The organism is Leucobacter sp. L43, assembly GCF_016597785.1.
Lineage (GTDB): Bacteria > Actinomycetota > Actinomycetes > Actinomycetales > Microbacteriaceae > Leucobacter > Leucobacter alluvii.
This window is the reverse complement of record NZ_JAENJG010000001.1, coordinates 229472-286689: the sequence shown is the minus strand read 5'-3', so window position 1 is coordinate 286689 and position 57218 is coordinate 229472. Positions and strand designations below refer to the sequence as shown.

The 57218-nt window shown below is 66.7% G+C and carries 51 protein-coding genes, 4 tRNA genes and 1 other RNA gene (2 of these 56 running past the window's edge); 34 read left to right on the top strand and 22 right to left on the bottom strand.

Features of this window, described 5'->3' with window-relative positions:
• From JE033_RS01340 to rnpB, 5 genes are all read left to right on the top strand, one after another.
• A protein-coding gene (locus tag JE033_RS01340) for a methionine ABC transporter ATP-binding protein (protein WP_283242013.1) crosses the window boundary here: on the top strand, positions 1-120 show its 3' portion. Its footprint begins 909 nt before the window's first position; 120 of the gene's 1029 nt are visible here — the last part of the coding sequence; its start codon lies beyond the left edge, outside the window; its stop codon occupies positions 118-120.
• Complete coding sequence (locus JE033_RS01335) at positions 120-785, top strand: methionine ABC transporter permease (protein ID WP_090148763.1); 666 nt, start codon at positions 120-122, stop codon at positions 783-785. Before JE033_RS01340 ends, JE033_RS01335 begins: the two co-directional genes overlap by 1 nt.
• A 4-nt stretch (positions 786-789) precedes the next feature.
• Positions 790-1635, top strand: a complete 846-nt coding sequence (locus tag JE033_RS01330) for a Nif3-like dinuclear metal center hexameric protein (RefSeq protein ID WP_200328937.1) — start codon at positions 790-792, stop codon at positions 1633-1635.
• Between the two features lie 36 nt (positions 1636-1671).
• On the top strand, positions 1672-2400 hold the full coding sequence (locus JE033_RS01325) for a zinc ribbon domain-containing protein (RefSeq protein ID WP_200328935.1): 729 nt from the start codon (positions 1672-1674) through the stop codon (positions 2398-2400).
• 28 nt (positions 2401-2428) lie between these two features.
• Positions 2429-2812: RNase P RNA component class A (gene rnpB / locus JE033_RS01320), an RNA gene on the top strand.
• A gap of 48 nt (positions 2813-2860) precedes the next feature.
• Here rnpB and map read toward each other — a convergent pair.
• Positions 2861-3730, bottom strand: coding sequence for a type I methionyl aminopeptidase (map, locus tag JE033_RS01315; RefSeq protein WP_200328933.1), 870 nt, complete (start codon positions 3728-3730; stop codon positions 2861-2863).
• Positions 3731-3810: 80 nt separating this feature from the next.
• Here map and JE033_RS01310 point away from each other — a divergent pair, with 80 nt between their 5' ends.
• The 3 genes from JE033_RS01310 (at position 3811) to JE033_RS01300 (ending at position 8550) form a co-directional block, all read left to right on the top strand.
• Positions 3811-4014: a methionine aminopeptidase gene (locus JE033_RS01310; protein ID WP_200328931.1), complete on the top strand. Its 204-nt coding sequence runs from the start codon at positions 3811-3813 to the stop codon at positions 4012-4014.
• Positions 4015-4128: 114 nt separating this feature from the next.
• Positions 4129-5466, top strand: a complete 1338-nt coding sequence (gene glnA / locus JE033_RS01305; protein ID WP_090148778.1) for a type I glutamate--ammonia ligase — start codon at positions 4129-4131, stop codon at positions 5464-5466.
• A gap of 18 nt (positions 5467-5484) precedes the next feature.
• Positions 5485-8550, top strand: coding sequence for a bifunctional [glutamine synthetase] adenylyltransferase/[glutamine synthetase]-adenylyl-L-tyrosine phosphorylase (locus JE033_RS01300; protein WP_200328929.1), 3066 nt, complete (start codon positions 5485-5487; stop codon positions 8548-8550).
• Between the two features lie 347 nt (positions 8551-8897).
• Here JE033_RS01300 and glnA (JE033_RS01295) read toward each other — a convergent pair whose 3' ends face one another.
• The 3 genes from glnA (JE033_RS01295) to JE033_RS01285 all read right to left on the bottom strand — a co-directional run bounded on the left by glnA (JE033_RS01295) (position 8898) and on the right by JE033_RS01285 (position 11599).
• The gene (gene glnA, locus JE033_RS01295; RefSeq protein WP_090148784.1) at positions 8898-10322 is read right to left on the bottom strand and encodes a type I glutamate--ammonia ligase; all 1425 of its coding nucleotides are present in this window, start codon (positions 10320-10322) and stop codon (positions 8898-8900) included.
• A 155-nt stretch (positions 10323-10477) separates the two neighbouring features.
• A complete protein-coding gene (locus tag JE033_RS01290) occupies positions 10478-10906 on the bottom strand; it encodes an RDD family protein (protein ID WP_200328926.1) in 429 nt (142 codons plus the stop codon).
• A gap of 3 nt (positions 10907-10909) precedes the next feature.
• A complete protein-coding gene (locus JE033_RS01285; RefSeq protein WP_090148789.1) occupies positions 10910-11599 on the bottom strand; it encodes a DUF4191 domain-containing protein in 690 nt (229 codons plus the stop codon).
• A gap of 217 nt (positions 11600-11816) precedes the next feature.
• On the opposite strand from JE033_RS01285, the gene JE033_RS01280 reads away from it, so the two are divergent.
• A complete protein-coding gene (locus JE033_RS01280) occupies positions 11817-12341 on the top strand; it encodes a hypothetical protein (protein WP_200328924.1) in 525 nt (174 codons plus the stop codon).
• Here JE033_RS01280 and sucB read toward each other — a convergent pair.
• Together sucB and lpdA are read right to left on the bottom strand one after the other, a co-directional pair.
• On the bottom strand, positions 12338-14194 hold the full coding sequence (gene sucB, locus JE033_RS01275; RefSeq protein WP_200328922.1) for a 2-oxoglutarate dehydrogenase, E2 component, dihydrolipoamide succinyltransferase: 1857 nt from the start codon (positions 14192-14194) through the stop codon (positions 12338-12340). The genes JE033_RS01280 and sucB overlap by 4 nt on opposite strands.
• 40 nt (positions 14195-14234) lie before the next feature.
• Entirely contained in the window at positions 14235-15608 is a 1374-nt protein-coding gene (gene lpdA / locus JE033_RS01270; RefSeq protein ID WP_200328920.1) for a dihydrolipoyl dehydrogenase, read from the bottom strand.
• Positions 15609-15771: 163 nt separating this feature from the next.
• Between lpdA and JE033_RS01265 the strand changes: the two genes are divergently transcribed.
• Together JE033_RS01265 and JE033_RS01260 are read left to right on the top strand one after the other, a co-directional pair.
• Positions 15772-16704, top strand: coding sequence for a PAC2 family protein (locus JE033_RS01265; RefSeq protein ID WP_090148803.1), 933 nt, complete (start codon positions 15772-15774; stop codon positions 16702-16704).
• A gap of 210 nt (positions 16705-16914) precedes the next feature.
• A complete protein-coding gene (locus tag JE033_RS01260) occupies positions 16915-18198 on the top strand; it encodes an RNA polymerase sigma factor (RefSeq protein ID WP_090148806.1) in 1284 nt (427 codons plus the stop codon).
• Between the two features lie 67 nt (positions 18199-18265).
• Here JE033_RS01260 and JE033_RS01255 read toward each other — a convergent pair whose 3' ends face one another.
• The gene (locus JE033_RS01255) at positions 18266-18487 is read right to left on the bottom strand and encodes a hypothetical protein (RefSeq protein ID WP_090148810.1); all 222 of its coding nucleotides are present in this window, start codon (positions 18485-18487) and stop codon (positions 18266-18268) included.
• A 195-nt stretch (positions 18488-18682) separates the two neighbouring features.
• Here JE033_RS01255 and JE033_RS01250 point away from each other — a divergent pair, with 195 nt between their 5' ends.
• The gene (locus JE033_RS01250; RefSeq protein ID WP_200328918.1) at positions 18683-20776 is read left to right on the top strand and encodes a DNA topoisomerase IV subunit B; all 2094 of its coding nucleotides are present in this window, start codon (positions 18683-18685) and stop codon (positions 20774-20776) included.
• A 160-nt stretch (positions 20777-20936) separates the two neighbouring features.
• Here the strand turns inward: JE033_RS01250 and JE033_RS01245 are convergent, their stop codons facing one another.
• Complete coding sequence (locus JE033_RS01245; RefSeq protein ID WP_200328916.1) at positions 20937-23408, bottom strand: DNA topoisomerase (ATP-hydrolyzing) subunit A; 2472 nt, start codon at positions 23406-23408, stop codon at positions 20937-20939.
• 10 nt (positions 23409-23418) lie between these two features.
• Here JE033_RS01245 and JE033_RS01240 point away from each other — a divergent pair, with 10 nt between their 5' ends.
• Entirely contained in the window at positions 23419-24609 is a 1191-nt protein-coding gene (locus tag JE033_RS01240) for an alkaline phosphatase family protein (protein ID WP_200328914.1), read from the top strand.
• Positions 24610-24663: 54 nt separating this feature from the next.
• Here the strand turns inward: JE033_RS01240 and sepH are convergent, their stop codons facing one another.
• The gene (gene sepH / locus JE033_RS01235; protein ID WP_200328912.1) at positions 24664-25893 is read right to left on the bottom strand and encodes a septation protein SepH; all 1230 of its coding nucleotides are present in this window, start codon (positions 25891-25893) and stop codon (positions 24664-24666) included.
• 212 nt (positions 25894-26105) lie between these two features.
• On the opposite strand from sepH, the gene JE033_RS01230 reads away from it, so the two are divergent.
• Positions 26106-26396, top strand: coding sequence for a DUF4193 domain-containing protein (locus JE033_RS01230; RefSeq protein WP_090148821.1), 291 nt, complete (start codon positions 26106-26108; stop codon positions 26394-26396).
• 206 nt (positions 26397-26602) lie between these two features.
• Here the strand turns inward: JE033_RS01230 and JE033_RS01225 are convergent, their stop codons facing one another.
• Positions 26603-27076 (bottom strand): DUF3093 domain-containing protein, encoded by a 474-nt coding sequence (locus tag JE033_RS01225; RefSeq protein ID WP_234037040.1) that lies wholly within the window; start codon positions 27074-27076, stop codon positions 26603-26605.
• Positions 27077-27165: 89 nt separating this feature from the next.
• Here JE033_RS01225 and dut point away from each other — a divergent pair, with 89 nt between their 5' ends.
• The 4 genes from dut (at position 27166) to acnA (ending at position 31945) form a co-directional block, all read left to right on the top strand.
• On the top strand, positions 27166-27657 hold the full coding sequence (dut, locus tag JE033_RS01220; RefSeq protein ID WP_200328910.1) for a dUTP diphosphatase: 492 nt from the start codon (positions 27166-27168) through the stop codon (positions 27655-27657).
• Between the two features lie 17 nt (positions 27658-27674).
• Positions 27675-28349: a DUF3710 domain-containing protein gene (locus JE033_RS01215; RefSeq protein ID WP_090148829.1), complete on the top strand. Its 675-nt coding sequence runs from the start codon at positions 27675-27677 to the stop codon at positions 28347-28349.
• Entirely contained in the window at positions 28346-29194 is an 849-nt protein-coding gene (locus JE033_RS01210; RefSeq protein WP_200328907.1) for a DUF3159 domain-containing protein, read from the top strand. Before JE033_RS01215 ends, JE033_RS01210 begins: the two co-directional genes overlap by 4 nt.
• Positions 29195-29257: 63 nt before the next feature.
• Positions 29258-31945, top strand: a complete 2688-nt coding sequence (gene acnA / locus JE033_RS01205; protein ID WP_200328905.1) for an aconitate hydratase AcnA — start codon at positions 29258-29260, stop codon at positions 31943-31945.
• Between the two features lie 218 nt (positions 31946-32163).
• Here acnA and JE033_RS01200 read toward each other — a convergent pair whose 3' ends face one another.
• Entirely contained in the window at positions 32164-32499 is a 336-nt protein-coding gene (locus tag JE033_RS01200) for a hypothetical protein (RefSeq protein ID WP_200328903.1), read from the bottom strand.
• A gap of 163 nt (positions 32500-32662) precedes the next feature.
• Positions 32663-33382 carry a signal peptidase I gene (gene lepB / locus JE033_RS01195; protein ID WP_200328901.1) on the bottom strand — a complete coding sequence of 240 codons (720 nt, stop codon included), beginning with the start codon at positions 33380-33382 and terminating at the stop codon, positions 32663-32665.
• 283 nt (positions 33383-33665) lie between these two features.
• Between lepB and dxs the strand changes: the two genes are divergently transcribed.
• Positions 33666-35618 (top strand): 1-deoxy-D-xylulose-5-phosphate synthase, encoded by a 1953-nt coding sequence (dxs, locus tag JE033_RS01190; RefSeq protein ID WP_200328899.1) that lies wholly within the window; start codon positions 33666-33668, stop codon positions 35616-35618.
• Between the two features lie 109 nt (positions 35619-35727).
• Here the strand turns inward: dxs and JE033_RS01185 are convergent, their stop codons facing one another.
• The 4 genes from JE033_RS01185 to JE033_RS01170 form a co-directional block, all read right to left on the bottom strand.
• Positions 35728-37863, bottom strand: coding sequence for a 3-hydroxyacyl-CoA dehydrogenase NAD-binding domain-containing protein (locus JE033_RS01185; protein ID WP_200328897.1), 2136 nt, complete (start codon positions 37861-37863; stop codon positions 35728-35730).
• 3 nt (positions 37864-37866) lie between these two features.
• Positions 37867-39060 (bottom strand): thiolase family protein, encoded by a 1194-nt coding sequence (locus tag JE033_RS01180; RefSeq protein ID WP_249290926.1) that lies wholly within the window; start codon positions 39058-39060, stop codon positions 37867-37869.
• A gap of 123 nt (positions 39061-39183) precedes the next feature.
• Complete coding sequence (locus JE033_RS01175) at positions 39184-40374, bottom strand: HRDC domain-containing protein (RefSeq protein WP_200330950.1); 1191 nt, start codon at positions 40372-40374, stop codon at positions 39184-39186.
• Positions 40375-40379: 5 nt separating this feature from the next.
• The gene (locus JE033_RS01170) at positions 40380-40997 is read right to left on the bottom strand and encodes a DUF3000 domain-containing protein (protein ID WP_200328893.1); all 618 of its coding nucleotides are present in this window, start codon (positions 40995-40997) and stop codon (positions 40380-40382) included.
• A gap of 80 nt (positions 40998-41077) precedes the next feature.
• Here JE033_RS01170 and JE033_RS01165 point away from each other — a divergent pair, with 80 nt between their 5' ends.
• Genes JE033_RS01165 through JE033_RS01155 form a run of 3 tightly spaced genes read left to right on the top strand, consistent with a single transcriptional unit; the run spans position 41078 to position 43891 of the window.
• Complete coding sequence (locus JE033_RS01165; protein ID WP_200328891.1) at positions 41078-42274, top strand: S9 family peptidase; 1197 nt, start codon at positions 41078-41080, stop codon at positions 42272-42274.
• Between the two features lie 28 nt (positions 42275-42302).
• The gene (gene zapE / locus JE033_RS01160; RefSeq protein ID WP_090148851.1) at positions 42303-43361 is read left to right on the top strand and encodes a cell division protein ZapE; all 1059 of its coding nucleotides are present in this window, start codon (positions 42303-42305) and stop codon (positions 43359-43361) included.
• 5 nt (positions 43362-43366) lie between these two features.
• A complete protein-coding gene (locus tag JE033_RS01155) occupies positions 43367-43891 on the top strand; it encodes a type II toxin-antitoxin system PemK/MazF family toxin (protein ID WP_200328888.1) in 525 nt (174 codons plus the stop codon).
• A 61-nt stretch (positions 43892-43952) separates the two neighbouring features.
• Here the strand turns inward: JE033_RS01155 and JE033_RS01150 are convergent, their stop codons facing one another.
• The 5 genes from JE033_RS01150 to JE033_RS01130 form a co-directional block, all read right to left on the bottom strand.
• The gene (locus tag JE033_RS01150) at positions 43953-44309 is read right to left on the bottom strand and encodes a VOC family protein (protein WP_090149783.1); all 357 of its coding nucleotides are present in this window, start codon (positions 44307-44309) and stop codon (positions 43953-43955) included.
• Between the two features lie 68 nt (positions 44310-44377).
• Positions 44378-44983, bottom strand: coding sequence for a class I SAM-dependent methyltransferase (locus tag JE033_RS01145; protein ID WP_200328886.1), 606 nt, complete (start codon positions 44981-44983; stop codon positions 44378-44380).
• A gap of 304 nt (positions 44984-45287) precedes the next feature.
• Positions 45288-45359, bottom strand: a tRNA-Val gene (locus JE033_RS01140).
• Positions 45360-45386: 27 nt separating this feature from the next.
• A tRNA-Cys gene (locus JE033_RS01135) sits at positions 45387-45457 on the bottom strand.
• 43 nt (positions 45458-45500) lie between these two features.
• A tRNA-Gly gene (locus tag JE033_RS01130) sits at positions 45501-45573 on the bottom strand.
• Between the two features lie 161 nt (positions 45574-45734).
• Between JE033_RS01130 and JE033_RS01125 the strand changes: the two genes are divergently transcribed.
• The 7 genes from JE033_RS01125 to ruvC all read left to right on the top strand — a co-directional run bounded on the left by JE033_RS01125 (position 45735) and on the right by ruvC (position 51477).
• A complete protein-coding gene (locus JE033_RS01125; protein WP_200328884.1) occupies positions 45735-46754 on the top strand; it encodes a hypothetical protein in 1020 nt (339 codons plus the stop codon).
• Between the two features lie 116 nt (positions 46755-46870).
• Positions 46871-46943, top strand: a tRNA-Val gene (locus JE033_RS01120).
• Between the two features lie 121 nt (positions 46944-47064).
• On the top strand, positions 47065-47334 hold the full coding sequence (locus tag JE033_RS01115) for a PLDc N-terminal domain-containing protein (RefSeq protein WP_200328882.1): 270 nt from the start codon (positions 47065-47067) through the stop codon (positions 47332-47334).
• Positions 47335-47424: 90 nt separating this feature from the next.
• Complete coding sequence (gene thrS, locus JE033_RS01110) at positions 47425-49392, top strand: threonine--tRNA ligase (RefSeq protein WP_200328880.1); 1968 nt, start codon at positions 47425-47427, stop codon at positions 49390-49392.
• Positions 49393-49427: 35 nt separating this feature from the next.
• Complete coding sequence (locus JE033_RS01105) at positions 49428-49991, top strand: HIT domain-containing protein (protein ID WP_234037176.1); 564 nt, start codon at positions 49428-49430, stop codon at positions 49989-49991.
• 96 nt (positions 49992-50087) lie between these two features.
• Positions 50088-50852, top strand: a complete 765-nt coding sequence (locus JE033_RS01100) for a YebC/PmpR family DNA-binding transcriptional regulator (protein WP_090148870.1) — start codon at positions 50088-50090, stop codon at positions 50850-50852.
• 28 nt (positions 50853-50880) lie between these two features.
• Positions 50881-51477 (top strand): crossover junction endodeoxyribonuclease RuvC, encoded by a 597-nt coding sequence (gene ruvC / locus JE033_RS01095; protein WP_090148872.1) that lies wholly within the window; start codon positions 50881-50883, stop codon positions 51475-51477.
• Positions 51478-51517: 40 nt separating this feature from the next.
• Here the strand turns inward: ruvC and JE033_RS01090 are convergent, their stop codons facing one another.
• The gene (locus JE033_RS01090) at positions 51518-52321 is read right to left on the bottom strand and encodes a trimeric intracellular cation channel family protein (RefSeq protein WP_370567880.1); all 804 of its coding nucleotides are present in this window, start codon (positions 52319-52321) and stop codon (positions 51518-51520) included.
• Between the two features lie 107 nt (positions 52322-52428).
• Between JE033_RS01090 and recO the strand changes: the two genes are divergently transcribed.
• From recO to dnaG, 5 genes are all read left to right on the top strand, one after another.
• The gene (recO, locus tag JE033_RS01085; protein ID WP_090148874.1) at positions 52429-53151 is read left to right on the top strand and encodes a DNA repair protein RecO; all 723 of its coding nucleotides are present in this window, start codon (positions 52429-52431) and stop codon (positions 53149-53151) included.
• Between the two features lie 36 nt (positions 53152-53187).
• Complete coding sequence (locus JE033_RS01080) at positions 53188-53973, top strand: isoprenyl transferase (protein WP_090148876.1); 786 nt, start codon at positions 53188-53190, stop codon at positions 53971-53973.
• A 20-nt stretch (positions 53974-53993) separates the two neighbouring features.
• Positions 53994-55181, top strand: a complete 1188-nt coding sequence (gene dusB / locus JE033_RS01075; protein WP_090148878.1) for a tRNA dihydrouridine synthase DusB — start codon at positions 53994-53996, stop codon at positions 55179-55181.
• On the top strand, positions 55153-56433 hold the full coding sequence (locus JE033_RS01070) for a deoxyguanosinetriphosphate triphosphohydrolase (RefSeq protein WP_370567879.1): 1281 nt from the start codon (positions 55153-55155) through the stop codon (positions 56431-56433). Before dusB ends, JE033_RS01070 begins: the two co-directional genes overlap by 29 nt.
• 142 nt (positions 56434-56575) lie before the next feature.
• Positions 56576-57218, top strand: partial view of a DNA primase gene (gene dnaG / locus JE033_RS01065; RefSeq protein WP_200328874.1) — the 5' portion only. It continues 1409 nt past the right edge of the window; only the first 643 of its 2052 coding nucleotides appear in the window; its start codon is at positions 56576-56578; its stop codon lies beyond the right edge, outside the window.

Below are 57218 nucleotides of genomic sequence, written 5' to 3'. Positions count from 1 at the left end.
ACCGATGTGGGCGGGCGGAGCTTCGGCAAGCTCACCCTCGAACTCATCGGCGACGATCTGAAGGTCGAGCACGCGATCGCGGCGCTCGCGCAGGAGACGGCTCTGGAGGTGCTGGCGTAATGGACAATCTCATCGAACTGCTCTCCAACGGCAAGTTCCTCGAAGCGACGATTCAGACGCTGACGTATGTGGTCATCGCCATGGGCCTGGGCGGCGTGCTCGGGCTCGTGCTGGGCGTGCTGCTGACGGTGACGCGTCAGGGCGGGGTGCTGCAGAGCCGCGGCGTCTACGTGGTGCTGAACTTCCTCGTCAACTTCTTCCGACCGATTCCATTCGTCATCTTGATCGCCGCAATCCAGCCGCTCGCCCGCGTCGTCGTCGGAACCGGCATCGGTGATCGCGCGCTCATCTTCGTGCTGACCTTCGCCGCGACCTTCGGCATCGCCCGACTCGTCGAGCAGAATCTGCTGACCGTGCCTCCGGGCGTCATCGAAGCATCGCGCGCCATGGGAGCCGGCCCGTGGCGAACGATACTGACCGTGCTGATTCCCGAGGGCCTCGGCCCCGTCGTGCTCGGCTACACCTTCGCCTTCATCGCCGTCGTCGATATGACCGCGATGGCCGGCGTGATCGGGGGCGGCGGGCTCGGAAACCTCGCGCTGCAGTACGGGTACCGGCAGTTCAACCCATGGGTGACCTGGGCCGCCGTGCTGCTCATCATCATCATCGTGCAGATCGTGCAGCTGCTCGGCAATGTCATCGCGCGGAAGCTGCTGAGGAGGTAACCGCATGTCCCAGACGCAACGATCGTTCGAGCTCGCCGATCTGCGAGCGGTCGCGGAGGAGCTGTGGCCGGGGGAGATCGCTGAGGGGTGGGACCGCGTCGGTCTCGTCTCCGGCGCAGACGCCGCACCGCTGCGCCGAGTGCTCCTCGCGGTGGATGCGGTCGACGCCACCGTGACGGAAGCGATCGAATGGGGTGCCGACGCCCTGCTCACGCACCACCCGCTGCTGCTCCGCGGGGTGCACTCCCTGGCCGAGGACACGGCGAAGGGGGCGCTGATCGCGCGGCTGATCCGCGGAGGCTGCGCAATGCTGGCCGCGCACACGAACGCCGATCAGCCGGCCGGCGGCGTCTCCGACGTCATCGCCGAGCGGCTCGGTCTCATGGGAAGCTCGCCGATCGTGCCGCACGCGTCGGACCCGTCGATCGGCATCGGGCGGATCGGCGAGCTCGAGTCGCCTGAATCGTTGCGGGCGTTCGCAAATCGTGTCGCAGCTGCGCTGCCGGCCACGGTCTCGGGGGTGCGGGTCTCGGGAGATCCTGATCGCTCCGTGCGGCGCGTCGCGCTCCTCGGCGGAGCGGGGGACAGCCTGCTCGATCACGCAGCTGTCCGCGGAGCGGATGTCTACCTCACCTCCGATCTCCGGCACCACCCGGCGCAGGAAGCCGTCGAAACGGGTGCTGTCTCCGGCGGGCCGGCTCTCGTCGACGTCGCGCACTGGGCGAGCGAATCGCTGTGGTTGGACGGAGCGGCCGACCGCCTCGCCGAGCGACTGCCCGGTGTCGAGTTCCGCGTGAGCGGCATCTGCACCGACCCGTGGACGTTCTCCGTCGGCGCCCGCCAGGCGTGAGAGCCGGAACCCGGCGGGGCCGGTAGGCTGGCACCCATGAAGGCCAGCCCGCGGCAGCAGCGACTCCTGCTCGATCTCCAAGACCTCGACAACACGCTCGCCCGTCTGCGGCGGAAGCGCGCGACGTTGCCCGAGCGGGCTGAACTCATCGGGTTGAGCGGCGACGCCTCCGACGCGAGAGCGAAGTACATGGCGGCGCAGCGCGAGCTCGATACGCAGAATGCTGACCTGGAGCGCATCGAGGCCGACGTCGCGCTCGTGCAGCAGCGACGCGACCGTGACGAGCAGCTGCTCGCGGCGAGCACCTCGAGCAAGGAGGCGCAGGCGCTCCAAGCCGAACTGGAGACGCTGACCCGCCGGCAGTCGGAGCTCGAGGATCGCGAACTCGAACTCATGGAGGCGCAGGAACGCGCACTGCAGGCGTTCTCGCTGGCCGAGGAGCTCTTCGCAGGAGTCGACGCGCGACGCGCCGATATCGAAGCCCGTATCTCGGAGGCGGAGCAGCGGATCGATCGCGAGTTGGCGTCGAACGCTGAGGAGCGCGCCGGCGTCGCGGCCGAACTGCAGCGCGACGTGCTCGGCCTGTACGAGGAACTGCGCAAGCGCGTCGGGATCGGCGCGGCGCGTCTTCGCGGAAATGTCTCAGAGGCCAGCAATATGGCGCTCGCCCCCGCCGAGCTGAGCGGAATCCGTGCCGCAGCTCCCGACGAGATCGTCTTCTGCCCCGGCACGGGTGCGATTCTCGTGCGCGTCGACGAGGAGTAGGGCGCGTCGAGTAAGCTGATGTCTGGAATGGGTCGGTGAGACGATCGCGTCGGTTCCGCCGCCTCGGCAGCGGGACCGCCGAGGAACGTCCGGGCTCCTCAGGGGAGAACGGTGGGTAACGCCCACCCGGGGCAACCCGCGAGAAAGTGCAACAGAGAGTAGACCGCCTGGCGTGGTTCGCCGCGCTCGGTAAGGGTGAAAGGGTGGTGTAAGAGACCACCGGCGTTCGTGGTGACACGGGCGGCCAGGTAAACCTCGTTCGGAGCAAGGCCAGACAGAGGATGATGACGCGCCCCGCCGAGTCCTCGGGTAGGCCGCTAGAGAGTGCTGGCAACGGTACTCCGAGAGAGATGATCGTCACCGGCCGGTTCGCCGGCCGGAACAGAACCCGGCGTATGATCCGGCCCATTCCACTGCACATCACACGGGTGCGTCGTCCGAGGCTCCCGTCTCTCCGGCTTCAGTCGGACACGGTGAGCAGTTCGAAACCGTCCTCTCGGATGAGCACCGTGTGCTCGAACTGCGCGGTCACACTCCGATCCCGGGTCACCACCGTCCAGCCGTCGTCCCACTGCTCCCACTCGTGAGTTCCCAGCGTGAGCATGGGTTCCACCGTGAACACCATGCCCGGCTTGATGATGTCGCCATAGGCGGGGGCCGAGTCGTAGTGCGGGACGATGAGTCCGGTGTGAAAGGCCGAGCCGACACCGTGCCCGGTGAAATCACGGACGACTCCGTAACCGAAGCGCTTGGCGTACGTCTCGATCACGCGGCCGATGACGTTCACCGCGCGTCCGGGCTTCGCGGCGCGAATGCCGCGCATCATCGCCTCGTGCGTGCGCTCGACGAGCAGGTCGACCTCCTCCGACACTCGGCCGACGCGGAAGGTGCGATTGGTGTCGCCGTGGAAGCCGTCGAGAAACGCGGTGACGTCGACGTTCACGAGATCGCCGTCTCGCAGGACCGTGTCATCCGGGATGCCGTGGCAGATCACCTCGTTGACAGACGTGCAGGACGACGCGGGATACCCGCGGTACCCGAGAGTCGACGGGTAAGCGCCGTGAGCCGTCACGTACTCGTGCGCGACGCGATCGAGCGCTGCGGTGGTCGCACCGGGCGCGACCGCCTCCGCAACCGCATCGAGCGCTCCTGCCGCGATGCGACCCGCGGCTCGGATGCGGTCCACCTCGTCGCTCGTGTAGGTGTTGTCGCCCTCATACGCGGGCGGAGCAGCGAGGCCGACGTACGGCGGTCGGGTGATCGCACTCGGAACGGCGCGGGGCGCCGGTCGGGAACCGGGGATCAGGTGTCCGTGTGCGTCGAAGGGCATGCCTCTAGTCTAGGAAGTGCGGGAGGCGGAGCCGAACGCAGACGTCATCAAGTGCGCGCGAGCGCCGAGTGGAGGCCGACATGAGCAAGCAGGAGTGGGGAATCGACGACCCCGCCGACACGTTCTGGTTCAATACCCGCACGGGTCAGGTCGAGGACGGGCCGCAGTCGCTCTCGGTCGATCGCATCGGCCCGTTCGCGACGCGCGAGGAGGCCGCACGTGCTGAGGAAATCGTCGCCGAGCGAGCTCGCAAATGGCGCGAAGAGGAAGCCGCCGAGGACTGATCACGCCGTAACACGATTGTCACGGTCAGGGGATAGTCTGTGGCCATCGGCGGAGGCGGAGCGCGTATTTCGCGTGCGACGTGCCCGCAGACAGCAACGACGAACGGAGTAGGCGTGAGCAAGCAGCGCGATTTTGTTCTGCGCACCATCGAGGAGCGCGGTGTCAGGTTCGTTCGACTCTGGTTCAGTGATGTTTCGGGAACGCTCAAGTCGGTCGCGCTCGCGCCCGCCGAGGTCGAGGGAGCGTTCAGTGAAGGGATCGGTTTCGATGGCTCTGCGATCGAGGGACTGACGCGCGCGTACGAGTCGGACCTGCTCGCGGTGCCCGATCCGTCGACCTTCCAGCTGCTGCCGTGGCGCAGCCAGACGTCTCCGACTGCCCGCATGTTCTGCGACATCAGCACCCCGAACGGCGAACCGGCCGTCGCGGATCCGCGGAACGTGCTCAAGCGCACGCTCGCGACCGCCGCGGAGCAGGGGTTCAGCTTCTACACGCATCCCGAGATCGAGTTCTACCTGCTGAAGTCGAAGGAGTTCGACGCCCGCGGTCCGGTACCGGTGGATCGTGCCGGCTATTTCGACAACGTTCCCGGCGGCACGGCGCACGACTTCCGCCGCGAGAGCGTGAACATGCTTGAGGAACTCGGGATCTCCGTTGAGTTCAGCCACCACGAGGCCGGCCCGGGGCAGAACGAGATCGACCTGCGGTACGCCGACGCGCTGACCACGGCCGACAACATCATGACCTTCCGCACGGTCGTCAAAGAGGTCGCGATCGCGCAGGGAGTGCATGCGACGTTCATGCCGAAGCCGCTCGCCGGGCAACCCGGGTCGGGCATGCACACGCACCTCTCGCTGCTCGAGGGCGACACGAATGCCTTCTACGATCCAGGCGCCAGATACCAGATCTCGCAGACGGGGCGCCGCTTCATCGCCGGCCTCCTGCGGCACGCGCCCGAGATCACCGCCGTGACGAATCAGTACATCAACTCGTACAAGCGGCTCTGGGGCGGAGACGAGGCGCCGTCGTTCGTCAGCTGGGGCCACAACAACCGGTCGGCGCTCGTGCGCGTGCCGATGTACAAGCCGGGCAAGGGCGACGCGGCGCGCGTCGAGTACCGCGGCATGGACAGCGCTGTGAACCCGTACCTCGGGTTCTCGATGCTGCTCGCCGCCGGCCTGAAGGGTATTCGTGAAGAGTACGAACTTCCGCCGGAGGCCGAGAACAACGTCTGGGCGCTGAGCGACGGGGAACGCCGCGCCATGGGCTTCGATCCCTTGCCGGCCAGCCTGGACCACGCCCTCGCAGTGATGGAGCGCTCGGAGCTGGTCGCGGAGACGCTGGGGGAGCAGGTGTTCGCCTACTTCATCCGAGACAAGCGCCGCGAGGTGACTGAGTACCACAGTCAGGTCACGCCGTACGAGCTCTCATCGATGCTCGACACCATCTGATCGGTCTACGCTGGACGAATGGCACGCGAGCATTTCACCGTCACTCTGTCGGAGATCGCCCGCGCCGGATTCCAGGATCTGGCTGACGCACGGGACGCACTGACGGAACTGGCAGAGCGATTGGCGCAACCGATCGCTCCGCTGCTCTCCGGGCTCGCAGCCGCGGCCGATCCCGACGCGGCGCTCCATCGCGTGCGGCAGCTCTCGGAACAGCACCGCGACGTGCTCGCGGCCATCGACTTCGACGACTTCGCACGGCTCTGCGTACTGGTGGGCGCGTCGCCCGCACTGGGGGATTTCTTCACGCGGCATCCGGCCCGGCTTCCTGAGATCTTGCACGAGGGCGGAGCGGTCATCTCGGCGGATGACGCGCGTGAGGAACTGCTGCGGGCGGTGTCGGATGACGACACCGCAGAGCCGCTCGTCGCAGAGGCGGGGTGGATCGCGCTGCGCACGCGCTACCGCGAGCTGCTCGCGCAGCTCATGCTCTTCGATCTCTACGCCGGGCGTGACGGGCGGGCGGAGCGCGTATTCGAGGCGGTAGCCGAGTCCCTCTCCGGCCTCGCAGCAGCTGCGATCGATGCCTCGCTGCACGTCGCGAGAGCGACGCTCGCAGCGGGTGCATCTGGCCCGGCCGTTTCCCCGGAACGACTGGATGCCCTGCAGCTCGGAATCATCGCGATGGGAAAGTGCGGCGCCGGCGAGCTGAATGTCGTCTCAGATGTCGACGTCATCTTCGTCGTCGAGAGCAGCAATGCCCATGCCCTCGACGGCGACGCCCTCATCCGTCTCGGTACGCGTCTTGCGAGCGAGGTGATGCGAGGCATCCATGATCCGGCGATCGAACCGCCGTTGTGGCAGCTCGACGCGAACCTGCGGCCCGAGGGCCGGCACGGGCCGCTCGTGCGAACTCTCGGCTCGATGCGCAGCTACTACGATCGGTGGGCGAAGGCGTGGGAGTTTCAGGCGCTGCTCAAGGCGCGCCCCCTGGCGGGCGACCTGGAGATCGCCGCAGCCTTCGTCGCAGACACGCGCCCGCTGGTGTGGACGTCGTCGTCGCGGGAGGACTTCGTCGGATCCGTGCAGCGCATGCGCGAACGCGTCACCGAGCACATCGCCGATGAAGAACTCGACGTGCAGCTCAAACTCGGACCCGGCGGCCTTCGCGACATCGAGTTCAGCGTGCAGCTCCTGCAGCTCGTCCACGGCCAGTACGACGAGAGCCTGCACGTCGCCGGCACGCTGCCGGCACTGCGAGCACTCGTGGACGGCGGGTACATCGCGCGCAGCGACGGCGACTGCCTCGCGTCCGACTACTGTTTCCTTCGCGTGCTCGAACACCGTCTGCAGTTGCGCGACCTGCGCCGCACGGCGCTGATGCCGACCGAGGATCACGAACTCCGAGTGCTGGCTCGCGCGACCGGCCTGGCGCCGTCGGCCGCTGAGCTCCATTCCCGGTGGTCGGCGAGAAAGCGAGAGGTGCGCCAACTGCACCTCAAGATCTTCTACGCGCCGCTGCTCAGCGCCGTAGCGTCCCTCCCGGAGGAGGAGCTCGTGCTCGGCAGCGACGCCGCGCGGGCGCGCCTCGCGAGCGTGGGCTTCCGGGATCCCGATGGCGCTATGCGCCACATGGCGGCGCTCACGCGGGGTACGTCCCGGCGAGCGATGATCCAACGAAACCTGATGCCGGTGCTGCTCCAGTGGCTCTCCGACGGAACCGACCCGGATTTCGGACTGCTCGCGTTCCGCCGGGTGAGCGAGGCGAATCGTGAGACCCCCTGGTATCTGCGACTGCTTCGCGACGGCACCGAGGCCGCTGAGCGCCTCACCCGAGTGCTCTCGAACTCCAGGTACGCCGCCGAGCTCCTCGAATCCATCCCCGAGGCCGTCGCGTGGCTCGAGCGTGACGAATCTTTGCAACCCATGCAGTTGCAGACGCTCTTCGACGAGATGCGGGCCATCGCCTCGCGCCGAGCTGGCATCGATTCCGCCGCGGTCGCGCTTCGAGCAGTGCATCGCCGAGAGGTGCTGCGACTCGCGATGGGGCGCATCGTCGGGGTGATCGACGATGTCGCGGTCGCCGCCGGTCTCGACGCGGCGCACACGGCCCTCCTCGACGCCCTGCTGCTCTCGGTGCGCGGCGGCACAGCCTCGTACGGCAGAGCTCCGGCGAACTCGGAATCGGGCGGTGAGGCGCCGCCCGCGATCGAGCTGGCGCTGATCGGCATGGGCCGGTACGGAGGGCGGGAGCTGGGCTTCGCGTCTGACATCGACCTCATCGCCGTGTTCCGTGCACCACCGGACGTTGCGAGCGACCGCGCCTCCCGGGAAGCCACCAGGCTGATCTCCGAGCTGCGGCGAGCGGTCGCCGATCCTCGATTCCCGGTGGATCTCGATTTCGATCTTCGACCCGAGGGCAAGAACGGACCCCTGGTCAGGAGCCTCGACGCGTATCGCGCCTACTACGCTCGCTGGTCGGTCACCTGGGAGGCGCAGGCGCTCCTGCGCGCACGACCGGTAGCAGGCGACGCGCGCCTGGGCGCCGACTTCGTGTCGCTCGCCGATGAGATCAGATACCCTCAGCACTTCGCCGAAGAACAGGTGCGCGAGGTGCGCCGCATCAAAGCGCGCGTCGAGGCGGAGCGTCTCCCGCGCGGCGCCGATCCCAAGCGGCATCTGAAGCTCGGTCCGGGCGGCATCAGCGATGTCGAGTGGCTGGTGCAGCTTCTCCAATTGCGTTCGGGCGCAGAGCACCCTGCGCTGCGCACGGTGTCGACGGTCGCGGCCCTCCAGGCGGCGGGCGAGGTCGGCCTCCTGCGGGAAGACGACATCGAACACCTGCTCGATTCTTGGCGCTTCGCGAGCCGGGTGCGCACGGCACTGAAGCTGTGGACCGGCCGCTCTTCGAATTCACTGCCCACGGGTTGGAACGACCTGGCGGGGATCGCGGGCGTACTCGGCATGTCCCGGACGCACACGTCTGAACTCGAGGAACGGTGGTTCGCAGTGTCTCGCCGGGCGCGCGCCGTCTTCGAACGGGAGTTCTTCGGATACGAGGATGCTCCTCGGTTCACCGTGACATGATCGGACGTCGCTCGACAGCGCCGAACGACGACAAGCCAGACGGAATTCGGACACCGTTCACCGAAAACGCTCGCGCAAACCTCACCGGAAGCGTAACCTGATCGTTATGCAGTATTTGCAAAGGTTCCTCGAGGCGCTGCTCGCTGAAGACGGCGCCGAGTTCGAGGACGAACTCGAGTCCTAGTCCCTTCGAACCGGTGCGACACAGCCGTCGCGCCGCTCCATCGCGCCCCGAATCGCCGCACGCGAGCCGGGGCGCTTCTGCGCCCACGACACCTCCGCAACGCACACGGCGGCCCCGCTCCTATGATCAGGAGCGGGGCCGCCGTACGAGCGCCTCGCGAGCGTTACACGCCGTAGTAGAGCTCGAACTCGAAGGGATGCGGCCGCAGCGCCATCGGGGCGATCTCAGCATCGCGCTTGAACGAGATCCAGGTCTCGACGAGCTCCTCGGTGAACACGTCACCTTCGAGCAGGAACTGGTGGTCCGCCTCGAGCGCGGCGAGCGCCTCTTCCAGCGAGCCCGGCACCTGAGGAATGTTCTTGGCCTCCTCCGGGGGCAGCTCGTAGAGATCCTTGTCGATGGGGTCCATCGGCTCGATGCGGTTGCGAATCCCGTCGAGCCCGGCCATCATCTGCGCGGCGAAGGCGAGGTACGGGTTGCCCGAGGCATCGGGCGCCCGGAACTCGATGCGCTTGGCCTTCGGGTTCGACCCGGTGAGCGGGATGCGCACCGCTGCTGAACGGTTGCCGGCAGAGTACGCGAGGTTCACGGGGGCTTCGTAGCCCTTGACCAGGCGACGGTAGCTGTTGATCGTCGGGTTCGTGAACGCGAGCAGCGCAGGGGCGTGATGGAGGATCCCGCCGATGTACCAGCGCGCGATATCGGAGAGCTGGGCGTAGCCGTTCTCGTCGTAGAAGAGGGGCTCGCCGCCCTTCCACAGCGACATGTGCGTGTGCATGCCCGAGCCATTGTCGCCGAAGACCGGCTTCGGCATGAAGGTCGCGGTCTTGCCCCACAGCTCAGCGGTATTCTTCACCACGTACTTGAACTTGAGCACGTCATCCGCAGCCTTGACGAGCGTGTCGAAGCGGTAGTTGATCTCGGCCTGGCCGGGAGCGCCGACCTCGTGGTGGGAACGCTCGAGCTTCAGGCCTGCTTCGATGAGTCGCAGCGAGATGTCGTCGCGCAGATCCGCCTGCTTGTCGACGGGGGAGACGGGGAAGTAGCCGCCCTTCTCGTGCGTCGTGTTGCCGAGGTTGCCGCCCTCGATCTCGCGCGCGGAGTTCCAGCTCGCCTCTTCCGAGTCGATCTCGTACATCGTGCGGCGAGGAGTCGTCTCGTACCGGACCGAATCGAGGATGTAGAACTCGGCCTCAGGGGCGAAGAACGCCGTGTCCGCGACGCCGGTGGACGCGAGGTACTGCTCCGCCTTCTTCGCGACCTGACGGGGATCCTTCGAATAGATCTCGCCGGTACGCGGGTTGAAGATGTCGCAGATGACGATCAGCGTGCGCTCTGCGCGGAACTGGTCGAGGTACGCGGTCGAGACGTCGGGGATGAGCTGCATGTCGGATTCAGCGATGCCCGCGAACCCGCGGATCGAGGAGCCGTCGAACATCTGGCCGATTTCGAAGAAGTCCTCGTCAACCGTCGCAGCCGGGATGTTGAAGTGCTGCTGCACCCCTGGCAGGTCGGTGAAACGGATGTCGACGAACTTCACATCGGTGTCCTTGATGAAGTCGATGACTTCCTGCGGGGTGGTGAACATTCTGCTCCTCGGGTTCGTTCCGGCCGCGGATATCGGATCTTCACCGCGCCGATCGTGTGTCTCCACCTTAGGGGACCTTGATTTCAAAACCATGAGTCGTGTGTTTCACGGAGGTTACGCGGACCCGATGCACGACGCCTCGCGATACGGGTGTGTCAGGCCCGGATCAGCACGGTTCCGGCGATCTTGTCGTGGAACGCACGCTGATCCGAGTCCCAGACGAGCACCGGGACGACGAGGCACAGGAGCACCGTTCGGACGATCGGCCTCCACGGCCCGACCCACCCGCCGGTGAGCGGTACAACGCGAAGCCCCACGATGCGATGGCCGAGCGACCCGCCGATCGTCGGGATGAAGACGATCTGCAGGATGGCGAACACGAGCACATTCCACAGTTCCGGGTGGGTGCCGCCGATGAGCAGGTAGGCGGGAAGCGCTGCGAGGCCCCAGTCGATGAGGATCGCCACGACGCGCCGACCCACCCGCGCCACCGATCTTGGTCCCTCGTCTGGGAGCCCGAGCCGTTCGCCGGGCCACTGGCTCGGCTCGAGTTCGCCGAAACGCTGGGGAGCTGAGGACGGCATGTATCAGCGCGGGCGCTGCGAGCGAACGCGGTTCGGGTCCATGCCCTTGGGAATGCCGACCGGCGAGCTCTGCAGTGACGACAGACGCGTGTAGACCGCCCCGACCTCGTTGCGGCTCATGACCGGCTTCAGCTTGACGAGCGTGCGGGAGAGCTTCGAGAGCGGGATGCCGTCGCCGTCGGGACCCACATACAGGTGGACGACCTCCACATTGCGGAGCGCCCGCTTGACCTTCCGCTCCTCATCGGCTGCCATGCGCTGCGTGCGCTGGCGCGAGCCCTCGGAGATCAGGACGACCCCTCCGCGGCCGACCACGCGGTACACGGCGTCCTGATTGCGGTTGATCGCAATCGGGGTCTCGGACCCGCGCCATGAACGGCGCAGGGCGCTCTGCACGACTGCGCCGACCGCGCCGGGTCGCCCCTCGATCTGGTCGTACGCAGTGCGCTCCGCGCGACGGCCGAGCACGATCATCACGAGGAGGATGCCGACGAGGATGCCGGTGACCGGCCACAGGATCCACGCGAACCAGCTGCCGGGCAGCAGCCAGGCGAGCAGTACGGACACCAGAATCGGCGCCACGAAGCACAGGAGCAGGATCCACGGCAGGTTCGTATCGTGCACCTTGGTGGTGCGGTAGATCTCGAACATCTGCCGAATACGTCCGCTGCGCTTCGCCTTTTCTGCTGCCATGCATCCAGGATATCGCGTCGCGGAGGTGAGGAATGACCCGGCTCGGACATTGAGGGCGCGCGTTCGCTCACAGTGGACCCCGAAGCGGCGGGCGGCACGTCTATTCACAGAATGGAGCGCACAACCGAACGGGCACACTCAGGGCCGGAACACTGATGCGAAGACGTCGCGCGACGAGCCGAACCTCGCTCGGCGGGGCGGAGAGGAGGGTGCATCAGTGCGCACGAAACCGGAGGAGGCGCATCGCCGAGCGGGCGCCGCCGCTCGACTCGCGGGGGAGCTGCTCGAGTGGAGCGAGGCGGGGCTCAGTCGGCGGGCGGTCGGCCGGTGCGGGGTGCCCGACGGCGCCGAAGCCCGACACCGCGCGCGAGGCCACGACGCTGGGTGCGCTGCAATCGGCGTTCCGCGACACGAGCTCGCGTGCATGATCGAACGAGCTGACACCGTCGGCGCGGCGAAGCTGCTGCTCGACGCGGTGAACGAAGCCATCATCGACCTCGCCTCCCGCGGGGCGGACTGGCGACTCGACACCGCGCGCGAGTTACTCGGCGAAGCGGTGGAGCGCCGCATCACGCCGGCCGTGAAACGACCGGCCGTGGAAGGACCGGGGCCCGCGGGAGCGATGCCCGCTGACAACCGCGTGACCGAGCCCGTGGCGGCCGAGGAGCGCCCCCGCCACACCAAGGAGGGGCCGCGACCATCAGGAATGACGGACGCGACCCCTCAGGGGCGGCACGGTTAGATGCCGAGGTTCGCCTCGAACTGGCCGCCCTCCAGGCGCTCGCGCACCTGCGTGAGGAAGCGCGCCGCGTCTGCGCCGTCGACGATGCGGTGATCGTACGAGAGGGCCAGGTACACGGTCGAGCGGATCGCGATCGAGTCGCCCTCCGGTCCGGAGACGACCACGGGCTTCTTGACGACCGCACCGGTACCCATGATGGCTACCTGCGGGAGGAAGACGAGCGGCGTGTCGAAGAGCGCGCCGCGCGATCCCGTGTTCGTCAGCGTGAAGGTGCCACCGCTGAGTTCATCCGGGGTCAGCTTGTTGTCTCGGGTGCGCGCCGCGAGGTCAGCGATCTCGCCCGAGATCTCACTGAGATTCTTCGAGCCGGCATCGCGCAGCACCGGGGTGAGCAGTCCGCGCTCGGTGTCGACGGCGATGCTGATGTTCTCCGTCGACGGGTAGGTGATGGAATCACCATCGACCGTCGCGTTGATGATCGGGTACGTCTGCAGTGCTTCCGCCGCCGCGAGAGCGAAGAACGGCAGGAAGGACAGCTTCGAGCCCGTCTTCTCCAGGAACTCGTCCTTCTTCGCCTGGCGAAGCTTCGCGATGCGGGTGACATCCACCTCGACGACCGTCGTCAACTGGGCGGTGCCCTGCAGCGACGCGACGGCGCGTTCGGCGATGACCTTGCGCAGGCGACTCATCTTCTGCGAGGTGCCGCGAAGCTCCGAGACCTGGGGAGCAGGCGCTGCACTCGCGGGCTCAGCTGCAGCGGCAGGCTGAGCGGACGATGCGCTGTCAGCGGCAGCCAGCACGTCCTCCTTGCGGATGCGGCCTCCGACGCCCGAACCGCTGAGCGAGGACAGATCCACGCCGCGCTCGTGAGCGAGCTTGCGCACGATCGGGGTGACGTACCCCGCGTTCGAATCGGCCGAACCTGACGCGGTTCCCGCTGCTGGTGCCGGTGCTGCCGGGGCCTCGGTGGCTGCGCCGGTCTGCTCATCAGCCGGAGCCGGCTTCTCGTAGCCGGCGGTGCCCTGCGTCTCAGCCGGCGCGGAAGCCGCCTCCGGAGGCGACGCCTCGGAAGGTGCCGACTCCGACGGTGCGCTGGTCTGAGCCTCAGCGCTGGATGCCGATTCGGCAGCCGGCTTCGGTTCTTCAGCCGGTTCCGCAGCGGAATCGTCCGCAGCCTGCTCATCTGCGGGGGCGGTCTCCGCGGCAGGAGCGGCTGCGCCGCTTCCCACACGAGCGAGTTCTCCGCCGACCTCGACCGTTTCGTCCTCCTGCACGAGAATCTCCTGCAGCACGCCGGCGATGGGAGAAGGAACCTCGGTGTCCACCTTGTCGGTCGACACTTCGAGCAAGGGCTCATCGACCTCGACGGAGTCGCCCACGCTCTTCAACCAGCGCGTGACGGTGCCCTCGGTGATGCTCTCACCGAGTGACGGAAGCACGATGCTCTGCGAGTCGCCGGACGGCGATTCGGATCCCGCTGCTTCGGATGCGGGCGCAGACACCGGCTCCGAAGCGGACTCCGACGCGGGAGCCGTTTCAGCAGCGGGCTGAGGAGACTGCTCCGCTTCCTGGGGCGCTGCAGGCTCTTCTGCGGGTGACGCCTCCGCCGAGCCGTTGCCGTCGCCGATCTTCGCAAGCACGGCACCGACCTCAGCGGTCTCGTCCTCCTGCACCAGGATCTCTTCGACGACGCCGGCAACAGGCGAGGGGATCTCGGTGTCGACCTTGTCGGTCGAGACCTCGAGCAAGGGCTCATCGACCTCGACGGAGTCGCCGACGTTCTTGAGCCAGCGTGTCACCGTCCCTTCGGTCACACTCTCGCCCAGTGCGGGGAGGACCACCGATTCACTCATCGTGCATTTCTCCGTTCGTTGATCAATCTTCTCGCCGCGCTCAGATTGCGTGCAGCGGCTTGCCGGCGAGCTTCAGCATCGTCTCGCCGATGGTCTCGTTCTGCGTCGGGTGTGCGTGGACGAACGGCGCCACGTCTTCCGGGTAGGCCTCCCAGTTCACGATGAGCTGCGCTTCTCCGACGAGTTCACCGACGCGAGCGCCGATCATGTGGACGCCCACGACTGGCCCGTCGTTGACCCGCACGGCCTTGACGCTTCCGGCGGTGCCGAGGATCGAGCTCTTCGCGTTGCCGGCGAGGTTGTACTCGTAGGTCGTGACCTGATCCTCCCCGTACTGCTCTTTCGCCTTGGCCTCGGTGAGCCCGACCGACGCAACCTCGGGATCGCAGTAGGTGATCTTCGGGACGTTCGCATCCAGCACAGTCACGGGGTTGAGCCCCGCGATCTGCTCGGCGACGAAGACGCCCTGCTGGTAGCTGCGATGCGCGAGCTGCAGGCCCGGCACGATGTCACCGATCGCGTACACGCCGGGAACGTTGGTCTCCAGCCGCTCGTTGGCGAGCACGAAACCGCGATCCATCTCGACTCCGACCTCCTCGAAACCGAGGCCCTGCGTGACCGGGCCTCGACCCACGGCGACGAGAAGGTAGTCGGCATCGATCGTCGCACCGTCTTCGAGCGTGATCGTCACGCTGTCGGCGTCCTGCGAGACCGACTTGAACCGCACGCCGAGCTTGAAGTCGATGCCGCGTTTGCGGAAGGCGCGCTCCAGCTGCTTCGAGATCGACTCTTCCTCGTTCGGGACGAGGTGGGGCAGACCCTCGATGATGGTCACCTCGGCGCCGAACGACTTCCAGACGCTCGCGAACTCGACGCCGATCACGCCACCGCCGAGGATCGCTACGCGCTTCGGAATCTCGTGCAGCTCGAGCGCCTGCTCGCTGGTGATGACGCGGCCTTCGATGTCGAGACCGGGGAGCGATCGCGAGAAGGAGCCGGTCGCCAGCACGATGTGCTTCCCGACGATGCGATCCGAGCCGACCTGCACCGCATCGGCGGCGACGAGCCTGCCTTCGCCCTCGATGACGGTGATCTTGTTGGCCTTGAGCAGGCCCTGCAGGCCCTTGTACTTGCTGGCGACGAGCTTCTCGCGGAAACGCGTGACGCCCTCGATGTCGATGCCGGCGACGCTCGATTTGACTCCGTACGCCTCGCCATCGCGGGCCGCATCCGCGATCTCTGCCGAGTGCAAGAGTGCCTTCGTCGGCACGCAACCGCGGTGCAGGCAGGTGCCGCCGAGTTTGTCTTTCTCGATGACCGCGGCGCTGTATCCCAGCTGCGTCGCGCGGATCGCCGCCGCATAGCCGGCGCTGCCGCCGCCGAGTACTACGATGTCAAACTGCTGATCGGCCAAGTGGGGTCTCCCTCGGAAAGCTCGCAATGTGAAGGGCGCCCATGAGATGCCGGGCGCGCCTTGTCCAGACTACACCTGTGAGTGCGTGGTGCCATGCGGGTCGTTTCGCTGTGGGCGTGACCGAAACCGCCGGCAGAGCGCGCGGCGTTCGTAGGATGGAACAGTGACCGAATCGATCTTTTCCGCTGACTACGCCGAGCGCCGCGCTCGGGTTCCTCGCGGGCTCCCGCTCGTCGTTGCGATGCAGGGCCTCACGGACGCCGGCGGCGCCATCGCGCAACTCGAGGAGTACCTCTGGGAGCACTGCGGGCCTGAGGAACTGGTGCGATTCAACGCCGACCTGCTGCTCGACTACCGCGCTCGGCGGCCCGTCATCACCTTCGACGAGGATCACTTCGTCGATTACGCTCCCGAAGAGCTGACGCTCTCCCTGCTGCACGACGAACTCGGCGCACCCTTCCTGCTGCTCAGCGGGTACGAGCCCGACTTCAGGTGGGAGCAGTTCATCGACACCGTGCTGCTGCTCGTGCACGAGTTCGAGGTGTCCATCACGGTGTGGTCGCACGCGATCCCGATGCCGGTGCCCCACACCCGGCCGATCTCGACGACGGTGAGCGGGTCGCGAGACGACCTCATCGAGGCGCGCTCCGTGTGGAAGCCCACGACGAAGCTCTCCGCTTCGGCGTCCCACGTGCTCGAGTACCGGTTGCACAGCCTCGGGGAGGAGGTGGCGGGCTTCGCCCTCCTCATCCCGCATTACCTCGCCAATACTGAGTACCCCGACGCGCTCTTCGCCGCGCTCGACGGCATCATGGCGGCGACCGGTCTGATACTTCCCACGGATGACGTGCGGCGCCTCGCCCGTCAGTTCAACGCGCAGGTGGACACCCAGATCGCTGAGAACGACGAGTCGACGGAGATGGTGCGCACGCTCGAGCAGCGCTACGACGCGTACATGGAGGATCAGAGCCCGCGCTCGCCTCTGGTCTCGGAGGACGGCTCGATCCCGACTGCCGATCAGCTGGCGAGTGAGCTCGAACGCTATCTCGCCGAGCATCGGCGCCGTGGCGGGGACGACGACGCGCCCGTGAAGTGATGTGAATGCGGGTGAATATCACTTTGCGACGCGCGTGACAAGAACTTCGTGGTGGACGTGCAATAATTGAGGTGCTGCCCATGCAATCCGGTCGCAATTTCCGTTCCGCGGGAATACGCCGGGCTTGACATGGGTTTTCATGCTGTGAGCACTCGCTGACGGTTTTCGTCGGCGGCACAGGCCGAAATCTGAGATGAGAGAGGCGGCTGCGTGGCAACTGCAACCACGACCACAACTCGAGCGTCCACTGCGGATGCGAAGAAGAAGGCTGTCGAGACCGAGGAGGTCGGTGAAGTGACCGAAACCGCGGCGGCTCCGCGCAAGAAGGCGGCGGCGAAGAAGACCACGGCGGCGAAGAAGCCAGCTGCGGCGAAAAAGCCGGCCGCGACGAAGACGAAGCGCGCGACCAAGAAGAGCGAGGCCGATGAGATCGACCTCGACGCTCCCGACGTCGACGAAGAGGCCGAGTCCGCCGAAGAGGAAAAGCCCGCTCCGGCCGTAACCGAACCGCTGCCGACGGGCGCCATCGTGCTCAAGGCTCGGGACGAAGAAGACGTTCCCACGATCACGACGGCGATTCCCGGCGCGACCGCCGACCCCGTCAAGGACTACCTCAAGCAGATCGGCAAGGTCGCGTTGCTCAACGCGGCCGAAGAAGTCGAGCTGGCCATGCGCATCGAGGCAGGGCTGTTCGCGGAGGAGAAGCTCTCGACGGAGAAGGGCCTCCCGAAGAAGCTCGAACGCGAGCTCAAGTGGGTCGCCCGCGACGGGCAGCGCGCGAAGAGCCACCTGCTCGGCGCGAACCTGCGTCTCGTGGTCTCCCTCGCGAAGCGGTACACCGGTCGCGGTATGCAGTTCCTGGACCTCATTCAGGAAGGCAACCTCGGGCTCATCCGTGCAGTCGAGAAGTTCGATTACACCAAGGGCTTCAAATTCTCGACGTACGCGACGTGGTGGATCCGCCAGGCGATCACCCGCGCGATGGCGGATCAGGCGCGCACCATCCGCATCCCGGTCCACATGGTCGAGGTCATCAACAAACTCGCCCGCGTGCAGCGGCAGATGCTCCAGGACCTGGGACGCGAACCCACGCCGGAAGAGCTGAGCCGCGAGCTGGACATGACGCCTGAGAAGGTCGTCGAGGTGCAGAAGTACGGGCGCGAGCCGATCTCCCTGCACACTCCGCTGGGCGAGGACGGCGACAGCGAGTTCGGCGACCTGATCGAAGACACCGAGGCCGTCGTGCCGGCTGACGCGGTGGGCTTCACCATGCTGCAGCAGCAGCTCGAGCAGTTGTTGGATTCGTTGTCGGAGCGCGAGGCGGGCGTGATCCGCATGCGCTTCGGCCTGGGAGACGGCATGCCGAAGACGCTGGATCAGATCGGCGACACCTTCGGCGTCACTCGCGAGCGAATTCGTCAGATCGAGTCGAAGACGATGGCGAAACTGCGCCACCCGTCGCGGAGCCAGCAGCTGCGCGATTACCTCGACTGAGCGAGCGAGCACGGAAAAGGCCCCCGGTGATGGAGAACATCACCGGGGGCCTTCTCGATCACGCAGCTTATGCGTTGAGCTTGTGGGTCTCGTCGTGCCAGGCCTCCGCCATCGGGCGGAGCTTCGGCTCGTGCTTGTTGGCGTGGTGCGCGCAGAACAGCAGCTCGCTCCCGCCCAGCAGCACTCGGACGTATGCCTGCGCGCCGCAGCTGTCACAGCGGTCCAGCGCGCTCAGGGGACGATCCGCGGATTCGACCTCATCGGTGCGCTCCTGCTCGAGTGTCGTCATGGCAACCTCCTCTTCATCTTCATTCACTTCGTGACCATCCAAGCACGCTCTGCTCGGAATCCCCCCATTCGTGCTCGCGGGTTCGCTGACCGCGTATCCGACTCGTCCACCCGCTCACTCGCCGGGGCACCTCCGTCTGAGTGTCGGCGGCGTGCCCTAGTGTTGAGCCGTCATCAACCTGAGGAGATCTGAGCAGTGGCAGATTCCAACTATTCCGCGCGGCACCTGACGGTACTCGAAGGGCTGGAAGCGGTCCGCAAGCGACCCGGCATGTACATCGGCACGACCGATTCGCGCGGGCTCATGCATTGCCTCTGGGAGATCATCGACAACTCGGTCGATGAGGCTCTCGCGGGGCACGGCGATGAGATCGGGATCACGCTCCACGACGACGGCAGCGTGACCGTCACCGACAACGGCCGCGGCGTCCCGGTCGATATCGAGCCGAAGAGCGGGTTGAGCGGAGTCGAGCTCGTGTTCACGAAGTTGCACGCGGGCGGCAAGTTCGGCGGCGGAGGGTACGCCTCCTCCGGCGGCCTGCACGGCGTCGGTGCGTCGGTCGTGAACGCGCTCTCTTCGCGGCTCGATGTGGAGGTCGACCGCGACGGCAAGACCTGGGCGATGTCGTTCCGCCACGGTGAACCGGGCGTATTCGCGGGCGACGGGCCCGACAGCCCGTTCACTCCGTTCGAAGAGTCGTCGGAGTTGCGGGTCGCTGGCAAGGTCAAGCGCGGCATCACCGGAACCCGCGTGCGGTATTGGGCCGATCCCCAGATCTTTCTGTCCTCAGCGCGTTTCGAGCCGGAGTCACTGGTCGCCCGCGCGCGCCAGACCGCCTTCCTGGTGCCCGGCCTCGCCATCGAGATACTGGACGAGCGAGCTGAATCGCTGGGCGAGGACGGGCATGCTCCCGTGCACCGCTTCGCGTACGAGGGCGGTCTCTCCGAGTTCGTGGACTTCCTCGCCGTCGATACGCCGCTGACCGACACCTGGCGCATCACCGACACCGGCAAGTTCACGGAGACCGTGCCGGTGATGGACGAGAAGAGCGGGCACCTCGTCTCGCGAGAGGTCGAACGGGAATGCGAAGTCGACGTGGCGCTGCGCTGGGGAACCGGGTACGACACGGAGATCCAGAGTTTCGTCAACATCATCGCGACGCCGAAGGGAGGCACCCATCTGGCCGGCTTCGAGCAGGGACTCACCAAGTTCTTCCGCAAGCAGATCGAGGTCAACGCGCGCAAGCTGAAGGCGGGCAGCGACAAGCCCGACAAAGACGACATCCTCACCGGTCTCACGGCGGTCGTGACGGTGCGCGTTCCGGAGCCGCAGTTCGAGGGGCAGACGAAAGAGGTGCTCGGCACCGCGGCCGTGCGCGCCATCGTCTCGAAGGCGATCGTGCAGGGACTCACCGCGCGCTACGAATCGACGAAGAAGCCCGATAAGACCCAGACGAGCGCATTGCTCGAGAAGATGGTCTCTGAGATGAAGGCGAGGATCGCGTTGCGGGCGCAGCGCGACACCGCGCGTCGCAAGAGTTCGCTCGAGAGCTCCTCGCTGCCGGCGAAACTCATCGACTGCCGGTCGAAGACCGTCGCTGAGACCGAACTCTTCATCGTGGAGGGTGACAGCGCTCTGGGCACGGCGCGCCCGGCCCGTGACAGCGAGTTCCAGGCCCTCCTCCCGATTCGCGGCAAGATCCTCAACGTTCAGAAAGCCTCGGTCGCGGAGATGCTGAGCAACGCCGAGTGCGGCGCCATCATCAAAGTCATCGGCGCGGGGTCGGGCCGAGACTTCGAACTGGAATCCGCTCGGTACGGCAAGGTCATTCTCATGAGCGACGCGGATGTCGACGGCGCGCACATCCGAACGCTCCTCCTGACCTTGTTCTTCCGTTACATGCGCCCCATGCTCGAGGCGGGGCGCGTGTACGCAGCCGTGCCGCCTCTGCACCGCGTCATCGTGCAGAACGCCGGACGCAAGCCGAATGATGTGATCTACACCTACAGCGAGCGAGAGCTGACGACGCTTCTCGCCGATCTCAAGAAGCGGGGCAAGAAGTATCTGGAGCCGATTCAGCGGTACAAGGGTCTCGGTGAGATGGATGCGGATCAGCTCGCTGAGACGACCATGGATCGGGAGCACCGGGCACTCCGGCGAGTGCGCGTCGAAGACGCGCATGCAGCATCTCAGATCTTCGAGTTGCTGATGGGCAACGAGGTCGCTCCCCGCAAGGAGTTCATCATCGAGAACGCCGACGATCTCGATCGGGAGCGCATCGACGCCTAGCGCTCTATCCCTAGCGCTCTATCCCTGGCGCCCTATCGCGCCGAGACCTCCTTTCGCGCTCTGCTCAGACCCTTGAGAGCACGGAAAGCGCAGTTCGCGCTCCGCTGCGTGTGCGGAAGGGCACGAACTGCGCCTTCGAGCGCTGAGGCGCCTCCGCACCCTACGGAGCGACTCCGACGTACGCCGCGGACCCGTCGATGGGCTGGCCAGATCCATCGCGCTTGCCCAGCTCCGTCGGAAGCTTCCGGGCCGTGCCGTCCGAGGCGAGCGCGCGCGGCTCGCCCGCGCCGACCCAGGCGCAGGCGATCTGGTCTTCCCATTTGAGGAAGCGCTGGGCCCTGACTCCGCCCGTCGCACGGCCCTTGGCTGGAAACTCAGCCCAATCCGAGACCTTCGCCGTGGCGACGTCGGTGCCGGGAAGCGTGATCGAGCTATCCGCGACGGTCACGACGCGCGCCTCAGCGCCCTCAGGCACAGCCCCGGCGAAGACGACACGCGCTTCGGGCGAGAGCCGCATCCCTGCCATGCCCGCGGCGGGGCGCCCCTGCGGACGCACGGCTGTCGCCGGGAAGCGCAGCAACTGCGCATCGCTCGACACGGCCGCGATCTCCGTGTCGTCGGGTGCGGCGAACGCTGCGACCACGGCGTCGCCCGACTTCACGCCGATGACCTCGAAGGACGGTTTCGCCGGGAGGTCCGTCAGCAGCACGCGCTTCACGATGCCCTGTCGGGTGAAGATTCCGACCGGCGTATCCGATTCGAGGGGGAGTACCCCGACCACCTTGAGGTGCTTGTCGGTGACGCCGATGTAGTCCAGGAGCTTCGCTCCGGCCGAGAACGCGATGCTCGCCGCGGGAACCAGCGGCAGATCCACCGGGGTGAAGCGGTGCAGCGTCCCGTCGGAGAGAATGGCTCCCATCTCACCGCGGACGGTGCCTTCGAGAGCGGTGAGCACGGCGCCGTGCTTCGTCGCCCGGGGCGCGGGGCGAATGGCGCTGGGCGCATCGGGATCTCGGTCGATCCGGAGCGCGCGACCGGTCACGGAAAGGAGAACCGTGCACGGGGTATCGGCGACCTCGAGCGAGGCCGCCGTCGACGCCGTGCGGGTCGGGCGAAGGACTGCGCCCGTGAGCACTGTGCGACGCGGGGTGCCGAAGGCTTCCGCTGCCTCGTCCATCTCCTGGGCGACGACGTCGCGCAGGCGATCCTGATCACCCAGAATGGCGAGCAGGCGATCGATCTCAGCCTGCAACTCATCGCGTTCGGCCTCGAGCTCGACACGCGAGAATTTGGTCAATCGGCGCAGCCGCAGTTCGAGAATGTACTCGGCTTGCGCTTCGGACAGCTCGAAGACCTGCATCAGCCTCGAACGCGCAGATTCCGCGTCATCGCTGGTGCGGATGAGCTGAATGACCTCATCGATGTCGAGGATCGCGATGAGCATGCCTTCGACCAGGTGCAGGCGCTCTCGCCGCTTCATCAGCCGGTACTCGGAGCGACGCGTCACGACGGAGATGCGGTGGTCGAGGAACACTCGGAGCATCTCTCGAAGCCCGAGCGTCTGCGGCTGCCCCTCGACGAGTGCGACTGAGTTGATGCTGAACGAATCTTCCAGCGGGGTGTATCGGAACAGCTGTTCGAGCACTGCTTCGGGGGAGAAGCCGGTCTTCAGCGTGATGACGAGCCGGAGCCCGTTCTTGCGATCGGTGAGGTCCGCGACGTCTGAGATACCCGAGAGCTTCTTGCCCTCAACGCCCTGCTTGATCTTCTCGATGACGCGCTCAGGACCGACGAGATACGGGAGTTCGGTCACCACGAGTCCGGTGCGTCGAGGAGCGAGCTGCTCGACGGCCACCTTCGCGCGCGTGCGGAACGCGCCGCGGCCCGTGCGATACGCGTCTTTCACGCCGTCGAGACCCACGATGGTGCCGCCGCCGGGCAGGTCGGGGCCGGGGATGTACTCCATGAGTTCATCGACGGTCGCATCGGGGTGTCGCAGGAGGTGCTTGGCCCCGTCGACGACCTCGATGAGGTTGTGCGGGGCGAGGTTCGTGGCCATTCCGACCGCGATCCCACTCGCTCCGTTCACGAGCAGGTTGGGAACCGCAGAGGGCAGCACCTCGGGCTGCAGCAACTGGCTGTCGTAGTTCGGTACGAAGTCGACGACGTTCTCGTCGAGCGACTCCGTCATCGCGAGCGCTGCTCCCGCAAGGCGCGCCTCGGTGTACCGCGAGGCCGCAGGCCCGTCGTCGAGCGACCCGAAGTTGCCGTGGCCGTCGACGAGCGGGAGTCGCATGGCGAACCCCTGGGCGAGCCTCACGAGCGCGTCGTAGATCGAGGAGTCGCCGTGCGGGTGCAGCTTTCCCATCACCTCGCCGACGACGCGCGCGGACTTGACGTGCCCCTTCTCCGGCCTCAGACCCATGTCTTGCATCATGTACAGAATGCGTCGCTGCACGGGTTTCAAGCCATCGCGCGCGTCGGGAAGTGCCCGCGAGTAGATGACGGAATAGGCGTACTCGAGGAACGACCCTTCCATCTCTTGCAGGATGTCGATATCTTCGATGCGCTCACCGGCGAGTTCGTGGGACGCGTCCGGTGTGCCGGCGGACGTACTGCGGGGGTCGGTCATAATGGATTTCATGCTACCGACGACCGCCGACAACGGCGCGAGGCTTGCCGCGATTCTGCCAAGCGGCCTCGCCGCGGTCGCGCGAGGCCTTGCGGCCCCACTCCCGCCGCAGCTGCACTATGCGGATTCCGAGCAGCTTCCCGCACTCCGATCGTTCGTGATGATCGTGGTGGACGGTCTCGGCAGTGCGAACCTCTCGGCTCGCGCCGGCCACGCTCCCGCCCTCGCCAGACTCCCGCGCAAACGGATCGAGACGGTGGCTCCGTCGACGACGGGGGCGGCGCTCACCACGCTGCTCACCGGGCGCCTTCCCGGTGACCACGGCCTGATCGGGTACCGCATTCGGCACCCGGAACTCGGTCTCGTCACGACGCTCCGTGATTGGGATGGCATCGAGGAGCGATCCTCCTGGCAGCACGCCACACCGCTGTTGACGCACGCCGCATCGATCGGTGCGCGTGCCGTCGCGATCGGCCGACCCGCTCATGCATCGGGAGGATTGACGGAAGCCATTCTCACGGGCGCCGAATACCTCGGCGGTCAGCGAATCGAGGACAGGTTCGCCATCGCGTCGCGGGTGCTTCGCGAACACGCCCCCGCGATCGTCTACCTGTACATCGACGAACTCGACAAGGCCGGCCACGAGTACGGCTGGCAGAGCGAGCAGTGGGGGCGGCGCCTCGAGCAGTTCGACGCCTCGCTCGAGGGATTCTTGCGCAGCATTCCTGGCCAGGTCGGGGTAGCTCTGACCGCCGACCATGGAATGGTGGACATCGCACCGCACCAGCAGGTGATGCTCGAGGCGGATCCCGATCTGCTCGAAGGCGTTGCGGCGATCGGGGGCGAGCCGCGCTTCCGATCCCTCTACCTGCACGAGGGCGTCGACGCCGACGCCCTCGCAGCGGCGTGGCAACGAGCCGAGGGCAACCGGGCGTGGGTCGGCACACGCGCAGAGGCGATCGCCGCCGGCAGTTTCGGGCCCGTGCGGTCTGATGTTGCCCCGCGTCTCGGTGACGTGCTGATCGCAGCCCGCAAGCAGGTCGCCTACTTCACGAGTACCGAGGATGCCCGCGTGCTCTCCATGGTCGGCCAGCACGGATCGTTCACTGACGAAGAGCGCGGAGTGCCGCTCGCCCTCGGCGGAGCTCTCGCGGGTTCGTCATTCGGAGCGAGCGTTCAGGCCACGGCGCGCCGAGCATAGCCGGGCCGAACCGAGCGCGGCGGCGGTCGACCGGCAGGGCCGCGCGACCGCCGCTCAGTTCGCGGGGTCTTCGTCGCTGCGCGTTCCGAACAGGATGTCATCCCAGCTCGGGATCGAGGCGCGACCCTTTTTCGTGGTGCGCTCGGCCTCCGGCGCCTCCGCCGATGATTCGGGCGGAGTGGGAGCCGGCGTGACCGTTCGAGACGGCGTTCCGGAGACGCCAGCGGTGCTCCAGATGCTCCGGGGAGCCGGGGGCGCATCCGACGCGGGCTCCGGGGTGCGGGTCGGTTGCGCACGCTCGCCGCGAGCGGGATCGGGTGCGGCGCCAGATCCCGACCCACCGTCGGCTTCCGAGTTGCCGAGCGCCGCGAGATCGAGCTCCTGCGGTTGCAGCTCGGGGCTGGGATCGGCTTCCTGGCGTTTTCCCTGATCACGCTCGCCGCGCCGCTTTCGCAGTGCATCGAGCAGGTCGGCGGTCTGACTGAGATCGGCGGGAGCCTCGGCATCCGACGAGATCGCGCGCTGGTCGATCTCCCGCCGCCGCGCGAATTCGACGTTCGGGTCGGCGGGCGACGACGTCGCCTCGTCACTCGTCTCCCGAGCTCCTTCGTCTTCGGGCCGGCCCTCATCGTCGCCATCGCTCGGCAGGCCTTCGGCGTCGAAAGCGCCCGAGTCGAATCGACCGGAGCGCTCCGCCGTGTCCACGGCGCGGAGCTTGGGAATCAGTCGCTCGCCGACGTCGCCCTGCTTCGAGAGATTCACCGCATCCGGGTTGATCGGAGACAGCACGCTCTTGCGATGATCGAACGTCCACACCGCGCGGTGCCCGACATCATGGGAGGCGAATTCGAGGCTGACCATCCAGCCGCGCTCCTCATCTCGCCAGGACGACCACTCGCTGGTCTCCGAACCGAGAGCGGCGAGGCGCTCCGCTATGACTGCCCCGAACCGCTGATCTCCGTCGTCGTTGGCCTCAGTACGAACGGGAACCGCGTGAGCGCGTTCCAGGATGTATCGGCGCTCGGCGAGCACCGGCTCCTCGTAGCGCTCGATGTCCGCATCGTCGAGCCCGGTCTCCGAGGCGACCTGCGCGCGGGTCTTCCCGGCGCGGATCAACGATTGGATCTCGCGCGGCCCGACTTTGCCCGGCTGGCGCTCCCGACGCGCGAGGTGGCGGAGTTCGCTCAACGCGGCCTCGTCCACGACGAAGCGGAACTCGTCGCCAGCGTCGTTGGCGACGATCAGCGACCGGTCATCTCGGCGCACAAAACGCAGTTCGTCCATCGGCGCATCCCTTCGTGAGTCGCGACCCAGAGTGTCACACGGAACGGCCTCTTGCGGGGATTGATGCGGCGCGTGGCGAAACGGGGGAGGTCGAAACTTCGCGCTCAGAGAACTTTCGGAGCAAGGGTTTGCGCGAGAAGTGCATCGTGCGGCAGACTATGGCCGCTCGAAGGATAAGGTGCCGACATACCGGCCCGGGAACGCAGGAGAGAATGGCCACGGATTACGACGCCCCGCGCAAGACTGAAGAAGACGCCGAGTCGATCGAGGCGTTGAAGGAGCGCGGGCCGGCAAAGGGCGCGTCGGGCCTCGACTCCGATGACGCCGACAACCCGAGTTTCGACCTCGGTGGGAACGACCTCTCCGACGTCGAACTCGACGTCATCGTGCTTCCGCAGCAGGACGACGAGTTCACGTGCGTGAGCTGCTTCCTGGTGCGCCACCGCTCGCAGATCGACCACGAGACCGACCTCGGCCCGGTGTGCCGTGAATGCTCCAACTGAATCGCATCGCGATTCAGGCATTCGCGGCTGACGCCACCGCGTCAGAATGCTCCAACTGAATCGCATCGCGATTCAGGCATTCGCGGCTGATGCCACCGCACCAGACTGCTCCAGCTGAGCCGCGAATCCGCGGCTCGCGAGAACGGCCGCCCTTCCGTCGAGGAGGGGCGGCCGTTCGTATTGCAGCGGGCGGAGGCCGCGGCGACTCACTCCGCGCGGGCGGCAGTGATCGCGTCTGCGAGTTTTTGCGGGTGGCGGCTCGTGAGGATCCAGTGCGGAGCGGGATCGGCCGGGTCGACGTTGGCGATCCGCACGCCCCGATGGATCCATCCGCGCAGCAGCAGGTAGTTCCGCGCGTCGCTGCCCGGGCCGATGGCGGCCTTCAACCGTTCGGCGCCCAGCAACTCGATGTCGCCGAGGAGCGCGACCGGGATCTCGGCGCGTCCTGCGACCAATCGGCCATTCTCCACGGTGATCGACGGGCTCAGAAGCAGGAATGTCACTGCCAGGATCACGTACACGGCGACGCCCGTCGGGATCGCCCACTGCGCGTTGATCGGGGTGAGTACCAGCGCCACCGCGGGTATCACCAGCACCAGCGCGATGAAGAGGCTCACGCCAGGAAGAAGCCGCTCCCGATACGTCGTGGTGGGTGTGACGGTGCTGGGGTCTCGGGTCATACCCTCCATTATCCCGCGGCCCGCTTCGGAGAGTGCTCCGCGACTGCTCGCCTGTACGCATGCACGGAGGAATCCGCTAGCCTGAGCTGGTGACTGATGTGGTTGAAGTACCGATCGTGGCGGATCTTCCGCCGCACTACGCCCACGCCAACGATGCGGGCGCTGACTTGCGCGCGGCTGAGGCCGTCGAACTCGGACCGGGGGAGCGCGCCCTCATCGGCACGGGCGTGTCGATCGCTCTTCCCGATGGATACGCCGCGTTCGTGGTCCCACGGAGCGGTTTGGCGGCGAAGCACGGCATCACCGTCGTGAACTCGCCCGGAACGGTCGATGCCGGGTACCGGGGCGAGATCAAAGTGACGCTGCTGAACACCGATCGGTCGGAGCGCTTCGCCGTCGCCGAGGGCGATCGAATCGCCCAGCTGATCGTGATGCCCGTGACCCGCGCGGTATTCGTGCCGGTCGCTGAACTGCCGTCGAGCGAGCGCGGCGCTGCAGGGTTCGGGTCCACCGGCGTGAGCGATGCACCCCGCGCACCCGAGGCGGATGGCCGCCGAACGAATTCGACCCCCGCGGTCTAGATCAAGGAGTAGCAACTATGAGCGAATCGCAGACGCCGGAGCAGGGCTCGGCTGACGAAGTCGAATTGAGCGAACGGACGGCGGACGTCGTCGACGATGCGAAGTCAGCGCCCTCCGACCGCGATACCGCGGGCCCGTTCGACGCAGCAGAGGTTCCGGCGATGCGTCCCTACGTCGACCTCGGCGGCATCAAGGTCGCTCCGCGCGAAGGTCTGCAGCTGCGGCTCGAGGTGGACGAACGTGCGAATCGCGTGATCGCGGTGTCGCTCGAGTACGCGGAATCATTGCTGCAGGTGCAGGCATTCGCCGCTCCGAAGAAGACGGGGCTCTGGGGCCCGGTGCGAGCGGAATTGACTCAGCAGATGACGTCGCAGGGCGGCACTGTCTCCGAGGAGCACGGGGTGCTCGGTCCGGAGCTCCTCGTCAAGACACCCGCCCCTGGAGATCAAGGGGGAACGCGCGTCGCCCGTTTCGTCGCGGTCGATGGGCCGAGGTGGATGCTTCGCGGAGTGATCATGGGCAAGGCGGCACTCGATGCCGAGGCGCGCGAACGCGTGATCGAGCTGTTCCGCGAACTCGTCGTCGTGCGAGGTGAACAGCCGATGCCGCCGAGCGAACTGCTGCAGCTGAAGGTTCCCGCGGGCGTCCAGGGCCAGCGACAGGCGCCTCCCGCCGGAACGCTCCCGGTGTGAACGACACCGGGAGCGGCTCTGCGGAGGAGCGGTTCGACGGGGCCGGGGCCGATCACCGAACACCGCTGACGCCTCCGGCATCGGAGCCCGATGCCGGAGGCGCTGGTGCGGCCGAATCCTCGGCATTCGGAGGTGCACTCGGGCGCACCGTGCGTGCCGGTATGTCAGGGGAGTCGCTCTCGGGTCGAGGTGTGCTCGACGCGATCGGCGGCTGGCGTGGAGTCGCGGAGACGCTCGTACCCGGTCTGCTCTTCCTCGTCATCTTCACCTTCACCCGGGATGCGCGAGTCTCAGCGATCGCCCCAGCCGCTCTCGCGCTCGTCGCTGTCGTCGTGCGTCTCATCCGGCGCGAGCCTCTCGTCTCCGTCTTCTCCGGCGCCGCCGGCGTTGCGATCGCTGTCGTGGCGACGCTTCTCACGGGCCGGGGCGCCGACTACTACGTTCCGGGGTTCATCACGAACATCGCGTGGTCGGCGGGCCTGCTCATCTCGATGGCGGTCGGATGGCCGCTCGTCGGCGTCGCCCTCGGAGCGCTTCGGGGCGACCTCACCGGATGGCGGCGCGACCGCGCCCTGAAGCGGGTGACGATGTGGCTCACCCTGCTGTGGAGCGGGCTCTTCATTGCGCGCCTCGCCGTCCAGGTGCCTCTCTACTTCGCAGCGCGCGAGCCGGACGGCGTCGCCGCGACCGACGCCCTCGGAATCGCTCGGCTCGTGATGGGGGTGCCGCTGTTCGCACTCGTGGTCGTCTTCACCTGGATGGTGCTCAGCAAGCTGACGCGATCATCAGATGAATCCGGTGGCGAAATTGGCGCGAGCACTGGGCAAAACACCCCGCGCACCTGACATCCTCAACGGCCGACTCGGGTGTAGAATTATCTTGACATCGAGACACATTGGAGGAGCTCAATGGGAGCCGTCAACAGCTTCGAAGCGAAGAGCACCCTCGCCGTCGGCGAGAAGGAATACGGGATCTACCGAATCGACCAGGTCCCCGGTCATGAGCGGCTGCCGTACAGCCTGAAAGTACTGCTGGAGAACCTCCTCCGCACGGAAGACGGCGCCAACGTCACGCGCGCGCACATCGAGGCGCTCGGCAACTGGGATCCTGCAGCGCAGCCCGACACCGAGATCCAGTTCTCCCCGGCTCGCGTCATCATGCAGGACTTCACGGGTGTGCCCTGCGTCGTCGACCTCGCCACGATGCGCGAGGCGGTCGTCGATCTGGGTGGCAGGCCCGACCAGATCAACCCGCTGGCTCCGGCCGAGATGGTGATCGATCACTCCGTGATCTCCGACGTGTACGGCACGGCTGACGCCGCGGCGCGCAACGTTGAGATCGAGTACCAGCGCAACGGCGAGCGCTACCAGTTCCTCCGCTGGGGTCAGGGCGCCTTCGATGAGTTCAAGGTCGTTCCGCCCGGCACCGGCATTGTGCACCAGGTCAACATCGAGTACCTCGCGCGAGTGACCTTCACTCGCGAGATCGATGGCGAGCTGTTCGCCTACCCCGACACCTGCGTCGGGACCGACTCGCACACCACGATGGAGAACGGCCTCGGTGTGCTCGGCTGGGGCGTCGGCGGCATCGAGGCCGAGGCCGCGATGCTCGGCCAGCCGATCTCGATGCTCATCCCGCGCGTCGTCGGGTTCAAGCTCTCCGGCCAGATCCCTGCAGGCGTCACCGCGACTGACGTGGTGCTCACCATCACTCAGATGCTGCGCAAGCACGGCGTCGTCGGCAAGTTCGTGGAGTTCTACGGCGAAGGCGTCGGGTCCGTGCCGCTCGCGAATCGCGCGACCATCGGCAACATGAGCCCGGAGTTCGGCTCGACGGCCGCGATGTTCCCCGTCGACGATGTCACGCTCGACTACATGCGACTCACGGGGCGGCCCGAGGATCAGATCGAGCTCGTCAAGGCGTACACGCAGGCGCAAGGCATGTGGCACGATCCGTCTCGCGAGCCTGAGTTCAGCGAGTACCTCGAGCTCGATCTCAGCACCGTCGTTTCGTCCATCGCGGGCCCGAAGCGACCGCAGGATCGCATCGAGCTGACGAACTCGAAGTCGCAGTTCGAAACCGACCTGAAGAACTACGCACAGGCGGCGAACCCGGCGAAGGTGAAGGACGAGCAGGGGCGCGAGTTCGAGATCGATCACGGCGCGGTGACGCTCGCGTCGATCACGTCGTGCACGAACACCTCCAACCCGTCCGTGATGCTCGCGGCCGGCGTCCTCGCACGAAATGCCGCCGCGCGCGGGCTTCGCGCGAAGCCGTGGGTGAAGACCACGCTGGCGCCGGGATCCAAGGTCGTCACCGACTACTACGAGAAGTCCGGCCTCAACTACGATCTCGAGAAGCTCGGCTTCTACACGGTCGGATACGGCTGCGTCACCTGCATCGGCAACTCCGGTCCGCTGAACCAGGAGATCTCCGACGCGGTCAACGAGCACGATCTCGCCGTGACGGCAGTGCTCTCGGGCAACCGCAACTTCGAGGGGCGCATCAACCCCGACATCAAGATGAACTACCTCGCCAGCCCGCCGCTCGTCATCGCGTATTCACTCGCCGGCACGATGGATTTCGATTTCGACACCGACGCGCTCGGCCAGGACGAGGCCGGAAACGATGTGTTCCTGCGCGACATCTGGCCCGACCCGGTCGAGGTGCAGAAGATCGCCGACGAGTCGATCGACTCGGGCATGTTCCTCGAGAAGTACGCGACGGTGTTCGACGGTGATGAGCACTGGACGTCGCTGCCGACCCCTGACGGCAACACCTTCGCCTGGGACGAGAAGTCGACGTACGTGCGGAAGGCACCGTACTTTGACGGCATGCAGCTCGAGCCGACGCCGGTCACGGATATCTCGGGGGCTCGGGTCCTCGCCAAGCTCGGCGACTCGGTCACCACCGACCACATCAGCCCTGCCGGCAGCTTCCGGGCCGAAACCCCTGCGGGCCGATACCTCGTCGAGAACGGCATCTCTCCGAAGGACTTCAACACCTACGGGTCGAGGCGCGGCAACCATGAGGTGATGATTCGCGGAACCTTCGCGAACATCCGCCTGCGCAACCAGCTGCTCGCCAGCGAGAACAACGGCGCCGGCGTCGAAGGCGGCTTCACGCGCGACTTCACGCTGGAAGGCGCCCCGAAGTCGTACATCTACGATGCGTCGCAGAACTACCAGGCAGCTGGTATTCCGCTCGTGGTGCTGGGCGGCAAGGAGTACGGATCGGGCTCGTCTCGCGACTGGGCAGCGAAGGGCACCAGCCTCCTGGGTGTGAAGGCCGTCATCACCGAGAGCTTCGAGCGCATTCACCGCTCGAATCTCATCGGAATGGGTGTGCTGCCGCTGCAGTTCCCGGAGGGGGAGAATGCGGAGAGCCTCGCACTCGACGGCACCGAGACCTTCGACATCTCGGGCATCACGGCGCTCAACGAGGGCGTGACTCCGCGAACGGTTTCCGTCACTGCGACGCGCGAAGGCGGCACCTCGCTGCGTTTCGACGCGGTCGTTCGCATCGACACCCCGGGTGAAGCGGATTACTACCGCAACGGAGGCATCCTGCAGTACGTGCTTCGTTCGCTCGTCTAGTTCGGGAACGCACTTCTGCGTCCGTGCGCGATCAGCGCCCGGACGCAGAAGTGCGTCTGCAGCCGCGCACGGTTGGGCTTGTTCCCGCCGTCACCGCTCACGGCCTTCGCTCGCACAGCGCGTTGTCCCCCGTACCGATTCCGGTGCGGGGGACAACGCGCTGTGTTGCGACGGCGAAGTCGCTCATTCTCAGACGACTGATTTCGCCCGTGGCGTCCCTACTTCACGCTCACCCACGTGCCGCAGGTCACCGGGCAGCTGCGCACCTTTACGAACGGGTTTGCAGGTCGTGCCGACACCCATCTTGTCGAACCCTTGCCGCTGGCGTTTGCGTAGTTCCGTGTCCCGTCTCGCAACTGGTACTCGATGACGGCGTTGAGTCCGTCAGTTCGTGTGTCGGTGATGAGGATGTCGAGCGGCGTCGCTTTGGCAGTACCCATACTCCAGGTGAGCGTCGTGCTAGCAGCATGCGCAGGAAGCGCACTGCCTGCGACGAGAGCTGCGACCGCGACGGCGGTGAGTGATGATTTGAGGAGTGCGGGCTTGGACTTCATTGTGCTCCCTTTCAGCGTTGTCGTTCTCCCAGAAACCCGGGTGATACAACATTCCTGCATACTGATCGATTCGGGCCGCCAATGGAGTCGCATTCGGTATTGAGCATCTCGATTTCTGCATCGCGACGGCAGAATTCCGCACCTGTACGGGCCGGCTCCCCGTTCAGTTCTCCTTCGCGGCGTCCACGCCGGTGAACGTTCCTTCTGGAGTCCCCAACCAGGTGAACCGGTTGAGCGGCCAGTTCAACACGAACGCGCGCCCCACGACCTCTTCTTCCGGCACGAACCCCTTGCCCGGCTGATCCTGGTTGTAGCGCGAGTCCTTGCTCTGATACCGGTTGTCGCCCATCACCCACAGAGAGCCCTCGGGCACCGTGACGTCGAAATCGATCGCCGACGCTCGCTCCTCGCCCGCAGGCTTCACGATGTACGGCTCGTCGATGGGCACACCGTTCACCATCACACGCCCCTGAGCGTCGCAGCACTCGACACGATCACCGCCGACGCCGATGACGCGCTTGACCACGTACTCGTTGCTCGTGTCAGCCGCGAGACCGATCGACTGGAGCACCCGCTCGAACCCGCGGGGCGGCTCACTCCCGCGGGGGTGCAACCACCCGCCCGGATCCTTGAACACCACGATGTCGCCGCGCTGCACATCGATGAGGTCGGGCACCAACTGGTTCACGAGGATGCGGTCATCGATCTGCAGCGTGTTCTCCATCGACTCCGAAGGGATGAAGAAACTGCGCACGAGAAACGTCTTCAGCAGAAACGAACCGAGAAGCGCCAGCAACAGGATGAGGAGCGTATCTCGCAGGAACCCGAGGATTCCGCCTCGACGGGTCCGTTGCTGCGAGGTCGTGGCCTCGGCTTCACTCATATGTGCTTCCTTGTTGATGGGAATGGAACTGCCTCCGAATAGACGGCTCCGCCCCGCTGATTCCTCTACACACACGGAATCCCACCCAGTCCAGAGGATAGCCCGAGCATGCGACAACCGAGAAATTGCAACCTCCCGGGGAGCACGACTCGTCGAACGGCACGCCACCGGCCGGACTTCGCCCGGCGTGAGCAGCAACAGCGGCGGCAGTTCGGATGGCGGCCCCCGAGTAGACTGAGGGGATGCTCTGACCCTCCCGGTCGGGCGGAACGGAGGTCGGCGGGTGGCGATCCTGGATCGAATCCGAGAACCGCGTGATCTCGACGCGCTGACGCTCGAGGAGTGCGAGTTGCTCGCCGCGGAGATCCGTGAGTTCCTGATCGCCGCGGTGTCGCGCACTGGAGGGCACCTCGGACCCAACCTGGGGGTCGTCGAACTCACGATCGCGCTCCATCGCGTCTTCCGCTCGCCGAGAGACCCGATCGTCTTCGATACTGGCCATCAGAGCTACGTGCACAAGCTGCTCACGGGTCGACGGGACTTCTCAGGTCTGCGCAGTCGCGGCGGGCTCGCCGGCTACCCGCAGCGTGCAGAGTCGGAGCACGACATCGTGGAGAGCTCGCACGCCTCGAGTTCACTGAGCTGGGCCGATGGTATCTCCCGAGCGTTCGCGCGTCGCGCCGAGACGGACCCCTCGCAACAGCATCGCCACGTCGTCGCCGTCGTCGGCGACGGTGCGCTCACGGGCGGGATGACCTGGGAAGCGCTGAACAACATCACCGACGACAACGACCGCAACCTCGTGCTCGTCGTGAACGACAACGGACGGTCGTACGCCCCGACGATCGGCGGCATGGCCCGGTTCTTGAACTCCGTGCGTTCGAAGGACGCCTATCGCGACCTGCAGGAGGGGAGCGAGAAGCTGTTCTCCCGTCTCGGGACGCCAGGCCGCACCGTCTATCGTGCGGCGCGAGGAGCGATGCGCGGGTTCGTCAGCCGCGCTTCCGATAACCAGGACCTCTACTCGAATCTCGACATCAAGTATCTCGGACCGGTCGACGGCCACGATCTCCACGCCGTGGAGGAGGTGCTGCGCCAGGCGAAGGGCTACGGACGCCCGACCCTCGTGCACGTCATCACCGAGAAGGGTCGCGGTTACGCACCAGCCGAGAACGACATCGCTGACCAGTTCCACGCGATCGGCCAGATCGATCCCGGAAGCGGCGAACCCGTGGAAGTGGTGGGTGGCCGGAGCTGGACATCGGTGTTCAGGGAGCGCATCGTCGATCTCGCGGAGGCAGATGATCGCATCATCGGTATCACCGCGGCGATGCTCGTGCCGACCGGACTCGACCTGCTCGCATCACGGCTCCCTGGCCGTGTCATCGATGTCGGTATCGCAGAGCAGCACGCAGTGGCGAGTGCTGCTGGCCTCGCATACGGTGGTCTGCACCCGGTGGTGGCCGTCTACGCGACCTTCATGAACCGTGCGTTCGACCAGCTCCTCATGGATGTGGCACTGCACCGGGCCGGCGTGACCTTCGTGCTCGACCGAGCCGGAATCACGGGCCCGGACGGCGCGAGCCACAACGGCGTCTGGGACCTCGCCACCTTGCAGGTCGTCCCCGGCATCAGGATCGCCGCACCGCGCGATGCGCAATCGCTGTCGGAGGAACTGGGCGAAGCGGTCGCGATTGACGACGGCCCGACAGTGCTGCGTTACCCCAAGGGTGCGATCGGCGACGACATCCCCGCGCTGCGTCGTCTGCACGACGGTGTCGAGGTACTCCGCGAGACGGAGATCGCGCGACGGGAGTACCGGGATGTGCTCTTCGTCGCGGTGGGGCCCATGGCTTCCATTGCGCTTGCTGCGGCTGAACAACTGGAGCGCGACGGCATTTCTTCCACCGTGATCGATCCACGCTGGGTCGTGCCCGTCTCCGGGTCACTCGTCGAGCTCGCGGAGCAGCACCGCCTGGTGATCACGATCGAAGACGGTATTCGCGTCGGCGGCGTCGGTACTCGCATTCGCCAAGCGCTCCGCGATGCGGGCGTCGACACCGCGGTGAGCGAACTCGGCACACCCGACGCGTTCCCGGGTCACGCCTCCCGTGCGGAGTTGCTGGCCGACGCTGGCCTCACTGCAGACCAGATCGCCGCTGCCGTGGCCGAGCAGGTGCGCGGCGATCGCGTACCGATCGCGCGGCCTGCAGCCAGCGATCGCCCTGTGAGCTGAGAGGGTCGGCCGAGTACGTCGCCGATGCCGATGCCCGACGGGCGCTGAACGGTGAAGCGGGGCGGGTGGGATCGACTCCCACCCGCCCCGCTTCGCCGTCCCGTCGGCCTTAGCGAGCTCCCGCGATCCGAGGATCGTGGAACGTCCCGCCGAAGGCGCGCTCACTCGCGCCCGAGCGGTCGAGATACGGTGTCGCACCGCCGGCCTGGAAGGGCCAACCAGCGCCGAGGATCAGGCACAGATCGATGTCCTCCGCCGCAGCGACGACGCCTTCATCGAGCATGATCTTGATCTCACCCGCGAGCTCGTCTTCGACCCGACGGAGGATCTCCTCCTCGCTCACTGCTGTCTTGCCGAGCGTCACGACTTTCTTGCCCGACTTGGAGAGATCTTCGACCTTCCCCAGCTTCGACTTGACGAGGGGCTCTTCCACCTCAGCGAGCCGGTGCAGGTTCTCGGAGGCGTAGAAGCGGTCGGGGAACGCGGCCACCATGGTGTCTTGCACGTGGGCGGCGACCTTCCAACCGACGAGGTCGATGAGCTCGAACGGCCCCATCGGCAGCCCGATGGGAGCGAACGCCCGTTCGACGACCGGGAGGGGGGTGCCAGCGTCGAGGGCGCGCGCTGCTTCGCCCATGACTTTCGCAAGGAGACGATTCACGACGAAGCCGGGGCGATCGGCGGTGATGACCGCACTCTTGCCGAGTTTCTTCGCGATGACCATCGCCGTCGCGAGGGACTCGTCGTTCGTCGTCGGTGTGCGTACCACCTCGATGAGCGGCATGACCGCGACCGGGTTGAAGAAGTGGAATCCGACGAGCCGTTCGGGGTGGGAGAGGAGATCGCCGATTTCATGCACCGAGAGCGAGGAGGTGTTCGTCGCGAGGATGGCGGTTTCCGAGATGATCGACTCGATCTCCGAGAAGACCTGCTGCTTGACGCCGAGCTCTTCGAAGACGGCTTCGATGACCCAGTCGCAGTCTGAGTACTGCGACTTGTCGGTCGTGCCGCGCACGAGATCCTTGATCTGGTTCGCGTCATCAGCGGTGAGCCGACCCTTGTCGAGCATCTTGTCGACTTCGCCGCGAATGTACTCGAGCCCCTTGTCCACACGCGACTGATCGAGATCCGTGATCAGCACCGGCACACGCAGTTTGCGGGCGAACAGCAGGGCGAACTGGCTCGCCATCAATCCCGCGCCGATGACGCCCACCTTCCGCACCGGCTTCGCGAGCTGCGTATCCGGGGCTCCCGCCGGTCGCTTCGCACGCTTCTGCACGAGGTCGAAGGCGTAGACCGAAGCTGCGAACTGATCTCCCGAGATGAGCTGGGCGAGTGCTTCATCCTCGCGCTCGAACCCGCGCGCCAGATCATTGTCCTTGGCAGCGCTGAGCAGATCGAGGGCCGCATAGGGCGCTTTCGCGGTGGTGCCGATACGCGCCTTCAGCGTGTCCCGAGCGATCTTGATGGCAGCCGGCCACTTCGTGAGCCGCTCCAGCTTGCCGGGCACATGCTTGCGGTCCACCTTCACGGACCCCGAGATGACGCCGTCGGCCCACGCGATAGAACGCTCCAGGAAGCTCGCGGCGCCGAACATCGCGTCGAAGAGTCCCATCTCGAACGCCTGCTTCGGCTTCAGCATACGATTGTTCTTCAACGGATTCGAGACGATGATCTCGAGCGCCTGCTCGATCCCGATGAGGTTCGGAACGATCGTCGCGCCACCCCAGCCGGGAATGATGCCGAGGAACACCTCCGGGAAGGCGAGGGCAGCGGTCGAAGCGTCGAGCGTGCGGTAATCGCAGTGCAGAGCGATCTCCATCGCTCCGCCGAGCGCGAGGCCGTTCACGAATGCGAATGAGGGAACGCCGAGCTCACCGAACTTGCCCAGAACGAAGTGGCCGAACTGGGCCATGAGTCGCGCGTTCTCCTCCGTCGCGAGGGTCGACACCTTCGAGAGGTCGGCTCCGGCGGCGAAGATGAACGGCTTTCCGGTCACGGCGACGGCTGCGATCTCACCTGCGGCGGCGCGACGACGGAGTTCGTCGAGCACGTTCCCGAGCCCCTGGAGGGTTCGTGGCCCGAGTGTATTCGGGCGGGTGTGGTCGCGCCCGTTGTCGAGGGTGATGAGCGCGAGCGTGCCGCCGGACGGGAGCCGCACATCTTGCACGAGGGATTCGGTGACGACCTCGTCGTCGGACGCTGCGATGAGCGGAGAGAAGTCGATGCTGCGGTAGTCAGTCATGGCTTACTTGCCCTTCTTTCCGTCGAAATGCGGGTTCTCCCAGATGGCGGTACCGCCCTGACCGAGGCCGACGCACATGGCGGTGACGCCGTAGCGCACGTCCGGTCGCTGCGCGAACTGGCGCGCGAGCTGCGTCATCAGCCTGACACCCGACGCCGCGAGCGGGTGCCCGAACGCGATCGCCCCGCCCCAGGGGTTCACGCGAGGGTCGTCGTCGGCGATGCCGAAGTGGTCGGTGAACGACAGCACCTGCACCGCGAACGCCTCGTTCAGCTCGAAGAGACCGATGTCATCGATGGTCAGGCCGGCGCGCGCGAGCGCCTTCTCGGTGGAAGGCACCGGTCCGAGTCCCATGACCTCGGGCTCCACACCGGCGAACGCGAATCCGACCAGGCGCATCTTGACCGAGAGACCGAGCTGCTTGGCCGTGTCTCCTCCGGCGAGCAGGGAAACGGTCGCGCCGTCGGTAAGCGGCGAGGCGTTGCCCGCGGTCACGCGGCCATGCGGGCGGAATGGAGTCTTCAGCGTGGCCAGACCCTCCATCGTCGTCTCAGGGCGGCGCCCCTGATCCTCCGTCGCGAGGCCCCAGCCCGACTCGGAGCGCGTGGCGACCGGAATGAGGTCCGCCTGGATGTCTCCGCGGTCGTAGGCGGCCTGCACCTTCTGCTGGCTCAGCATGCCGAACCGGTCGGAGCGCTCCTTGGTGAGGGCCGGGAAGCGATCGTGCAAGCGCTCAGCCGTGATGCCCATGTTCAGCGCATCGGGGCTCACGAGCTTCTCAGCGACGAATCGCGGATTCGGGTCGGCGTCGAGCCCGATCGGGTGGCGCCCCATGTGCTCGACGCCTCCGGCGACCGCGAGGTCGTACTGCCCCGCTCCGATCGCTGCGCCCATGAACGAAGCCACGGTCAGTGCGCCGGCGCACATGCGGTCCAGCGCGAAGCCGGGCACCGTCACGGGGATGCCCGCGAGCATCGACACCGTGCGACCGAGTGTCAGCCCCTGGTCGCCCTGCTGCGTCGTCGCCGCGATGCCCACGTCATCGATGCGATCGAGCGGAAGCTCGGGATTGCGCTCGATGAGCCCCTGGAGTGCTTTGACCGCCAGGTCGTCTGCACGCGTACCTGCATATATGCCTTTGTCGCCTGCTCGCCCGAACGGGGTGCGGACACCGTCTACGAACACGACTTCTCTCATTGCGGCCACTTCGCCTCCATCAGCATTGGTGATCTGCGTCGTTTCCATACTAGAGAGACGGAGTGTCACGCGGAACCGGACGTACCGAGGGCACTGTGATTTCGCGGGAGAGTTGCGATTCGCTTATGGAAGATCTACAAAAGCTTCGGCAATGATTGGTGCGGTGATGCCAATCTGCCAGTCCCTCGCGCCGAGCTCCTTGAGACGGAGTGCGACGCCGGTCTCCGAACGATCCACGGGCGGGCGCCACACGAGGCGCCGAAGGGTATCCGGGGTGAGCAGATTCTCGAGCGGGATGCTCCTCGCAGCCGATTCCTGCTCGATCCGCGCTCGCACCGCGTCCAAGCGCGCCGCGGCATCGGGATCCCGCTGGGCCCAGAAGCGATGGTGCGGAATCGAATCGGGATCCCGACGCTTCTGGCCGGGAAGATTCTCGGTGGTCTTCCCCCGGAGGATCGCCGCCCACCACCGGTCGAGCTCGCTGCGGCTCGCCCGGCCCTTGAAGTCGCGCAACCGCGCAAGATCGCCTTTGGACCGAGGATTCGCGCTCGCTGCTGCGACCACGGAGGAGTCCGGTATCAGGCGCCCGGGTGCGACGTCGCGCTCACGAGCGAGAGCGTCACGGCCCTCCCAGAGCTCTCGCGCCAAAGCGAGTGCTCGCGGAGTCTTCAGCGAATTCCCGCCGGAGAGTTTGCGCCACGGTTCTTCCGGGCGCGGCTTCTCCGGCTTGGTGCGCGTCGCTTCGAATTCCTGGCGAGCGAACTCCGTCTTCTGCTGCGCCGCGAGCTGGGCCGCGACGGCGTTCCGCAGATCCGGCAGCAGGACGACGTCGAGCGCTGCATACTCCAGCCAGTCGTCAGGAAGCGGACGCTGCGACCAGTCCGCGGCCGAGTGGGCCTTCTCGAGTGTGATGCCGAGCAGGAGTTCGACGATCGCTCCGAGACCCACACGCTCGAATCCGAGCAGCCGCGCGGCCAGTTCGGTATCGAAGAGCTGCGTCGGCACCAGTCCCAGGGCGGCAAGACAGGCGAGATCCTGCGATGCCGCGTGCAGGATCCACTCGGCATCGCCGATCGCTCGCTGCAGCGGGGAGAAATCTTCGATCCCGATCGGATCGAAGAGATACGTGCCGGCGCCAGCGCGGTGCACCTGCACGAGGTACGCCTCGCCGCCGTAGCGGAATCCCGAGGCGCGCTCGGCATCCACGCCCACCGGGCCGTGCCCCGCCGCGAGCACAGTCGACGCGGCCAGGAGACCCTCCGCGTCGGTGACCATCGTCCACTCGATGTCGAGCTCCGACTGGGAGATCGTCATGCTGTTCATACCCCTTCCGCGGCTTGGCGGGATCGCCGTGCCGCGATGGAGTCTATTCCCTCAGCGTGGGGCAGTCCCGCCAGCAGGCAGACGAGCTCCGACCACGCCTCCGCATGGACGCCGAAATCCGAACCCGTCGGAGTCCATGAGGCTCGCAATTCGATCTGCGCGGAGTCACCGCGCGCCTCGAGTGCGCCGAAGCTGCTCGACAGGGTCTTCGTCGCGGTGCCGGACAAGTAGACGTATCGAGCGCCGCGCGAGTCCAGCGCGTCGACCAGCCACGACCAGGCCACATCGGAGATGAACGGATCGACGCCGATCTCGAGCTCGAGGGGTGCCTGGGCGAAGCACACGATCCGGAAGGGACCACCCCACTCGTCGACGGCTGATTCGTCGTGCATGAGCACGATCCGGCCGGCGCCATAGGGTGACTCGAGAGCGGTCTCCGCCGTCGCTCCACCGCGCGCTCCACGGGCGACGCCCGCTGCGAACGCAATCGACTTCGGAGCGATGCGCTCCGGCGCCGGGATCTCCTGGGAGACGAGTTCTTCACGCAGGCGCGCGTTCCGGAGTTGCTCGGACGCCGTGTCGAAGTCGACATGGGTGCCATTGATGCGTGCCATCACACAGGCGACACTAGAGTTTGCTGTGAACATCACGCCGGTGCCACGCCGTGATGCGGGGAACAGGGGAGGGCAAGCCCATGCAAGGACTGCGCTGGGGGCGAGCGCTCGCACTCGGGATTGCCGGCGTACTCGGCGGCGGTGCGATCGCGGCGTCCGTCGGCTCGATACTCGGCGGAGCCGCGCTCGCGCGACGAGCGGTGACCCCGGCTGTCGTTCCCGAATCTCCGGTCACCGTGATCCGGATATCCGAGGCCGGAGGCTCACCGGAGCGGAGGCAGGTGCATCTGCGGGGTGCCGATGCGGATCTCCCCGGCCGGTACTCGTTCATCTTCGACGGAGGCGCTGGCCATGCGCGACTGGGGGAGGTGATCGCGATCGAAGGCGAGACGGTGGTGCGCGAGCTCGTCGCCGTCGACCGCGGAGCGCTTCAGGCGGAGACCCGCGGAAGAATCACGGGGTGGTGGTTCACCGCTCCGGAAGAGCTCGGGTACCGCGTTGATCGGATCACGTACCGCACCGAGCTCGGCGAGGCGGACGCCTGGATCGTGCATCCGCGCTTCGCGCGCAAGCGTCGGTGGGCCGTCCACGTGCACGGACGCGGGGCGCTGCCGGAGGAGACGCTGCGAGGCGTGATCCCGCTCGCGCGCAGCGGGATCACGAACCTCGTCATCTCCTACCGCAACGATCCGGGCGCGCCTCCCGGCCTTGGCGGTCGTTACGGCGTGGGGTTCTCGGAGAGCCGAGACGTGGATTCGGCGATCGCCGAAGCCCGGCGACGAGGAGCCGAGCGGGTGACCCTCTTCGGCTGGTCCATGGGCGGTACCGCGTGCCTCGTTGCTGCCACCCGAGGCGTCCACCGCGCACTCATCGACGGTCTGATCCTCGACTCGCCCGCAGTGGACTGGAGCGCGTTGCTCCGTTACCACGCCACGGCGCAGTCAGTGCCTGCGTCGATCGCAGGTCTCGGGGTCGAGATGCTCTCCAGGGGCCTCGTCACGGGTGGCGAGAGCGGCGGGCTCCCGATCGCGACGCTGCACCCCGAGACGTTCGCGCCCGAACTCACTGTGCCAGTCCTCATCCATGCCAGTACAGCTGACACGTTCGTGCCGTCGGCGGGAGCGGAGCGGCTCGCCGAGTTGCGCCCCGACCTCGTACAGCTTCGAATGCAACCCGGGGCCGAGCACGTGAAGCTGTGGAACGTGGACCGCAGCGGCTGGGAAGCGGTGACCCGCGTGTTCGTCCGTGCCCTGCCGCACCAGCCCTGGCGCGGCTGAGCAACGCGGCGACGGTACACTATCGGTGATGGTCTCAGACTCCCAGCACAGCACCGCCAGTCTCGTCGATCGGCGCCCCACGATCAGTGGCACCGAACTCGTAGCGACGCTGGTTCCACCGCCGCAGTTCGATCGCGCGTCGTTCGATTCGTACCGGCCGGACCCCGATTATCCGTCCCAGGAGGAGGCTCGGGAGCTGTTGCGCGCGTTCGCGGCTCCAGCTCCAGCCGTGTCTCGCGGGGGATTCTTCGGTTTCGGGCGGAAGAAGGCGGAGTCTGTTTCAGCTGCGCCCACCAAGCCCGGCATCTATCTCGACGGCGGGTTCGGGGTGGGTAAGACCCACCTTCTCGCGGCGACCTGGCACGCCACGACCGGACGCAAGTACTTCGGAACGTTCATCGAGTACACCGCGCTCGTCGGTGCTCTCGGGTACAACGGCGCCGTCAGCGTGCTTCAGGGCGCTCGCCTGATCTGCATCGACGAGTTCGAGCTCGATGATCCGGGCGACACGATGCTGATGACACGCCTCATCGGCGATCTCACGTCCACCGGCACCAAGTTCGTCGCAACTTCGAATACGCCGCCCAACGCGCTCGGAGAGGGGCGCTTCGCGGCCGCCGACTTCATGCGCGAGATCCAGGCGATGTCCGATCGTTTCACGACGATTCGCATCGATGGCGTCGACTACCGGCAGCGCGACCTCGAAGGAGACGCGGTTCCGCTCTCCGACGAGGAGTACCGCTTCGCCCTCGCCGATGTCGCTGCAGCGCACGAGCGCATGACGGACGACGACTTCTCGGCGCTGATCGAGCATCTCGCGACCGTGCATCCTTCGAGCTACAGCGGCCTCCTGACGGGCGTGCAGTGCATCGGCCTGCGCGACGTTCACGTGCTGACGGACCAGTCGTCCGCCTTGCGATTCGTGGCTTTTATCGACCGCGTGTACGACGCTCAGATCCCAATCCGCGCTACGGGTGCGCCGATCACCACTGTCTTCGGCGGAGGCATGCTCGACGGCGGATATCGCAAGAAGTACCTGCGCTGCATGTCGCGTCTCAACGCGCTCTCGGCGAGCGAGATCGCGTAACGGAGATGGGGCGGGGGAACGTATCGCGCAAGGTCTCTGGACTCCTGCGTTCGCTGGCCTCGGCGCTCCTGAAGCCCGCGCGGCCCACTCCTTCCGTCCGGCGGGATCTCGGGCGAAACGACGTCGCAGAGGATCGGGACCTCACGCTCGCCGAGATTCGCGGGTTGCGCCTCGCCTACGCGCCAGACCCCGACGGCGCCCCGGATCCGGGCGAGATCGTCTGGGCCTGGGTGCCGTATGCCGAGCATGACGGCAGGGGCAAGGATCGCCCCGTGCTCATCATCGCGCGAATCGATGCGGCAACGACCGCCGGATGCTACCTGAGCACGAAGCAGCACCGCGGGTTCGTTTCGGTCGGAACCGGTCGTTGGGATGGTCAGGGGCGTGAGAGCTTCCTCGCGACCGACCGAGTGCTGCGCGTACCGGACGCGCGGGTGCGCCGAGAAGGACACGTGCTCGAGCGCGGTCGCTTCGTCGACGCCGCCGGCGCCGTGATGCGCGCGCACGGAGTCCACGCGCCCGAAGGCTGAATCGGGCGCAGCTCGCAGCGGTCGGCGCCCAGCCGTCCGCACGCTCAGTGATCCTGCCGCGCTACACGACAGTGCAGAACGGGTGGCCGACGGGATCGAGGTAGACCCGGAACGTGTCATGAGACTCGATGTGGCGAGCGCCGAGCGCGAGCACGTCGTCGTGGGCACCGGCCAAGTCAGGCACCGCGATATCGAGGTGCGCCTGCTGATCGCCGTCATCGCTCGGCCACACGGGTGCGGCATAGCCTGGGGACTGCTGGAAGGAGAGCTTCGCCCCGATGCCATCGATCCGAAGATCGACCCAGTCGTCCCCGTCAGCCTGAATCGTCCCCCCGACGAGGCCGCGATAGAACTCCGCGAGCGCCCGCGGGTCCGGGCAGTCGAGAACGAAGCTGTGAAGGGTACCGAGGTGTGCCATGAGTGTTCCCATCTCGAAGCCGATGTTCTGGTCACCTCCATTGTGCGATGCGGTTCCTCGCCCGGCAATCACTCTTCGGCACGTCGGGCTTCGAGCGAGCACTGCGGTCGCGCCCCCTCGGGTGTGCGCTCACTCACTCGATGCAGCTCGAACCTTGCAGAGACGAGCCGTCCGCCGAGTTCTCCGGGTGGCCACCGGTAGGCGGTGACCACGGCGTGCGCAAACGGCTCCAGCTCCGGCCAGGCGAAGGCCCCGAGAAGCAGACGGCCGCCGGGAGCCAAGATGCGGGCGAACTCGGCGAGAACTGCGTCGACCTCAGCCGGCGGAGTGTGGATCAGCGAGAACCACGAGAGGATTCCACCCGCAGAAGCCGTGGCGACGCCGCTCCGCGCGAGATCCGCGACGCGGTACTCGCTGTGCGGAAAGCGCTGGCGCGCGATCTCGACGAACGCGGGGGAGAGGTCGAAGCCCGATATCTCAGCGCCCTGACGGCGCAGATCGTCGGTCCAGTGGCCCGGGCCGCAGCCGGCATCGATGAGGGGGCCGCTGCACCGTGCCGCCCATTCGCGAATCTCTGCGACATCGTCAGCGGGGGCTGCGTCGACGGAGGCGAAGAGGTCGGCATATTCGGCCGCCCGCGCATCGTACGAGCGTCGGATCGCGGTGGCTGACATCGCTCCACCCTAGTGCGCCGCGTGACGAGAGGTCACTGGGGAAAGAAAAAGAACCGGCCGGGGCCGGGTCTATCTGTGCGCGATACTGGGATCGAACCAGCGCGAGCATCTCGGGCGAACGCAACGCGTTCGCGATGCTCGCGAGGTCACTGGGGAAAGAAAAAGACCCGGCCGGGGCCGGGTCTATCTGTGCGCGATACTGGGATCGAACCAGCGCGAGCATCTCGGGCGAACGCATCGCGTTCGCGATGCTCGCGAGGTCACTGGGGAAAGAAAAAGACCCGGCCGGGGCCGGGTCTATCTGTGCGCGATACTGGGATCGAACCAGTGACCTCTTCCGTGTCAGGGAAGCGCGCTACCGCTGCGCCAATCGCGCCTGTTCAGGCTATTCAGTTGTGAGACGAGGTGGCGACGGGATTCGAACCCGTGTATACGGCTTTGCAGGCCGCTGCCTCGCCTCTCGGCCACGCCACCGTAGTTTTGTTACCATAAGTTTCCGAGCAAGCTCGGGCACTAGAGCGGATGACGAGACTCGAACTCGCGACCCTCACCTTGGCAAGGTGATGCGCTACCAACTGCGCTACATCCGCATTTCACCGCGTTACCGCGACCTGAATAACTATAGGGAAGCGGCGCCGGGGGTGCAAATCGGTGCGGCCATCCCGGGCGCGCCGCCTCGATTCGTGCCGTCTTCGCGCGGATCCGGCAAGTTTTTCCCACCGCCGGGCAGCCGCGCGGATACTGTTATTCCATGGCTGAAGGGGCGGCAGCGGTTCTGAAGCGATGGATCGGCTTCTCCGTGTTCCTCGCTCTCGTCGCCCTCGCGGTCGGCGCGATGCTGCTGCGCCAGGAGATCAGCGATCACCTCGCGGGAATGAACTACGAGATGAGCCCTCGGGTGAGCGATCTGGCAGACGATCTCGAGCTCACGGAGACCGGACGTCGCATCTTCATCGCGACGCATCCCACCGTGGACGGCAGCCAGCACTTCAACGAGCAGTGCGCCGACGTCGACCACTCGGAGCAGGGGCACGTGCTCGGCTGCTACACCGCCGACCGCATCCACCTCTTCGACGTCACGGATGACCGTGTGAGCGAGGTCGTTGAGATCACTGCGGCCCATGAACTGCTCCACGCGGCGTTCCATCGACTCGGCGAGGGAGACCGGTCGCTGCTCGCCTCGCGCCTGCGGGAGGTGTACGACGAACTCGCGCCAACGGATGCCGCGCTCGCAGAACGCATGAGCGTATACGAGCATCTGCCGGACGCTGCCTTCGCGAACGAGCTGCATTCGGTATTGGGCACCGAGGTGCGCGAGCTGCCGCAGTGGTTGGAAGATCATTACGCGCAGTGGTTCACGAATCGGTCCGCACTGATCGATGATTTCGAAACCTACGTGACGGTGTTCAACGATCTGCAGGCCAGGGTCGACGCACTGCAGGCCGAGATGGCGGATCTGCGCGCGGATGTGGAGCGGCGCAGCTCCGCATACAGCGAGACCGTCGAAGCATTCAACGAGGATGCGACGGACTACGCTTCCCGACTCGAACGCGATGGATACCGCGATGATCCTGAGCAGCAGCAGCGCGATGCGGCCGCGCTGCAGCAGCGGCGAGCTGAGATCGACTCCGAGCTCGCCCAGCTCCAGGCCGACATCGATCGATACAACGCGCTTCGCGACGAGCTCGAGACGCTCGGGAAGGTCAGCGCGGAACTCGATGAGCACCTCGACAGCGACCTCGCCCCCATTACGACACGCCCGAACGAGTAAGGGGGGATCCGCGGAAAGCTGCCGCTTGTCGGCGACGGTGCAATCCGCACTCTGGTTCCGTGTATGATCTTTGAGGTTGGCACGCACGGGAATCATCGCATTCCGGGAGTGCACACGGGCGATTGGCGCAGTTGGTAGCGCGCTTCCTTCACACGGAAGAGGTCATCAGTTCGAGTCTGGTATCGCCCACCGCAGCACCCCCGTGGTTCACACCGCGGGGGTGCTCTTGTTTGAGCGCCCGCGTGCACGCGAATGCTCGCGCCAGAGGTCCTGCACAGACGGCGCGCGGCGCTCCGGTAGTCTGGCGCCCATGCACGCTCCGGCCATCACCGCGCTCGACTTCCTGCCGGGGATCTTCGCCCTGACCCATGCGGTCCTCGGCCTCTGGGCGATCCTCTCGCTCGCGAAGTTCGGGACGCAGCTCAGCTGGCCCAAGATGATCGCCTGGATCTTCTTCATCGCCGCCATTCCGCTCGTGGGAGCGACGGTCTGGTTCACGGCGGGGCGCCGACGGTTCACTCGGAGCGCCCCCGATGAGCGCGTCGACCCTCCACAGGTCGACACCTCGCGAACCCAGTAGGATCGTACGGTGGCCGGCATCTGCGCCGACCCGGCGCGTTCGCGTTCGCGTTCCCGTCGTTTCCGACCTCCACAGTGAAGGAGTTCACCCGTGGCCGATGGCTTCTCCCGTTTCACCGATCGTTCGATCGTCGCGATGCGCGTCGATGGAGAGCTGCGAGATCTCGCGGCGGAGATCACGGATACGGACACGGTGGAGCCCGTCACGGTCGACTCGGAGGACGGCCTCAACATCTTGCGGCATTCGGCGGCTCACGTGCTCGCGCAGGCGGTGCAGCGCATCAACCCTGAGACGAAGCTCGGCATCGGCCCGCCCATCGCCGATGGCTTCTACTACGACTTCGACCCCGCGGAGCCGTTCACGCCGGAAGACCTCAAGGCGATCTCCTCTGAGATGCAGAAGATCGTCAAGCAGGGGCAGCGCTTCGTGCGACGCGTGGTGACCGAGGACGAGGCTCGCGCCGAGCTCGCGGACGAGCCGTACAAGCTCGAACTCATCGGCTTGAAGGGTGGAGCAGCCGGAGACGAGAACGGTGAGAGCGTCGAGGTCGGCGGTGCCGAGCTCACCATCTACGACAACATCGACCCGAAGACGGGCGAGCTCTGCTGGAAGGATCTCTGCCGTGGGCCGCACGTGCCGAGCACGCGCATGCTCGGCAACGGATGGGCGCTGACGCGATCGGCCGGTGCATACTGGCGCGGCAGCGAGAAGAATCCGATGCTGCAGCGCGTCTACGGCACCGCGTGGCCGTCGAAGGATGAACTGCGTGCCTACCAGACGCGTCTCGAAGAGGCGGCGAAGCGCGATCACCGCAAGCTCGGGGTCGAGCTCGACCTCTTCAGCTTCCCGGACGAGATCGGATCCGGCCTCGCGGTGTTCCACCCCAAGGGCGGGATCATCCGTCACGAGATCGAGAACTTCATGCGCTCCGAGCTGCTGAAGAACGGGTACGAGGTCGTCAACAGCCCCCACATCACGAAGGGCACGTTGTTCGAGACCAGTCAGCATCTCAACTGGTACAAGGACGGGATGTTCCCGGCGATGCACCTGGACGAGCAGACGGATGGCGACGGCAATGTCGTCAAACAGGGGCAGGATTACTACCTGAAGCCCATGAACTGCCCGTTCCACAACCTGATCTTCCGCGCGCGCGCTCGAAGCTATCGAGAGCTGCCGCTGCGGCTGGCCGAGTTCGGCACCGTGTACCGGTACGAGAAGAGCGGCACCCTCTCCGGCCTCACGCGCGTGCGCGGCCTGACGCAGGACGACGCGCACATCTACGTCACCGACGAGCAGGTGAAGGACGAGATCAAGCGACAGCTCGAGTTCGTGTTCTCCACCCTGCGCGCGTACGGGCTCAACGACTTCTATCTCGAGCTGTCGACCCGCGATCCCGAGAAGTCCGTCGGCTCGGACGAGCAGTGGGAACTCGCGACCGACACTCTTCGCGAGGTCGGCGAGGAGTCTGGGCTGGAGCTCGTCGCCGACCCCGGTGGGGCCGCGTTCTACGGGCCGAAGATCTCGGTGCAGGCCCGTGACGCGATCGGCCGCACCTGGCAGCTCTCAACCGTGCAGCTCGACTTCAACCAACCAGAGCTGTTCGAGCTGGAGTATGCGGCGGCGGATGGCACCCGGAAGCAGCCCATCATGATCCACCGGGCGCTGCTCGGCTCGGTCGAGCGCTTCTTCGCGATCCTTCTCGAGCACTACGCCGGCGCGTTCCCGGTCTGGCTGTCGCCGACGCAGGTCGTCGGCATTCCGGTGGCCGAGCAGTACGGCGAGTACCTCGACGAGGTCGTCGCGCGCCTGCGCGAGCAGGGCGTGCGTGCCGAAGTCGATCACAGCGACGACCGCATGCCGAAGAAGATCCGCACGCACACGAAGGCGAAGGTCCCCTTCCAGCTCATCGCGGGCGAGGAGGATCGGGCGGCGGGCGCCGTCAGCTTCCGCTTCCGCGACGGCACGCAGTTGAACGGCGTGCCGGTCGACGAGGCGATCGATCGCATCACCGCTGCGATCCGCTCGCACGAGCAGGTCTCGACGGCATGGTCGGAGTAGACGGAAGCCCGGGTTCGGGAGCTGACGAGGCGTCGATGCCGAGCGCCGGACCCGGTGGGGTGCGGCCGGAGTCGCTCGAGGAGAGCGGCGCCGTCGGCGTCGCCGACGACCTGCGTCGACTCTGGGTTCCGCACCGCATGGTGTACGTGTCGGACCATCATCAGCCCGGTGAGCACGACTGCCCGTTCTGCGCGGCTCCGGAGCGCGCCGATTCCGAAGCGCTGATCGTCGCGCGGGGCGAGCACGCATACGTCCTGCTGAACCTCTTCCCCTACAACAGCGGCCACATGCTCGTCTGCCCCTACCGCCACATCTCGAACTACGACGAGGCCTCCGACGCGGAGACCTCCGAGATCGCCGCGCTCACGCAGACGGCCATGCGCGTCGCACGATCGACGCTGCAGTGCGACGGATTCAATCTGGGTATGAATCAGGGAGCCATCGCCGGTGCCGGAGTCGCATCGCACCTGCATCAGCATGTCGTGCCGCGGTGGGCGTCCGACGCGAACTTCTTCCCGATCATCGCAAAGACGAAAGCGATGCCCCAACTGCTCGGCGAGGTGCGCGAGCTGTTCGCCGAAGCCTGGCCCCGTCCCTGATCGGCGCAGGAGCCGACTGCGGCGGGGCGCCGCGCTCCGGCCCCATAGACTGAACTCAGACCACCCTCATTCCGAAACAATCAAAGAGGAGCTCCCGTGTCCGGACACTCCAAGTGGGCGACGACGAAGCACAAGAAGGCGATCATCGACTCGCGCCGTGCAAAGGCGTTCGCCAAGTACATCAAGAACATCGAGGTCGCGGCGCGCATCGGCGGCGCTGATCTCTCAGGGAACCCGACCCTCGTCGACGCCGTGCAGAAGGCGAAGAAGAACTCCGTTCCGGGCGACAACATCGATCGCGCCATCAAGCGCGGTGCCGGGCTCGACGGAGACGCAGTCGAGTACATGACGATCGTGTACGAGGCGTACGGCCCGAACGGCGTCGCCCTCATGATCGAGTGCCTGACGGACAACAAGAATCGTGCAGCGGCGGAGGTGCGCACCGCGTTGAATCGCAATGGCGGCACCCTCGCTGATCCGGGCAGCGTCGCGTACAACTTCGGGCGGAAGGGCGTCATCGTCGTTCCCGCCGAGGGCACCACGGAGGACGACGTGCTCGCTGCGGTGCTCGAAGCCGGTGCAGAAGAGGTCAACGCCGCTCCGAATGGCGAGACGTTCGACGTCATCACGGATGCTTCTGATCTCGTCGCTGCTCGCACCGCGCTCGTCGACGCCGGGATCGACTACGACTCGGCGGACGCGGAGTTCGTGCCGAGCCTCAAGGTCGAAGTCGATGCCGACACGGCGCGCAAGGTGTTCCGCCTGATCGATGCACTCGAGGACAGCGACGACGTACAGAACGTCTTCACGAATGTCGACTTGACCGCAGAGGTGCAGGCCGAACTCGCTGAAGACGAGTGACGCACCGGTCGAGACCGGATCCTCGACGATGACGCGCATCATCGGCATCGACCCCGGCCTCACGCGCTGCGGCATCGGCGTGGTGACGGCCGGGGCCGGGCGGCGCGTGACGTTCGAGCACGTGGAGGTGCTCGGTTCGCCGGCGACGGCCGAACTGCCGGCTCGGCTCCATCAGCTGGGGTCCGCGATCGAACGGCTGCTCGACGGCGAGAAACCAGCGGCGATCGCTCTCGAGCGCGTCTTCGCTCAGCAGAACCTCCCGTCGGTGATGGGCGTCGCTCAGATCAGCGGCGTCGTGATGTTCCTCGCCGAGCGGCGCGGCATTCCGGTGGCGCTCTACACCCCGAACGAGGTCAAGGCGCAGGTCACGGGCTACGGCAGCGCCGACAAATTGCAGGTCACGACGATGGTGACGCGCCTCCTCAGGCTCGCCGCGCCCCCGAAGCCGGCGGACGCCGCTGATGCGCTCGCGTTGGCGATCACTCACGCCTGGCATCTCTCGCGGGGCGGGACGGCCGATCGTTCCACCCGGGCTACGGCGCCGGCGGGGGAGACGCCTGCTCAACGGGCGTGGCGCGAGGCCGAGGCCAAGGTCGGCCGACGCCGCAGCGGCCCTCGGGCGTAAGCGCCAGAACTCTCACGGGAGTCGGAACTCCGCCGACGCGTCAGGGCCGCTCTGCGGGAGGGTCCTGGTCGACGTCGCGATCCTCAGCGCCGGCGCGCGGTTCCCGCTCACCGATGTCTCCCGGTTCTGGCAGCGTGATCGGCAGTGTGATGGTGCCGGTGTGCAGCGCCTCTTCGATGACCTGTTCGACCTGGCGCTGACGCCGAAGTCGGATGCGGCTCAGGGCGCGCTGCTCGGGCAGGCTCCACCCGAACCGCACGGCGAGCAGACGAACGAGTGCAGTCACCACGACGCAGACGATGCTCGCGGGGATGACCGCGACGCCGAGCGCCAGCAGGCCGACGAGCACCGATACTCCGACCAGGCTCGCCACGGCGTAGAGCGAGCCGACATGCATGAGTGCGATCGGAATGTTGAGCATCAGGTCGCGCAGCACGCCGCCGCCCACCGCCGAGACGGTGCCGATGAAGAGCGCCGGTACGAACGGCATGCCGAGTGCGAGCGCTTTCGTCGCGCCGATCGCCCCGAACATTCCGATGCTGATCGCGTCGAGCACGGTGATCACCGGGTCTGCTTTCTCGAGCAGCCGCTGCAGCAGCATTCCGATGAGCGCGGCGCCTGTTGCCACGATGAGGTACCAGTTGTCGGCGAACGCCGCCGGCGTCGTGCCCAGGAAGACGTCGCGGAGGAAGCCGCCGCCCACCCCTGAGAAGATTCCGATGATCGCGACGCCCAGCAGATCGAGCCGTTTGAAGCCCGCGGCGAAGAGCGCGCCCTGGAGGCTGCCGACTCCGACCGCGGCGAGATCGGCGTAGAGCGGAATGCGGAACGTCTCGTCGAACACGACTCCATTCTCGCGCACGATCGGGCGAATGCGACGGGCCGCATGCGTCGTTGCGCCGCGGGCGGAATGGGGTACGCGCCGTCGCGAGGGTGGAGGATACTGGACTCGTGCCCCTCTACCGCGAACAAGGTGTTGTGCTCCGCACCCATAAGCTGGGTGAGGCCGATCGCATCGTCACCATGCTGTCGCGTGACCGCGGGCTGCTCAGGGGAGTCGCGAAGGGCGTGCGCCGCACTTCGTCGAAGTTCGGCGCCCGTCTCGAACCGTTCATGGTCGCGGATGTGCAGTGCTTCGAGGGTCGCTCGCTCGACACCATCACGCAGGCGGAGACGCTCGGCGCATACGGTCCGGCGATCAGCGCCGACTACGACCGGTACCGGGCGGGCAGCGTCATCGTGGAAACCGCGGAGCGCCTCGCCGAGGGCGACCCCTCCCGGCCGCTGTACGAACTGCTCGTGGGCGCGCTCCGCACGCTCGCGGCCGCCAGGATTCCGCCGGAGCTCGTGCGGGACGGGTATCTGCTGCGCGCGCTCTCCATCGCCGGCTGGACGCCCGGCTTCGTCGACTGCGTCCGGTGCGGAGCCGCGGGGCCCCACACCGCCGTCGTCGTGCAGCTCGGTGGCGTCGTGTGCGAGGACTGCCGCACCCCCGGCTCACCCAGGCTGGATCCGGGCAGCATTCTGTTGCTCGGGGCCCTGCTCTCGGGGAACTGGGACGACGCGCTGCAGGCCTCGGAGCGGGAGCGCGGTCAGGCCGCCGGCATTGCCGCTGCGTACACGCAGTGGCACCTCGAGCGCGGGTTGCGCTCGTTCCGCGCGCCGCGGCGCTGAGCTGCGGGGCCGCGGACCGCATCTACACTGGCAGTCATGCACCGCGCTCCGTCCTCGCTCGTGCCGGTCGACTGGACCGGGGAGCAGCCTCCGATCTTCGCCGGCCCGCCCCCGCAGCACGTCGCCATCGTCATGGACGGCAACGGGCGTTGGGCGAACCGGCGGGGCCTCCCGCGGGTCGAAGGGCACCGGATGGGGGAGCAGGCACTGCTCGACGTGGTCGCCGGGGCGATTCAGGCCGGGGTCGCCCATCTCAGCGTGTACGCGTTCTCGACCGAGAACTGGCGGCGCTCACCCGATGAGGTCCGGTTTCTCATGGGATTCAACCGCGACGTGCTGCGTCGCCGTCGGGCGCAGCTCGATGCCTGGAACGTGCGGATGCGCTGGGCCGGGCGCCGCCCGAAGCTCTGGGGATCGGTGATCAACGAGCTGCAGGCGTCGGAGCGCGCGACTGCGTCGAACACCGGACTCACCTTGACGATGTGCGTGAACTACGGCGGGCGCAACGAGATCACGGACGCAGTGCGCGCAATCGCCTCCGAGGTGCGCGCCGGTCGGCTCTCACCGAACGGCATCACAGAACGCACCATCGAGCGTCACCTGTACGTTCCCGAACTGCCGAATGTCGATCTGTTCCTCCGCAGCTCCGGCGAACAGCGCACGAGCAACTTCATGCTCTGGCAGTCCGCGTACGCGGAGATGGTGTTCCTCGACACGCTCTGGCCCGATTTCGGCAGGCGGCAGCTCTGGGAGGCGATCGGCATCTATCATGACCGGGATCGTCGCTTCGGCGGTGCCGTCGACACGCCCAACGGATCCTGATCTGCGAGAATGGTACGGATATGACTTCCCAGACTCTCGGTGACGCCCGCCTGCGCATCGGGCCGCTCGCACTCGATGTGCCCGTCGTGCTCGCCCCCATGGCCGGTATCACCAATACGGCATTCCGGCGGCTCTGCCGCGAATACGGCGCAGGGCTCTACGTGAGCGAGATGATCACGAGCCGGGCGCTCGTCGAACGCACGCCCGCGTCGTTGCGTCTCATCAAGCATCATGAGAGCGAGACGCCGCGTTCGATCCAGCTCTACGGCGTCGATCCGAAGACCGTGTCGGAGGCCGTGCGCTTCCTGGTCGATCAGGATCTCGCCGATCACATCGATCTCAACTTCGGGTGCCCGGTTCCGAAGGTCACTCGCAAGGGCGGGGGCTCTGCGCTGCCGTGGAAGAGCGATCTGTTCCGAGCGATCGTCGAGGGGGCGGTGCGGTCCGCTGGCGACATTCCGCTGACGGTGAAGATGCGCAAAGGCATCGATGAGGATCACCTGACGTACCTCGATGCCGCGCGTGCTGCCGAGGGCGCAGGCGTGGCCGCCATCGCGTTGCACGGGCGCACAGCGAATCAGTTCTACTCCGGCCAGGCCGACTGGAGTTCGATCGCGACGCTCAAGGAGACCATCACGAGCGTGCCCGTGCTCGGCAACGGCGATATCTGGTCGGCCGATGACGCCATCCGCATGGTCCGCGAAACCGGCTGCGACGGCGTCGTCGTCGGCCGCGGGTGCCTCGGACGCCCGTGGCTCTTCGGCGACCTCGCAGCGGCGTTCCGCGCTGAAGCCGGGGAGATCACGGCAGAGGAAGCGGCGGCGTCGATCGCTCAGCCGCCGCTCGGGTTCGTCATGGATGCGATGCGTCGCCACACCGAGCTGCTCGTCGAGTTCTACGACGACGATGAGCCGCATGCGTGCCGCGACATCCGCAAGCACGTCGCCTGGTACTTCAAGGGCTACGGGGTCGGCGGCGACACGCGTCGCGCGCTGGCGGCCGTCGAATCGCTCGAGCAGATGGACGAGATCTTCGCCACGATGGATGCCTCACTGCCGTACCCCGGCGAAGGCGCCGAAGGGCAGCGCGGTCGCGCCGGCAGCCCGAAGCGGGTCGTGCTGCCGGACCGCTGGCTCGAGAGCCGCACGAGCGAGAACATCGACTACGCCGATTTGGCGGATGCCGAGCGAGACGACTCGGGTGGGTGAGTCGGACCTGCCCGCCGGATACGATGCGGTCGACGCCGAACGCTACGTGCCGGAGTCGCATTCCGGATCGCGCAGCGATTTCGCCCGCGACCGTGCGCGCGTGCTCCACTCGAGCGGCTGGCGACGCCTCGCGGCGAAGACGCAGGTGCTCAGCCCCACGGCCGGCATCGATTTCGCGCGGAACCGTCTGACGCATTCCCTTGAGGTCGCGCAGATCGGCCGGGAGCTCGCCGTCTCGCTGAACCTTGCGCAGGACGTGGTGGACACTGCGTGCCTCGCGCACGACCTCGGTCATCCGCCCTTCGGCCACAACGGGGAGAAGGCGCTCAACGAGTGGGCCGTCAACGCGGGCGGGTTCGAGGGCAACGCGCAGACGCTCCGAGTGCTCGCGCGACTCGAACCCAAACGGTTCACCTCCGACGGTGCGAGCGTGGGGTTGAATCTGACCCGCGCGACGCTCGACGCCAGCTGCAAGTACCCCTGGAGCCTTGCCGAGGCCGAGCCCGGCAGCGCGAAGTTCGGCTACTTCGCGGATGATGCTCCAGTCTTCGCATGGCTGCGCGCGGGAGCGCCGGAGCGGAGCAAGTGCGCCGAGGCCCAGGTGATGGATCTCTCGGATGACATCGCCTACTCGGTGCACGATTTCGAGGACGCCGTCGTCAGCGGGTTCATCGACCCCGAGATCCTCACCGCCCGCTCAGGCCATGACTCGCTGATCCGTGCCGTGTCGGAGTGGGCCGGCGGTTCCTACTCGAGCGACGAGCTCGGGGCGGCGTACGACCGCATCTCCGAATCCGAGACCTGGCTGACCCGCTGGGACGAGAGCCGCGCCCACCAGGCGCAGCTCAAGAACTTCACGAGCGAGATGATCGGCCGGTTCGCGCGAGCATCGATCGGGGCGACGCTTGAGGCTGCGGACGGCTCACCGCTGGCGCGCTACAACGCTTCCGTCATCGTTCCCCGCGAGATCCGTGCAGAGATCGCCGTGCTCAAGGGGATCGTCGCGGCGTTCGTCATGGCGAGCGGGCGGCGTCAACCGACGTATCGTCGGCAGCGCGAGTTGCTGGGCGAACTGCTCGAGGTGCTGTGGGAATCGGGGGAGCACGAGCTGGAGCCCGCTTTCGCGGCCGACTTCCGCCAGGCCGCGGATGATGCGGGGCGGCGGCGCGCCATCGTGGACCAGGTGGCGTCGCTGACGGATCAGTCCGCGATCGCCTGGCACAAGCGGCTGTGTGATGTGCCGCTGGTTTAGGCGAAACGCGCAGCGTTTCGCACCAGCGGCAGCGGCGCCACAGCGTCGCCTGGTGTAGGCGAAACGCGGAGCGTTTCGCACCAGCGGCAGCGGCGCCACAGCGTCGCCTGGTCGGCGGGCTTCGGCAGTAGACTGTACAGCTATGGCAGGTCGGATCCGTGCGAGCGATATCGAGGAAGTGAAGCGTCGCACGAACCTTGCCGATCTCGTCGGTGACTACGTCACCTTGAAGAACGCCGGAATCGATTCGATGAAGGGCTTGTGCCCGTTCCACGATGAGCGCAGCCCCAGTTTCCACGTGCGTCCGGCGCTCGGCTACTACCACTGCTTCGGGTGCGGGGAATCCGGTGACGCGTTCACCTTCCTCCAGCGCATGGACCATCTCACCTTCGCCGAATCGGTGGAACGGCTTGCAGCGCGGATTCACTACGGTCTGACGTACGAGGAGGGGAGTTTCGCGCGCGAAGACGGCCCGAATCGCGCCCGGCTGCTCGCGGCGAACACCGCAGCGGCCGAGTACTTCTCGGCGCAGCTCGCCGGTGAAGAAGCCGCGATGGCGCGCGACTTCCTCACGCAGCGCGGTTTCGACGAGGCCGCCTGCGAACGGTTCGGCGTCGGGTACGCCCCGCGCGGCTGGGACGGTATGAGCGGCCACTTGCGCGGACTGGGATACACGCCGCAGGAGCTCGTGCAGTCCGGTCTCGCCTCCGAGGGGCAGCGCGGTGCCTACGATCGCTTCCGCGGGCGAATCGTCTGGCCCATCCGCGACACGAGCGGCCAGACGC

Coding starts and splice junctions, on each gene's coding strand:
- JE033_RS01335 (WP_090148763.1), top strand. CDS start 120: ATGGACAATCTCATCGAACTGCTCTCCAACGGCAAGTTCCTCGAAGCG.
- JE033_RS01330 (WP_200328937.1), top strand. CDS start 790: ATGTCCCAGACGCAACGATCGTTCGAGCTCGCCGATCTGCGAGCGGTC.
- JE033_RS01325 (WP_200328935.1), top strand. CDS start 1,672: ATGAAGGCCAGCCCGCGGCAGCAGCGACTCCTGCTCGATCTCCAAGAC.
- map (WP_200328933.1), bottom strand. CDS start 3,730: ATGCCCTTCGACGCACACGGACACCTGATCCCCGGTTCCCGACCGGCG.
- JE033_RS01310 (WP_200328931.1), top strand. CDS start 3,811: ATGAGCAAGCAGGAGTGGGGAATCGACGACCCCGCCGACACGTTCTGG.
- JE033_RS01300 (WP_200328929.1), top strand. CDS start 5,485: ATGGCACGCGAGCATTTCACCGTCACTCTGTCGGAGATCGCCCGCGCC.
- glnA (WP_090148784.1), bottom strand. CDS start 10,322: ATGTTCACCACCCCGCAGGAAGTCATCGACTTCATCAAGGACACCGAT.
- JE033_RS01290 (WP_200328926.1), bottom strand. CDS start 10,906: ATGCCGTCCTCAGCTCCCCAGCGTTTCGGCGAACTCGAGCCGAGCCAG.
- JE033_RS01285 (WP_090148789.1), bottom strand. CDS start 11,599: ATGGCAGCAGAAAAGGCGAAGCGCAGCGGACGTATTCGGCAGATGTTC.
- sucB (WP_200328922.1), bottom strand. CDS start 14,194: ATGAGTGAATCGGTGGTCCTCCCCGCACTGGGCGAGAGTGTGACCGAA.
- JE033_RS01255 (WP_090148810.1), bottom strand. CDS start 18,487: ATGACGACACTCGAGCAGGAGCGCACCGATGAGGTCGAATCCGCGGAT.
- JE033_RS01245 (WP_200328916.1), bottom strand. CDS start 23,408: ATGACCGACCCCCGCAGTACGTCCGCCGGCACACCGGACGCGTCCCAC.
- JE033_RS01240 (WP_200328914.1), top strand. CDS start 23,419: ATGCTACCGACGACCGCCGACAACGGCGCGAGGCTTGCCGCGATTCTG.
- sepH (WP_200328912.1), bottom strand. CDS start 25,893: ATGGACGAACTGCGTTTTGTGCGCCGAGATGACCGGTCGCTGATCGTC.
- JE033_RS01230 (WP_090148821.1), top strand. CDS start 26,106: ATGGCCACGGATTACGACGCCCCGCGCAAGACTGAAGAAGACGCCGAG.
- JE033_RS01225 (WP_234037040.1), bottom strand. CDS start 27,076: ATGACCCGAGACCCCAGCACCGTCACACCCACCACGACGTATCGGGAG.
- JE033_RS01215 (WP_090148829.1), top strand. CDS start 27,675: ATGAGCGAATCGCAGACGCCGGAGCAGGGCTCGGCTGACGAAGTCGAA.
- acnA (WP_200328905.1), top strand. CDS start 29,258: ATGGGAGCCGTCAACAGCTTCGAAGCGAAGAGCACCCTCGCCGTCGGC.
- JE033_RS01200 (WP_200328903.1), bottom strand. CDS start 32,499: ATGAAGTCCAAGCCCGCACTCCTCAAATCATCACTCACCGCCGTCGCG.
- lepB (WP_200328901.1), bottom strand. CDS start 33,382: ATGAGTGAAGCCGAGGCCACGACCTCGCAGCAACGGACCCGTCGAGGC.
- JE033_RS01185 (WP_200328897.1), bottom strand. CDS start 37,863: ATGACTGACTACCGCAGCATCGACTTCTCTCCGCTCATCGCAGCGTCC.
- JE033_RS01180 (WP_249290926.1), bottom strand. CDS start 39,060: ATGAGAGAAGTCGTGTTCGTAGACGGTGTCCGCACCCCGTTCGGGCGA.
- JE033_RS01175 (WP_200330950.1), bottom strand. CDS start 40,374: ATGACGATCTCCCAGTCGGAGCTCGACATCGAGTGGACGATGGTCACC.
- JE033_RS01170 (WP_200328893.1), bottom strand. CDS start 40,997: ATGGCACGCATCAATGGCACCCATGTCGACTTCGACACGGCGTCCGAG.
- JE033_RS01165 (WP_200328891.1), top strand. CDS start 41,078: ATGCAAGGACTGCGCTGGGGGCGAGCGCTCGCACTCGGGATTGCCGGC.
- zapE (WP_090148851.1), top strand. CDS start 42,303: ATGGTCTCAGACTCCCAGCACAGCACCGCCAGTCTCGTCGATCGGCGC.
- JE033_RS01155 (WP_200328888.1), top strand. CDS start 43,367: ATGGGGCGGGGGAACGTATCGCGCAAGGTCTCTGGACTCCTGCGTTCG.
- JE033_RS01150 (WP_090149783.1), bottom strand. CDS start 44,309: ATGGCACACCTCGGTACCCTTCACAGCTTCGTTCTCGACTGCCCGGAC.
- JE033_RS01145 (WP_200328886.1), bottom strand. CDS start 44,983: ATGTCAGCCACCGCGATCCGACGCTCGTACGATGCGCGGGCGGCCGAA.
- JE033_RS01125 (WP_200328884.1), top strand. CDS start 45,735: ATGGCTGAAGGGGCGGCAGCGGTTCTGAAGCGATGGATCGGCTTCTCC.
- JE033_RS01115 (WP_200328882.1), top strand. CDS start 47,065: ATGCACGCTCCGGCCATCACCGCGCTCGACTTCCTGCCGGGGATCTTC.
- JE033_RS01105 (WP_234037176.1), top strand. CDS start 49,428: ATGCCGAGCGCCGGACCCGGTGGGGTGCGGCCGGAGTCGCTCGAGGAG.
- ruvC (WP_090148872.1), top strand. CDS start 50,881: ATGACGCGCATCATCGGCATCGACCCCGGCCTCACGCGCTGCGGCATC.
- JE033_RS01080 (WP_090148876.1), top strand. CDS start 53,188: ATGCACCGCGCTCCGTCCTCGCTCGTGCCGGTCGACTGGACCGGGGAG.
- dusB (WP_090148878.1), top strand. CDS start 53,994: ATGACTTCCCAGACTCTCGGTGACGCCCGCCTGCGCATCGGGCCGCTC.
- JE033_RS01070 (WP_370567879.1), top strand. CDS start 55,153: ATGCCGAGCGAGACGACTCGGGTGGGTGAGTCGGACCTGCCCGCCGGA.